The organism is Alteripontixanthobacter muriae (genome assembly GCF_013336795.1).
Lineage (GTDB): Bacteria > Pseudomonadota > Alphaproteobacteria > Sphingomonadales > Sphingomonadaceae > Pseudopontixanthobacter > Pseudopontixanthobacter muriae.
Genome location: NZ_JAAFZT010000031.1, coordinates 1 through 50,386 on the forward strand (window position 1 = coordinate 1; position 50,386 = coordinate 50,386).

50 protein-coding genes, 1 tRNA gene and 4 pseudogenes are annotated in these 50,386 nt (G+C 60.6%); 23 read left to right on the top strand and 32 right to left on the bottom strand.

Going from position 1 to position 50,386, the window contains the following annotated elements; translation table 11 throughout:
• Both G7A66_RS13975 and G7A66_RS14625 read right to left on the bottom strand, forming a co-directional pair.
• Positions 1–274 (bottom strand): hypothetical protein (locus G7A66_RS13975; protein ID WP_206675156.1); only part of this gene is annotated, 274 nt, incomplete at its 3' end.
• A gap of 308 nt (positions 275–582) precedes the next feature.
• Complete coding sequence (locus tag G7A66_RS14625; RefSeq protein WP_174295465.1) at positions 583–909, bottom strand: winged helix-turn-helix domain-containing protein; 327 nt, start codon at positions 907–909, stop codon at positions 583–585.
• Positions 910–1,326: 417 nt separating this feature from the next.
• On the opposite strand from G7A66_RS14625, the gene G7A66_RS09560 reads away from it, so the two are divergent.
• From G7A66_RS09560 to G7A66_RS09570, 3 genes are all read left to right on the top strand, one after another.
• On the top strand, positions 1,327–2,412 hold the full coding sequence (locus G7A66_RS09560) for a tyrosine-type recombinase/integrase (RefSeq protein ID WP_232366796.1): 1,086 nt from the start codon (positions 1,327–1,329) through the stop codon (positions 2,410–2,412).
• 1,179 nt (positions 2,413–3,591) lie between these two features.
• Positions 3,592–3,918: a hypothetical protein gene (locus tag G7A66_RS09565; protein WP_174295466.1), complete on the top strand. Its 327-nt coding sequence runs from the start codon at positions 3,592–3,594 to the stop codon at positions 3,916–3,918.
• 346 nt (positions 3,919–4,264) lie between these two features.
• Positions 4,265–4,747, top strand: coding sequence for a hypothetical protein (locus G7A66_RS09570; protein ID WP_174295467.1), 483 nt, complete (start codon positions 4,265–4,267; stop codon positions 4,745–4,747).
• Between the two features lie 1,684 nt (positions 4,748–6,431).
• Here the strand turns inward: G7A66_RS09570 and G7A66_RS13980 are convergent.
• The 3 genes and pseudogenes from G7A66_RS13980 to G7A66_RS09580 all read right to left on the bottom strand — a co-directional run bounded on the left by G7A66_RS13980 (position 6,432) and on the right by G7A66_RS09580 (position 8,171).
• A complete protein-coding gene (locus G7A66_RS13980; RefSeq protein ID WP_206675157.1) occupies positions 6,432–6,902 on the bottom strand; it encodes a hypothetical protein in 471 nt (156 codons plus the stop codon).
• Positions 6,889–7,026: pseudogene (locus G7A66_RS14630) on the bottom strand (catalase); the annotation flags it as partial. The pseudogene G7A66_RS14630 and the gene G7A66_RS13980, both read right to left, overlap by 14 nt.
• Before the next feature lie 173 nt (positions 7,027–7,199).
• Positions 7,200–8,171, bottom strand: a complete 972-nt coding sequence (locus G7A66_RS09580) for a CorA family divalent cation transporter (RefSeq protein ID WP_174295468.1) — start codon at positions 8,169–8,171, stop codon at positions 7,200–7,202.
• A 254-nt stretch (positions 8,172–8,425) separates the two neighbouring features.
• Here G7A66_RS09580 and G7A66_RS09585 point away from each other — a divergent pair, with 254 nt between their 5' ends.
• Both G7A66_RS09585 and G7A66_RS09590 read left to right on the top strand, forming a co-directional pair.
• The gene (locus tag G7A66_RS09585) at positions 8,426–10,156 is read left to right on the top strand and encodes a serine hydrolase (protein WP_174295469.1); all 1,731 of its coding nucleotides are present in this window, start codon (positions 8,426–8,428) and stop codon (positions 10,154–10,156) included.
• A gap of 127 nt (positions 10,157–10,283) precedes the next feature.
• Entirely contained in the window at positions 10,284–11,078 is a 795-nt protein-coding gene (locus tag G7A66_RS09590; protein ID WP_174295470.1) for a MipA/OmpV family protein, read from the top strand.
• A gap of 25 nt (positions 11,079–11,103) precedes the next feature.
• Here the strand turns inward: G7A66_RS09590 and gloA are convergent, their stop codons facing one another.
• The 6 genes from gloA to G7A66_RS09620 form a co-directional block, all read right to left on the bottom strand.
• Positions 11,104–11,619, bottom strand: coding sequence for a lactoylglutathione lyase (gloA, locus tag G7A66_RS09595; protein WP_174295471.1), 516 nt, complete (start codon positions 11,617–11,619; stop codon positions 11,104–11,106).
• A 73-nt stretch (positions 11,620–11,692) separates the two neighbouring features.
• The gene (locus tag G7A66_RS09600; RefSeq protein ID WP_174295472.1) at positions 11,693–13,345 is read right to left on the bottom strand and encodes an alpha-amylase family protein; all 1,653 of its coding nucleotides are present in this window, start codon (positions 13,343–13,345) and stop codon (positions 11,693–11,695) included.
• Positions 13,342–14,925, bottom strand: coding sequence for an alpha-amylase family glycosyl hydrolase (locus G7A66_RS09605; protein WP_174295473.1), 1,584 nt, complete (start codon positions 14,923–14,925; stop codon positions 13,342–13,344). Before G7A66_RS09605 ends, G7A66_RS09600 begins: the two co-directional genes overlap by 4 nt.
• A 98-nt stretch (positions 14,926–15,023) precedes the next feature.
• A complete protein-coding gene (locus tag G7A66_RS09610) occupies positions 15,024–15,542 on the bottom strand; it encodes a gluconokinase (protein WP_174295474.1) in 519 nt (172 codons plus the stop codon).
• A 17-nt stretch (positions 15,543–15,559) separates the two neighbouring features.
• Entirely contained in the window at positions 15,560–16,549 is a 990-nt protein-coding gene (locus G7A66_RS09615) for an SDR family oxidoreductase (protein WP_174295475.1), read from the bottom strand.
• Positions 16,546–16,914, bottom strand: coding sequence for a sensory rhodopsin transducer (locus tag G7A66_RS09620; protein ID WP_174295476.1), 369 nt, complete (start codon positions 16,912–16,914; stop codon positions 16,546–16,548). Before G7A66_RS09620 ends, G7A66_RS09615 begins: the two co-directional genes overlap by 4 nt.
• A gap of 405 nt (positions 16,915–17,319) precedes the next feature.
• Between G7A66_RS09620 and G7A66_RS09625 the strand changes: the two genes are divergently transcribed.
• The 7 genes from G7A66_RS09625 (at position 17,320) to G7A66_RS09655 (ending at position 24,862) form a co-directional block, all read left to right on the top strand.
• Entirely contained in the window at positions 17,320–20,076 is a 2,757-nt protein-coding gene (locus tag G7A66_RS09625; RefSeq protein ID WP_174295477.1) for a sensor domain-containing protein, read from the top strand.
• Positions 20,077–20,179: 103 nt separating this feature from the next.
• Entirely contained in the window at positions 20,180–20,539 is a 360-nt protein-coding gene (locus G7A66_RS09630; RefSeq protein ID WP_174295478.1) for a VOC family protein, read from the top strand.
• Between the two features lie 82 nt (positions 20,540–20,621).
• Positions 20,622–21,203: a hypothetical protein gene (locus G7A66_RS09635; protein WP_174295479.1), complete on the top strand. Its 582-nt coding sequence runs from the start codon at positions 20,622–20,624 to the stop codon at positions 21,201–21,203.
• A gap of 110 nt (positions 21,204–21,313) precedes the next feature.
• Positions 21,314–21,517, top strand: coding sequence for a hypothetical protein (locus tag G7A66_RS09640; RefSeq protein WP_174295480.1), 204 nt, complete (start codon positions 21,314–21,316; stop codon positions 21,515–21,517).
• A 204-nt stretch (positions 21,518–21,721) separates the two neighbouring features.
• On the top strand, positions 21,722–22,957 hold the full coding sequence (locus G7A66_RS09645) for a S41 family peptidase (RefSeq protein WP_206675158.1): 1,236 nt from the start codon (positions 21,722–21,724) through the stop codon (positions 22,955–22,957).
• Between the two features lie 249 nt (positions 22,958–23,206).
• Positions 23,207–23,563, top strand: coding sequence for a hypothetical protein (locus tag G7A66_RS09650; RefSeq protein ID WP_174295481.1), 357 nt, complete (start codon positions 23,207–23,209; stop codon positions 23,561–23,563).
• A gap of 756 nt (positions 23,564–24,319) precedes the next feature.
• A complete protein-coding gene (locus G7A66_RS09655) occupies positions 24,320–24,862 on the top strand; it encodes a recombinase family protein (RefSeq protein ID WP_174295482.1) in 543 nt (180 codons plus the stop codon).
• Positions 24,863–24,889: 27 nt separating this feature from the next.
• On the opposite strand, the gene G7A66_RS13990 is transcribed toward G7A66_RS09655, so the two are convergent.
• The 4 genes and pseudogenes from G7A66_RS13990 to G7A66_RS09675 all read right to left on the bottom strand — a co-directional run bounded on the left by G7A66_RS13990 (position 24,890) and on the right by G7A66_RS09675 (position 27,445).
• Complete coding sequence (locus G7A66_RS13990) at positions 24,890–25,198, bottom strand: hypothetical protein (RefSeq protein WP_206675159.1); 309 nt, start codon at positions 25,196–25,198, stop codon at positions 24,890–24,892.
• Between the two features lie 592 nt (positions 25,199–25,790).
• A complete protein-coding gene (locus tag G7A66_RS09670) occupies positions 25,791–26,783 on the bottom strand; it encodes a tyrosine-type recombinase/integrase (protein ID WP_174295484.1) in 993 nt (330 codons plus the stop codon).
• Positions 26,784–27,017: 234 nt separating this feature from the next.
• A pseudogene (locus tag G7A66_RS14635) lies at positions 27,018–27,179 on the bottom strand (DUF6538 domain-containing protein); the annotation flags it as partial.
• Between the two features lie 179 nt (positions 27,180–27,358).
• A tRNA-Leu gene (locus tag G7A66_RS09675) sits at positions 27,359–27,445 on the bottom strand.
• A 216-nt stretch (positions 27,446–27,661) separates the two neighbouring features.
• Between G7A66_RS09675 and G7A66_RS09680 the strand changes: the two genes are divergently transcribed.
• Positions 27,662–28,612 (top strand): complex I NDUFA9 subunit family protein, encoded by a 951-nt coding sequence (locus tag G7A66_RS09680; RefSeq protein ID WP_174295485.1) that lies wholly within the window; start codon positions 27,662–27,664, stop codon positions 28,610–28,612.
• Between the two features lie 19 nt (positions 28,613–28,631).
• Here the strand turns inward: G7A66_RS09680 and G7A66_RS09685 are convergent, their stop codons facing one another.
• From G7A66_RS09685 to G7A66_RS09700, 4 genes are all read right to left on the bottom strand, one after another.
• Positions 28,632–29,114 (bottom strand): NfeD family protein, encoded by a 483-nt coding sequence (locus G7A66_RS09685; protein WP_174295486.1) that lies wholly within the window; start codon positions 29,112–29,114, stop codon positions 28,632–28,634.
• Positions 29,114–30,127: an SPFH domain-containing protein gene (locus tag G7A66_RS09690; protein WP_174295487.1), complete on the bottom strand. Its 1,014-nt coding sequence runs from the start codon at positions 30,125–30,127 to the stop codon at positions 29,114–29,116. The genes G7A66_RS09685 and G7A66_RS09690 overlap by 1 nt, the downstream gene beginning before the upstream one ends.
• 140 nt (positions 30,128–30,267) lie before the next feature.
• A complete protein-coding gene (locus tag G7A66_RS09695; RefSeq protein ID WP_174295488.1) occupies positions 30,268–30,507 on the bottom strand; it encodes a hypothetical protein in 240 nt (79 codons plus the stop codon).
• 128 nt (positions 30,508–30,635) lie between these two features.
• Entirely contained in the window at positions 30,636–31,520 is an 885-nt protein-coding gene (locus G7A66_RS09700) for a dienelactone hydrolase family protein (RefSeq protein WP_174295489.1), read from the bottom strand.
• A gap of 57 nt (positions 31,521–31,577) precedes the next feature.
• Between G7A66_RS09700 and G7A66_RS09705 the strand changes: the two genes are divergently transcribed.
• The gene (locus G7A66_RS09705) at positions 31,578–33,311 is read left to right on the top strand and encodes an AIM24 family protein (RefSeq protein ID WP_174295490.1); all 1,734 of its coding nucleotides are present in this window, start codon (positions 31,578–31,580) and stop codon (positions 33,309–33,311) included.
• A gap of 7 nt (positions 33,312–33,318) precedes the next feature.
• On the opposite strand, the gene G7A66_RS09710 is transcribed toward G7A66_RS09705, so the two are convergent.
• Positions 33,319–34,344 (bottom strand): NAD(P)H-dependent flavin oxidoreductase, encoded by a 1,026-nt coding sequence (locus G7A66_RS09710; RefSeq protein WP_408609255.1) that lies wholly within the window; start codon positions 34,342–34,344, stop codon positions 33,319–33,321.
• Positions 34,345–34,510: 166 nt separating this feature from the next.
• Between G7A66_RS09710 and G7A66_RS09715 the strand changes: the two genes are divergently transcribed.
• Positions 34,511–34,963, top strand: a complete 453-nt coding sequence (locus G7A66_RS09715) for a hypothetical protein (protein ID WP_174295491.1) — start codon at positions 34,511–34,513, stop codon at positions 34,961–34,963.
• A gap of 33 nt (positions 34,964–34,996) precedes the next feature.
• Here G7A66_RS09715 and G7A66_RS09720 read toward each other — a convergent pair whose 3' ends face one another.
• Positions 34,997–36,277 carry an aspartate kinase gene (locus tag G7A66_RS09720; protein ID WP_232366794.1) on the bottom strand — a complete coding sequence of 427 codons (1,281 nt, stop codon included), beginning with the start codon at positions 36,275–36,277 and terminating at the stop codon, positions 34,997–34,999.
• A gap of 125 nt (positions 36,278–36,402) precedes the next feature.
• Here G7A66_RS09720 and ubiG point away from each other — a divergent pair, with 125 nt between their 5' ends.
• The gene (gene ubiG / locus G7A66_RS09725) at positions 36,403–37,188 is read left to right on the top strand and encodes a bifunctional 2-polyprenyl-6-hydroxyphenol methylase/3-demethylubiquinol 3-O-methyltransferase UbiG (protein ID WP_174295492.1); all 786 of its coding nucleotides are present in this window, start codon (positions 36,403–36,405) and stop codon (positions 37,186–37,188) included.
• A 19-nt stretch (positions 37,189–37,207) separates the two neighbouring features.
• On the opposite strand, the gene G7A66_RS09730 is transcribed toward ubiG, so the two are convergent.
• Together G7A66_RS09730 and G7A66_RS09735 are read right to left on the bottom strand one after the other, a co-directional pair.
• A complete protein-coding gene (locus G7A66_RS09730) occupies positions 37,208–37,696 on the bottom strand; it encodes a nucleoside deaminase (RefSeq protein ID WP_408609256.1) in 489 nt (162 codons plus the stop codon).
• A complete protein-coding gene (locus G7A66_RS09735) occupies positions 37,683–38,036 on the bottom strand; it encodes an arsenate reductase (RefSeq protein WP_232366795.1) in 354 nt (117 codons plus the stop codon). Before G7A66_RS09735 ends, G7A66_RS09730 begins: the two co-directional genes overlap by 14 nt.
• Positions 38,037–38,240: 204 nt before the next feature.
• On the opposite strand from G7A66_RS09735, the gene G7A66_RS09740 reads away from it, so the two are divergent.
• The 4 genes from G7A66_RS09740 to G7A66_RS09755 all read left to right on the top strand — a co-directional run bounded on the left by G7A66_RS09740 (position 38,241) and on the right by G7A66_RS09755 (position 41,505).
• Positions 38,241–38,771 carry a DUF2306 domain-containing protein gene (locus G7A66_RS09740; RefSeq protein WP_174295493.1) on the top strand — a complete coding sequence of 177 codons (531 nt, stop codon included), beginning with the start codon at positions 38,241–38,243 and terminating at the stop codon, positions 38,769–38,771.
• Between the two features lie 198 nt (positions 38,772–38,969).
• A complete protein-coding gene (locus G7A66_RS09745; RefSeq protein WP_174295494.1) occupies positions 38,970–39,665 on the top strand; it encodes a CDP-alcohol phosphatidyltransferase family protein in 696 nt (231 codons plus the stop codon).
• 439 nt (positions 39,666–40,104) lie between these two features.
• Positions 40,105–40,440 (top strand): TFIIB-type zinc ribbon-containing protein, encoded by a 336-nt coding sequence (locus tag G7A66_RS09750; RefSeq protein WP_174295510.1) that lies wholly within the window; start codon positions 40,105–40,107, stop codon positions 40,438–40,440.
• Between the two features lie 117 nt (positions 40,441–40,557).
• Positions 40,558–41,505 carry a calcium/sodium antiporter gene (locus G7A66_RS09755; RefSeq protein ID WP_174295495.1) on the top strand — a complete coding sequence of 316 codons (948 nt, stop codon included), beginning with the start codon at positions 40,558–40,560 and terminating at the stop codon, positions 41,503–41,505.
• A 172-nt stretch (positions 41,506–41,677) separates the two neighbouring features.
• Here G7A66_RS09755 and rplT read toward each other — a convergent pair whose 3' ends face one another.
• The 5 genes and pseudogenes from rplT to G7A66_RS09780 form a co-directional block, all read right to left on the bottom strand.
• A complete protein-coding gene (gene rplT, locus G7A66_RS09760; protein ID WP_174295496.1) occupies positions 41,678–42,037 on the bottom strand; it encodes a 50S ribosomal protein L20 in 360 nt (119 codons plus the stop codon).
• Between the two features lie 34 nt (positions 42,038–42,071).
• On the bottom strand, positions 42,072–42,275 hold the full coding sequence (rpmI, locus tag G7A66_RS09765; protein WP_174295497.1) for a 50S ribosomal protein L35: 204 nt from the start codon (positions 42,273–42,275) through the stop codon (positions 42,072–42,074).
• Between the two features lie 130 nt (positions 42,276–42,405).
• Positions 42,406–43,173: pseudogene (locus G7A66_RS09770) on the bottom strand (SDR family NAD(P)-dependent oxidoreductase).
• A gap of 5 nt (positions 43,174–43,178) precedes the next feature.
• Complete coding sequence (hisN, locus tag G7A66_RS09775) at positions 43,179–43,958, bottom strand: histidinol-phosphatase (protein WP_174295498.1); 780 nt, start codon at positions 43,956–43,958, stop codon at positions 43,179–43,181.
• A gap of 48 nt (positions 43,959–44,006) precedes the next feature.
• Positions 44,007–44,942 carry a ribose-phosphate pyrophosphokinase gene (locus tag G7A66_RS09780; protein ID WP_174295499.1) on the bottom strand — a complete coding sequence of 312 codons (936 nt, stop codon included), beginning with the start codon at positions 44,940–44,942 and terminating at the stop codon, positions 44,007–44,009.
• Between the two features lie 117 nt (positions 44,943–45,059).
• Here G7A66_RS09780 and G7A66_RS09785 point away from each other — a divergent pair, with 117 nt between their 5' ends.
• Positions 45,060–45,338 (top strand): hypothetical protein, encoded by a 279-nt coding sequence (locus tag G7A66_RS09785; RefSeq protein WP_174295500.1) that lies wholly within the window; start codon positions 45,060–45,062, stop codon positions 45,336–45,338.
• 22 nt (positions 45,339–45,360) lie between these two features.
• On the opposite strand, the gene glpX is transcribed toward G7A66_RS09785, so the two are convergent.
• Entirely contained in the window at positions 45,361–46,350 is a 990-nt protein-coding gene (gene glpX, locus G7A66_RS09790) for a class II fructose-bisphosphatase (protein ID WP_174295511.1), read from the bottom strand.
• Between the two features lie 66 nt (positions 46,351–46,416).
• Between glpX and G7A66_RS09795 the strand changes: the two genes are divergently transcribed.
• Positions 46,417–46,968: a hypothetical protein gene (locus tag G7A66_RS09795; protein WP_174295501.1), complete on the top strand. Its 552-nt coding sequence runs from the start codon at positions 46,417–46,419 to the stop codon at positions 46,966–46,968.
• Between the two features lie 6 nt (positions 46,969–46,974).
• Here the strand turns inward: G7A66_RS09795 and G7A66_RS09800 are convergent, their stop codons facing one another.
• The 3 genes from G7A66_RS09800 to G7A66_RS09810 form a co-directional block, all read right to left on the bottom strand.
• Positions 46,975–48,300: a homoserine dehydrogenase gene (locus G7A66_RS09800; protein ID WP_174295502.1), complete on the bottom strand. Its 1,326-nt coding sequence runs from the start codon at positions 48,298–48,300 to the stop codon at positions 46,975–46,977.
• Positions 48,297–48,734, bottom strand: coding sequence for an acyl-CoA thioesterase (locus G7A66_RS09805; RefSeq protein WP_174295503.1), 438 nt, complete (start codon positions 48,732–48,734; stop codon positions 48,297–48,299). The genes G7A66_RS09800 and G7A66_RS09805 overlap by 4 nt, the downstream gene beginning before the upstream one ends.
• A 93-nt stretch (positions 48,735–48,827) precedes the next feature.
• Entirely contained in the window at positions 48,828–49,577 is a 750-nt protein-coding gene (locus G7A66_RS09810; protein ID WP_332310530.1) for a hypothetical protein, read from the bottom strand.
• Positions 49,578–50,096: 519 nt separating this feature from the next.
• On the opposite strand from G7A66_RS09810, the pseudogene G7A66_RS09815 reads away from it, so the two are divergent.
• Positions 50,097–50,386 (top strand): annotated as a pseudogene (locus G7A66_RS09815) (energy transducer TonB); the annotation flags it as partial.

Below are 50,386 nucleotides of genomic sequence, written 5' to 3' on the forward strand. Positions count from 1 at the left end.
ACGCAGAGAAGCCTCCCGTGCAATCGTTTCCGCCAAACACGCCGAGCAAAGTAGCTGCTTGTGCGGGCGCAGTGAATGCGCTCGCGAATGCGAGCGAACCTGCGGCTAAAATGAATTTATGGTGTGACATCGACTCGCTCCTTAAAAAGAAAGGGAGAGCATGGAATGCCGCCATCCTTAATTGGACTTCGGCAAGGCTCTCGGCATCAACGGTGCGACTCGTTACAAACTTGTTAGCAGAAAATTCACTATCATTAGACTCTAATTTCTTCATAGTGCGGCGAAATGAGACAGATCATGCTTTTCGAACGTGCTTCGAGGGTCGGCTCAAGCCGGAGCATCAGCAATTTTGCTGAATGCCCGCTTTCGCGAGCTCGCTGAAAATCTGCCTACATGCTCCGAAGCGATGGCAATACGGCGGCGAATATCCAGGAGTCGGTGCTTAGTGTTGAAAAACTCTGGTGCGGCCGCGTAATCCCCAACGTTCAGCAAGGATCACCCAAAAAATTACATCGCGTGAACCATTGGTGTGCGCGGCAGCCCGTCATCGTTCGGTTGTCACCGCACGAGCGGCCCTGTGACTTAGAGGTGCTTGGGCGCCCAGCGATAGCCGAAACCTCGAACACTTTCGAACGGAGCTTCAGGCAGGCGCCGCCGCAGTTTGCAAAGCGTCACTGAGACTACGTTCATTGGATCTTCGCCTTCATAGCCTGTCCGCTCAGCAAGTACTGCTGCGCTGATGATCGTTCCGCGGGCAGCGGCCAGGGAGTGCAACATGCTAGCTTCAGCGCGAGTGACTCTGAGGGCTTGCCCCTTGTAATCAACACTGTGAAGATCGAGGCGCCAGGCACCACGCTCGATGGGCATATCGGCGGCGAGGTTGCCGCCGCACCGGTTACAAAAGTTCATTGATTAAAAAGCGATCCGTGCAAAGGGAAACTTTCCCATTGGCCCCCCTGGCGTCGCCACACTTTCCATCCCAGTTCCCGTTTGTCGACACGGGCGGCGGTCTATCTGCCGCAGGAGCTACACAGGTCATCTATTAACCTATGATAAGGCGGAACGCCGCCAGCACATCGATCCTCGGCAGGCGCTTCCGACGCAGCATCTGCTACTGAGTAGTGAGCGGAATGGCAGCTTATGTCTCAATCATTTTCGCGACGACTCGGGCTAACTCCCTGAGGTAGCGAGCCGCTGCCTCTGCCTCAGCAGATCGCCCGCCGTGCTTCCAAGCGTTGCGGTTTCCTTTACAAGCACCGGGATTGGTCCCGCCGTGCAATCGGCATCGCCGCTTGAAGGGAATGAGCAATGGGAAAACTAACGGCAATGGGGGTCAAGAATCTTGCTGAACCCGGTCGTTATTCTGACGGTGAGGGACTGATCCTTAAACTCGCCGGGAAAGGCAAAGGCAGCTGGATTGTCAGGGTCCAGGCCAATGGAAGGCGTCGGGACATCGGATTGGGCATCCTCGCCGACCTGCCTCTGGCAGACGCTCGCGAAGCCGCGAGAGCTCTCCGCAAGGAAATGAAAGCAGGTGTCGACGTTTTAGCTGAGCGTGAAAAGGAAACGCTGGTCATCCCCACGTTCCGCGACGCCGCCAAGCTCGTCCATGAAGAACATAAGGCCGCGTGGAAGAACGGCAAACATCAGGCGCAATGGATTAACACGCTCGAAACCTATGCCTTTCCGACGTTGGGCGAAAAACTCGTTTCGGAGATTGAGGGTCCGGCAATCCGCGATGCGCTTTCTCCAATCTGGCTGACGAAGCCCGAGACTGCGAGGCGAGTGCGGCAACGTATCGGTTCGGTGCTGGATTGGGCTTGCGCGGAAGGCTTTCGCGAAACCGAGACACCGATGCGCTCGGTAATCCGCGGTTTACCGCGCCCACCCAAGAAGCAAGGCCACTGCGCCGCGATGCCCTACCCCGACCTACCTGCGTTCGTCGTATGGCTGCGCGGGCGTTCGTCGGTGAGCCGACTGACCCTGGAATTCCTGATCCTGAACGCCTCGCGCTCCGGCGAAGTGCGCGGCGCGTGCTGGGGTGAAATAGACCTCGAGAAGAAACTTTGGACGATCCCTGCCGAGCGCATGAAGGCGGGGACTGCCCATGTTGTTCCTCTGTCGGAAGCAGCTTTAGACGTGCTCAAGCGAGCGAAAGCGTTCCGTTCCCCCGTCAGCGAACTTGTCTTTCCAGGCCAGAACCCGCGCCGCCAATTGTCGGATATGACCTTGCTCAAAATGCTGCGCGATAAGGGAGCCGAGGAAGACCGCAGCCGAGCTTGCCGAGGCGGCGCTGTCGCATGTTGTCAGCGACAAGACGGTCGCCGCCTATCAGCGCGGGACCATGTTAGAAAAGCGGCGGGAGATGATGACAGCCTAGGCGAACTATTGCGAAGGAGTGAGCGGCGGTAACGTCGTTCGGCTGGCGCAATGAAAAAGACTGTCTCAAAAGAAGCGTAGGAATTTTACCAGCGGATCAAGCACTTCAACGACCCATCTCTCTTCGACAATCCAGAAGTTGATCAATTTGAGATTGCTGAGGCGATTTGGGATGTATTGGTCCGGACGGAGCTACCTCCCGAGTCTCAGGCCTTCTTGGGGGGCCTGTATAAATCTTTTTACGGGCGAAGCCCATTCCATCACTTTAAAGTTCACAAACCGTCAAAAGGCTCGAAAATCCAGTTTGCTGACACGATCAAACATGCGCACCAAACAAGGTAAATGGCCGATGAAATAGACATGGCCGTAGTCGACGTCAAAAGCTTGAATCCAAAATTGCTTGGGCGGAGAAAGTATATGGTCTTTCGCGTAGACAGGTTTTCAGAAGACTCAAAACATTTCGAAAGCAACAAATAGAATGGCGCGATATGCTCACAGGGGAGTACAATGCTGCTGCTCGCACTTATCTTCCTGATGGCTTTGATTTGACTGAAGATGGGCGGCTTTTTCGGCTAAGAGACCGCTGAGTGACACCAAGGCGCCAGCGTGTGTCACTTGTTTTGCGTTGAGCGAAGCCCCTGATTCTATATCCTTAGCGGCACCCCGGCATTCGCGGGGGTCGGCCCGGCGGCTCCGGGACTAGGAACATGGAAGTGGACACTCCCGAACTAATGAAGGTGGCAGATTTCTGCGACCGATATTCAATCGGCAGAACATCGTTTTACCGCGAAGTAAATGCCGGTCGAATAAGGCTCCGCAAATTTGGCATCGCCACTCGGATTGCCCGCGCCGACGCCGAAGCATGGGCGGCGTCGCTACCGTAGCCATAGGAAAGGCAGCGTGAGCGGGCCAACGAAACAGGGGGCGGTCGCGGCAACGACCACCCCCCTGTGCAATTCCTTTGGAGCAACTGCGAAACCTGCTTACCGGAGAAGCGGTGCCGCTGGCAACGCCAATGTAAGTGAGCGTGAGCAGGTATCCTGCGCCACAGTCTTCCGCACCGCCACAGACCGTACTTGGCGCTACCGAGGCAAACGGGCGCGGGTGCTGGCGGTGTTCGCTAACACTTCGGCCGGAATTACCCAATGAAATACCCTGCCGTGGCATACGAGGCTTGGCGCTTCCATTCACATACTGCGGCAGGACGGGCTGGTGATCGACACCCAGCGTGAGGGCGATTGCCGCCATGCCCGCTACCGGCAGCCTGATAACACAGCCGGAAAACAGGAGGGCAGCAGCATGAGCAGCGGCAACATCCTGTTCGAGCAGACCTACAAGGGCGATAACTGGCGGCTGAAAATCTCCACCTGTCAGGGATGGCAGCGCGGGAACTGGCGCAAGTGGCATCGCGCTAAGGATGAGTGGCGTCCATCGCGTGAAGGCTGCACGATTCCGCTGGAGCGGCTTCCCGACCAAGCCCGCGACCTTGCAGCCTATGTTGCCACTATCGCACCCAGCGGGCCGGAAATCGGCTACTAGGGCAATCTGCGGGGCACATCGGTCAGTCATTCGGTGCGCCCTGTATTCCTGCAAACTTGAAACTTCACCGCGATGGCCGGAAAGTCACCCCTGGCCACGGCGCTGCCGATAAAGAAACGGCAGAAAACGGCGAAAGCCGTGAAACTGGCATGGCGCTTGCGGTATTCGATATACTCCTAGTTGCCATGCCGCTCCCGCAATAGCCTGCCCGCCTAAGACATGGGGCGGTGCCCGCAACCGTGCTGACAGGACAAGCGACAATCTGAGCGACCAGCAAGTGTCCGACTTAATCGCGGCGGGGCGATGTGCGTTCGATACTGGCAGAACATTCCAGCGGCACTGGACGGTGCATTACGGCTTTGCAGGCATTCAGCCGCAGGACGGCGCGCGGTTCGTGTCTCGCTTGCTGGACATGGTGGCGAAGCAGGCACGGCGTGAGGGCGGGCACATGACTGCGCTGTGGGTGCGCGAGTGCGCCAGCGGCAAGGGCGAGCATGTCCACATTCTGCTGCACCTGCCGGTCGGCATGACACTGAAGAACCGGACGCGGCGCTGGATCAAGGCGGCTGGCGGCACCTGGAGTGCAGGTGCCAGTAAGGGCACGATTATCGGCCGGCGGCTCTCTAAACTAGAGGGAAGTAGAGGCCACAGACAGCAGGCGAACGCGGCCAACGTGCTGCGCTACGTGCTGAAGGCGGCGAGTGTTAAAACGGGCGTTACGTTAAACCTGACGCGGGCAGGACATGGTGGACCAATCACCGGAAAGAGGTGCGGCTGGACGCAGAACTTGCAGCAAGCTGGCAGCCGAGCGCAAAAGCAAGTCTACTGATAATCGAGGAAAACTTGGCAGGCGGACAAACAGCCACGCCGTTGCACCAGCCGCGAATTTCTTTCCGCGATTACATTCAAGAACAACTCAATTTCAGGAAAGCCCCCGAACAGTGGCTTGTTGATCTAGATTGCTAAATGCTTCTTTCGGTCCGTCGCGGCGGTAAGCTTCGCAAGCGGCGGCGTTGTATCAGCGCGGGGTAGGTGAACTACCACGCCGGTTACGCTCTTCTGCCCTCTCGAACGGAGAAGTGGCATTTGCGGTCGGATCATAATTTTGATCTATGCGATTCCGGATACGGTTCTGGATTCGATTTTGTATCCGTGAGTTTATCCGGCCTAAGGGCTCAAGGTTCGGAGCCGCATCCTCCCTAGTCTGGCGAGTCCCTACTTCTCCAATCCCGGTGTCCACCGTTTGCCCAAGCTCACGTAGACCTTCGCCCTGTGAACTTTGGGTCTGGCTAGCATCCGTCTCCTGAGGTGCTGTCTGTGCAGCCGCTGGCAGGCTAAAGCCGGTGACAGCGAGGCCTACGGCAGCAATCGTTTTGTTCTGAAAGCCAAGAAACATAATTATCCAGACAGCCTAGAATGAAGACTTTTACGGTTAGGGGATGTTAGCGTGCCGAATGTCAATTCAGCGATGAACCGCGTGTTCGAGAAGGACTACATCCTGCAGCCTTGCGAGGACATGAAGAGCGAGTAGCAAACTTTTCTCGTTCCTAGCCGTTCCAAATGTGCAAATCTCCTAGTAATTAGGATAATTTCTAGCGGTTGAGAACACCGTCCGATTCGTCCATGTATGGCCGGCTACGGTTCAGGACGGCATGGAGGCAGGCTCACGGCGGACGCATCTTTGCGTATCGATCCGGGATGGGTGATGCGCACCAAGCGGGCGCATGAAGGCTCCACCACTAGTGGCTCGCTCCATTGGAGTTGCGGTGATAGGCCAAGCGATTCGATTAGGTACACCGCGCACATAAGCGAACCGGGGAGCGAATGGCTGGAGTTGCGCTTCACCCGAGGTAGCGGTGAAGATGCGGAGCAGGTCCTGCAACAGAGCCACCTATGTCACACGGTCCCGCATTACGGCGGGAAACGTTGGTGGATGATGTGCCTGTATCGCCATGTGCGCGTCGGCAAGCTTTACCTGCCGCCCGGCGGAGACCGCTTCGCTTCGCGGGTGGGATGTCGGCTTGGCTACCAATCGCAGCGATGCAGCGCGCGAAAGGCCATTCGAGCGGCTGTTCCGTTTGCAACGCAAGCTTGGCGGGGAAGAGGGGTGGAAGCGATACCCGCACCGACCGAAGGGACTGTGGCACCGAACCTATGAGCGGCACATGGTGCGGTATATAAAGCTGGATGAAGAATGCTCGTTAGAAATGCTAATGCTCGCAGACCGGCTGAGACGCTTGTAGCTGTGTGGCGGCGGGGGTGGCCAAAAACCAGCGCAAATTTCACTGGACGGCGCCGTAGCGTGGGGAGATGTGTGGGGGAATTTGACAATCGTAAAATAATATATCGTTATAATAATACGACGCTACTTAGTAACAAGGACGCCGTCTCCGCCAGCGGCCATTCCGGCAAGTCGTTTCAGTCCGGGATGATCACCGTTAATCCTTAAAGCGACCGATCTTTGGCTCTGGTGTCCCGAAATTTTCTGAAATCAGCGAACCCGCGTGCGGAGCCTACACGGCGGCGCGCTGACGCTCTGCCTTGCTCATCACCAGCGCGACCGCATCGCAAAGCACCGATGCACCGCCGTCGATCTTCTGATCGGCAGCCAGCACCTGCCCGTCCGAAAGCTTCGCACCGGAAATGTGAGGCGCTACGATCTCGGTCAGTCCGCCTGCAGCCTTTCTTCTTTCCTGCCGATCCTTCACCAGATCGGCATCGCCACCTTCGGCAATGTAGATCACCAGCTTGCGCCCCTTGAAGCTGTCGGGTCCGTACTTGAAAATGGACAAGGCATCCGAGGTCGGCAGGCCGGTCACCGGCTCCCGGACAGCCTCGATCTTCGGCGGCAGTTTAATAAGCACGAGACCGCCGGCTACTTCCTGTGCAAGCCCGCTGTCGATGTTCAGCAGGTGACCGGCCATTCGCGTGCGGATGTCCGCCCGCTCCATTTTCGACAGTTCGAAGGTAGCGCGCGTGCACAATGCGCTCCGGATTTTGTTTGTGATCGAAGTGAGATATCTTCTCGCGGGCGATCTGGTCCTCGAGCAAGCCGGGGCCACGCGCACCTGCCTTGAGCCAGTTCTGGTTATCGGCGACCGCCGTCCCCCGGGGCAGTGGTCATCGTGTCATCCGCGCCTTTTGCCTTCTGAGTGATTGGCGCCGTCCTCGGACAGATCGATAACTTTCATGCAAGTTCTCCTGATATGTCGTCACACGACGGAGCTTGCACCCGTTGGTTGCATGACCGGCAACGGAGACGATGCCGTAAAGTGCCCGGGTCAGTCTTCAAGCCACCGGCGCAAGGCGAACCAGCCGAGCACGATCAGCGCGACCACGAGGCAGAAGCCAAGCACGCCCCAGAACGCCCATTCCTTTTGAGCGAACGGAATGCCTTCGACATTCATTCCGAGAAGGCCGGTGATGAAAGTCAGGGGAAGGAAGATGAACGCGACGATGGCGATGGCCAGTGATCGCCGGTCGACGATTTCTGCCCTGAGGTCGGTCAGCTGCTCATGCAGCAGCGCAGCGCGTTCACGGACCGCCTCCAGTTCCTCGGCCATCCGCGCAAACCGGTCCGCCGCTTCACGCAGATGCATGCGGTCCTCCTTGCTGATCCAGCCGAATTCCAGCTGCGCCATCGTCGAGAGTGCATCCCGGTCGGGAGCCACGAAACGACGAAAGGCGATGGCTTGCGAGCGCAGGGCAGTTATGTTTCGGCGCAGCACATAGATGTCGCCATTCTCGATCTCGCCCTCGCACTCGTCCAGCCTGTCCCCCAGCGCGGCCACCTTAGGGTCAAGTTCGATGCTGATCGCCTGCGCCAGCGCAGAAACGAAATCGCCACCATCACGCAGCCTGCCGGCCCGCATCGCTGCTTCGACCTTGCTCAATGCGCCGAGCGTATTGCGCGTTACGGAGGTGACCCGCCGGGCTTCCACCCAGACGCGGATCGAGACCAGCCGGTCGGTGTCGATTGTGGCTTCCCGCCCGGTGCCCCGCAGGTTGATCAGCGCGGCATCGTCCGCCTCATCACAGCGCGGCCGCGTCTCGCTCGCCAGAAGAGCGTTGGCAGCATGACCCGGGACGAACGCGGAAAGATCGGGACTGCCGTTTCTACCCGCCCCGTCGACGTGGAGCCAAACGAAGCCGTCGCCTCGGTAATTTGCGAGCTCGTCGAGCGGCAGTTCTGCAACTACGTCGTTCTCGAGCACCCACGCGCGGATTGAAACACTGTCTGCTTTTGCGACCATCGGAACCTGTTACTGCAAGAAGGCGGGCTTGCAAGATCAACCTGCGGAGCCCCGAGACCTGTGGCGGCAGAGATCCGGCGACAGGTTCGAGGGGCGCACCTTCTGATTTGAAGTTGATGCGCCTGGAAGGGTTCTTCTGCTCTTCACCAGAATGCCTCAAGAACCAGCCTGTATTAAGCAACATCGAACTGGACCAATCTGAACGTTCATCTAGCATGGCAGCGCGCCTTTGAACAAAATGACGAGGAAACCAGATGAGAAGCACCCTGACAGCCGCGTTGCTCGGAGCCTCCATCGCCATCGCAGCCCCGGCTCTCGCGCAAGAGCCGGTCGGCTACTGGCAGGGTACTCTCAGCACTCCCGGTGGAACGCTCCCACTGGGCGTGAACATCGAACGTAGCCCGAGCGGAGAACTCACGGGAACGCTGGACAGTCCCGACCAGCGATCGTTCGACATCCCTCTTTCCGAAGTCGAAGCGAGTGGGAACCGTCTTTCCTTCCGCGTCCCTGCGGTGAGCGGATTTTACGAGGCTGAATGGCAGGCCGATGCAGCAGAGTGGGCCGGAACCTGGTCGCAGGGTCCAATGGCGCTGCCATTGGTGCTTTCCGCCGCCGAGCGGCCGGAACGCGCGGCGGCTGCCGCGCGCCCCGCCCTGCCCGCTGATTGGGAAATACCCGCAGACGCACAGATTGCCGCCCTGCTCGAACAGCGGATCGCCCAGCGGCCGGGTACCGGCATGGTAGCGGGGATCGTCGATCGTAGCGGCACGCGCACAATCGCTCGCGGACCTGCGGGCGCATCGTCATTCGGCGCCGACACGATCTTCGAGATCGGCTCGATGACCAAGGTTTTCACCGGGTTGCTTCTGGCTGACATGGCCGCGGACGGAACCGTGTCGCTGGACGATCCGGTGGCCAGATACCTGCCCGAGGGCGCCACAATGCCCATGCGCGGAGGGCAGCAGATCACGCTGAAGAACCTGTCCCGGCAGGATTCCGGCTTGCCCCGATTGCCAAGCAACTTGATGCCCGCCGATCCGCGGGATCCCTATGCCGACTATACCGAAGCGCAGCTGCTCGAATTTCTGGCGGGTTACGAACTGCAGCGGGACATCGGCAGCGAATATGAATATTCCAACCTGGGGGTGGGCCTCCTCGGCTATGCTCTCGCGCGGGCTGCTGGCACCGATTACGAAACGCTGGTGCGTACGCGCATCCTTGAACCTTTGGGGATGCACGATACCGCTATCGCCTTGACCCAGGCCCAGCAGGCACGCTTCGCCACCGGGCGCGATGAATTCAACCGGCCGACGTCTGCCTGGAGCCTGCCCGCTCTCGCCGGCGCTGGCGCGCTGCGTTCTACGGCCGGTGACATGCTGAAATTCCTGCAGGCCGCGCTCGATCCGCAATCGCCGCTGGCTTCGGCCATGCGGGCGGCAGTGGCCGATCCGCGTGAGGCACCGGGGTTTGACGCCGGGCTGGGCTGGATGATGATTCCTGCCCCGAGCGGCACAATCCTGATGCATGGCGGGGGCACCGGCGGCTTTAGAACCCACATGGCGCTGCAACCGGAAGGCGAACGCGCCGTCGTCGTTCTGACCAACAGTGCGGTCGAGCCTTCGGCACAGGACATTGCGCTGCACCTGCTGGCGGGTGCGCCGGTGGCAGAGGCTGGCCCGGTGCCCGATGCCCTGCAGATGGTTGCACGCGGTGAGCCGGTGGAACTCATGGAAGAGCAACTCGACCGGGTCGTCGGCACATGGCGCCTCACACCTGACCTGAACATCGAGATTACCAGGCAAGGCGACCAATTGCTCGCTGCAGTAACTGGTCAGGGCGCCTTCCCGATCTTCCCGCGCGCACCGCTGGAATTCTTCTGGCGTGCCGTGAATGCCGAAGTGGTGTTCATCGAGGAGGACGGCCGCATCACTCGCGGCATCTTCACGCAGGACGGCAGCAGCACGCCGCTGACGAAGGTCGATTGACCGGTGATCTGGCGCAGGCCATCGTAAGAGGTGGTTATCGGTTGGTGTATTGGGTAGTGAAAGACGAAAGTCCGTGCTGGCGGTAAATCTGTCGCCGCCAGGCCGCCAAACTACAGGACCAAACACCATGCATCTTCTGCCGATCCGCTATCTTCTCATCAGTGCCGCGATTCTGCTTCCGGCCCAGGCATCTGCACAAGATCTGAGCGATGGCGAACCGCGGCGGGTCAGGGTCGCACTCGGCCCGCAGCTTGTGCCCAGCTATCCCGGCTCCGACGATCTCGTCCTGCGTCCCTTGTTCGATATTGCCAGAGCCCGCGGAAATGCGGAATTCGCATTTGAAGCACCGGACGAAAGTTTTGGCTTCACGCTCGTCCGTACCGGCAATCTGACCTTCGGTCCGTCCCTGGGCTTGGAGGGCAAGCGCAAGTCGAGCGAAGTCGGCGGCACCCTGCCCGATGTCGGCTTCACCGTCGAAGTGGGTGCGTTCGCGCAATATGCAGTCAGCGAGAATATCCGCCTGCGGGCAGAAGCGCGGCAGGGCCTGGGCGGACATGACGGGTTCATATCGGTCCTCAGCGCCGACTATGTCCTGCGCGACGGAGATCGACAATTGCTGTCCGTGGGTCCGCGGCTGAAGCTGACCGACATCACTTACCAGGATTCCTACTTTGGCATCCGCCCCGAAGATGCCTCGCCCGGCCTTCCCGCCTATGATGCCGATGGCGGATTGCAGTCGGCAGGGGTCGCTGTCGGTTACATCAGGCAGTTCACGCCGGGATGGGGTATCTACAGCTATGTGAAATATGACCGGCTGCTTGCCGACCCTGCGGATTCGCCGGTCGTCCAGCAGTTCGGATCGCGCGACCAGATCGCAGGTGGCGCAGCGCTGACCTACACCTTCGGTAGCGGAGTCAGATAAGCGCCGCTACCGCAGCCGGCTATTCTCAAGCGCCGCCCGCGCCGATGACCGGAGCCATGCCCGCAGGCGACAGGATTTCGATCCAGTAACCGTCGGGATCGGCGATGAAGGCGATGCCGCTCATGCGGCCCTCATTCGGGCGTTTGATGAAGGGCACGTTCAATTCCTCGAACCTTTCGCAGGCGGCGTTCACGTCGGGCACACTGATGCCGAGATGCCCGAAGCCGCGCGGCTCGGCATTGCCATTATGGTAGCCAGCGAAATCCGCATCCGTTTCGGTGCCCCAATTATGGGTAAGCTCCAGCGTCGTTGCGCGGGAAAAGATGAAGCGCGCCCGCTCTGCCGGGGCTTCGGGCACAGTCTCGCCATCGCCCAGATAGGCGAGGAAATAGAGCGAGAACTGCATCTCTTCGAAATCGAGCCGTTGCAGCAGTGTCATGCCGAGCACGTCACGGTAGAAGGCGATGGAAGCTTCGGGATCTCGGATCCGAAGCATGGTCTGGTTGAGCACGAACTCTTCCGTGCCGACGGGACGGTTCATGTTTTCGACTCCTTGCAATGGATGATGCGGCACAAGGCCGACGGCTTCGATAATGCGATGACCTTCAGGCGTTTCATTTGCCGGGCAATCTCTCCAGTCCGCCGGCACGCAGCCAATGATAGCCATAAGGCTCGAGGATTATGGGATAAGACCCATCCTTATCCACTTCGAAACGGTCGTGAGTAAGGACGCAGGTCAGATGTCCGATGTCCCGCGCTACCGCGCCGGCATCGACCGAGATTTCCCGGCGGCAGTCCTCGAGATTGTGGATGAAGACCGAAAGTTCGCCCTGCCATTCGTAGCGCAGCGCCAGCACCCCTGCCGGCGTTTCCAGAATACAATATTCGCCTTCGCCGATCTCGGGCAATTCCTTGCGCGCACGGATGATCCGCTCCATCCAGTTGAGCAGGGAATCGTCTTCGGTGCGCTGCTGGGCGACATTCAGCCGTTCATAGCCATACGGGCCTTCGCTGATCGGCGGCCGGATGGGATCGTCGCTGCAGGTAAATCCGCCGTTCGGACCATCCGACCACTGCATCGGCGTCCGCACGGATTCCCGTTCCCGCAACGACAGATCCTCTCCCATGCCGATCTCGTCTCCATAGCGCACGACCGGCGTGCCGGGCAGCGTCATCATCAGACTGTTGGCAAGTTCGATCCGCCTGCGGTCGCCCCCCAGCATCGGTGCGAGCCGCCGCCGTATGCCCCGCCCATAGATCTGCATCTCCTCTTCGGGCCCGAATGCGTCGAACACGGCCTGCTGCTGATCGCCGGGCAAGCGCCCGATATCGAGTTCGTCGTGATTGCGCAGGAAATTCGCCCATTGTGAGGTTTGCGGGATGCCTTTCGAACTCTCCAGCTTCTCGCGAAGCGGCAGCGTATCGCCGGTGGCAAGGGCGTAGAACAGCGTCTGATTGACCGGGAAGTTCAGGATCATGTGCAACCGTTCGCCGTCGTCGCCGAAATATTTGGCGGCTGTTTCCGCCGTGATATTCGCTTCCGCCAGCAGCACCGCGTCCCCCTTGCGCCACTGGGCGAGCGCGCGAATGTCGCGCAGCAATCCATAGGCGGGCTCGGGGTTCTTCACGTTGATCCCTTCCTCGGCGATGAGGAAGGGAACGGCATCGATGCGGAACCCGGATACGCCCAGTTCAAGCCAGAAACCGACGATCTTCAGGATCTCCCGCTGAACCTCGGGGTTCGACATGTTGAGGTCGGGCTGAAATTCGTAGAACCGGTGGAAATAGTATTTCCCCGCTTTCTCGTTGAACGTCCAGGTAGTCTCCTGCACGCCGGGAAAGACCATGCCTTCATCGGCATCGTCCGCCTTCTCGTCGGCCCAGATGAAATAATCGAAATATTTGCTTTCCGGATCCTCGATGGCTTTCTGAAACCACGGATGCTGGTCGGAGCAGTGGTTGATCGGCAGATCCATGATCAGGCGCAAGCCGCGCTGCTTGCAGGCGCGCGAGAATTCGACGAAATCGCCAAAGGATCCGTAGCGCGGATCGACTCCGTAATAGTCGCAGATGTCGTAACCGTGATCGCGCATGGGTGATGGCTGGAAGGGTGCCAGCCAGATCGCCGTCACGCCCAACCCGTGCAGATAGTCGACCCGCTGAATGGCGCCTGCAAGGTCTCCTGTTCCATCGCCGTCGCCGTCCAGAAATGCACTCAGGGCGAAATTGTAGATGAGGCCGTGCTTGTACCAGAGATCGCTGATCATTCGTGCGTTCCTGCAAGTGATATGATGATGCCTTCGTCTCCTGCGATCGACTGCGGAACCGCCCCACCCGGTTGGCCGGTTGACGCCTTCAGGAGCACTTTTCCGTTCCGGCATTCATTGGGCAGGTCCAATTCGATGGCCTCGGAGGAGAGATTGAGTACAACCGCGATGCTTTTGCCCCGGACATAAGCGACGATCGGCCCCGACGCTTCCAGCGGCCGATAATCGCCTCGGCGAAGATCTTCGTTCTCCGCCCGTAGCGCCAGAAGCGCACGATGAAGCGACAATATCGAGCCAACCTCTTCGCTTTGACAGGCTACATTGCGCGTTCGGCAATCGTCCGTCGGCGGCAACCACGGTTCGGCCTTGCTGAAACCTGCGTGCGGGTCAGCCGACCATTGCATCGGCGTCCGCGCCTTGTCGCGGTTGAAGCTGGTGTCGGGTTCGTTCTTCGTCCAGGGGTCCTGAATACGGGCGAGCGGGATATGCACGTCGCCGATGCCGATTTCGTCACCATAATACAGCGTCGGCGTGCCTCTCAGCGTCAGCAGGAGCATTGCTGCAATCCGTGCCTGTGCGCCGCCGACGCGCTTGGCTATGCGGGGCTGATCGTGATTGGACAGAACCCAGTTGGGCCAGCCGCCTCCGGGAACAGCCGCATTATACTCGGCGATCAGATCGCGGATCACATCGCCTCTCCACGGTGACTGGATCAGCTGGAAGTTGAACGGCAGATGCAACCCTTCATTGTTCTTGCCGTAATACTCCACCAGCCGCTCGATCGGCAGGTAGATCTCGCCGATCAGCAGCCGGTCGCGATATTCCTCGACCACATCGCGCAGTTCCTCCACGATCTCCTGTACGAAGGGATCGTCAGCCGAATATATCTGCAGATTGCGCTGGATTTCCGGCTGGTCCGGCTTCCAACCGGGATTGGGCGGATTATCGCGGAATTGCGGGTCCTTCGCCAGATGCCAGACCACATCGATGCGGAAGCCGTCGACGCCCTTGTCCAGCCAGAAGCGCAGCACATCGTGCATTGCATGGCGCACATCGGGATTGCGCCAGTTGAGGTCCGGCTGCGATGTCAGGAATGCGTGGTAGTAATATTGCTCGGTGTGCTCGTCCCATTCCCATGCCGATCCGCCGAAATTGCCGATCCAATTGTTCGGCGGTCCACCATCTGGTGCAGGGTCTTTCCAGATATACCAGTCGCGCTTCGGATTATCGCGCGACGATCGGCTTTCGGCAAACCACGCGTGCTGGTCCGAACTGTGGTTCGGCACGAAGTCGAGCAGCAGCTTGAGGCCCTGTTCATGCGCGGCGGCCAGCAGGGCGTCGAACTCGGCCATGTCTCCGAATAGGGGATCGATGGCCCGGTAATCCGAAATATCGTAGCCGAAATCCTTCATCGGCGATTTGAAGACGGGAGACAGCCAGACCGCATCCGCTCCAAGCTCGCGCACATGGGTCAGCCGCTGGCGTATCCCCGCAAGGTCGCCGATACCATCGCCGCTCGTGTCCTGAAAGGATCGGGGATAGATCTGGTAAATCGTCGCGTCACGCCACCACTGCGTCAATGCCGTTCCTCCTTGCCTTCCTCGATAATGCCCGGTTCAGCGGGCCAGTTCCGCAAAGCCGGCGCAAGTGCGATGAGTCACGCATGTCTCCGCCAGAGCTATGACGATGCCTTCAACTGCTGCACGAGAGTTTGCACCTGGTCTGCAGTCGGCGCTGTGCCGTCGATGCGAATGAAGCGTTCTGGCGGTGCGGGCGGGTCGAAAATCCTGATCTGATCGGCCAGCAATGTTGGCGACATGAAGTGACCCTCGCGTTGCCGCGTGCGCCGCTCCAGCTCGTCTTCCGGCACTTCCGGCCAAACGAACACTATCTCATCCACGAAGCGCCGCAGCCGCTCCCGATGTGCAGGTTTCAGTGCCGAGCAGCTGACGATTACAGGCCAATCCGCTTGCGCCATCGCATGACCGATGTTGTCGAGAAATGGCCCGCGGTCCTCATCGCTAAGAGGAATGCCGGCCTTTAGTTTCCGGAGGTTATCCGACGTGTGGAATTCGTCTCCTTCGATGAAGGGCCGGCGGAGATACGCGGCCAACACACGTGCCAGCGTGCTCTTGCCCGATGCGCTGGGTCCGATCACGACGATGGCTTCGGCGGGGAGATTATCTGCTGATGCCATTTGGTTCACGACCGGGTTCAGGCCTTTCCGCGCCAGCGCGCCAACAGCAGCCCCACAGCGGCTAATCCGGCTCCTCCGATTACTCCGTTGCGGTGGCGATTGAGCGCCATTTGCCAGCTGCTGCCCACGGCCTTGTCGTCGAACCTGCCGTGAGCGCCCGGATCGCCGGGCGGTGCAGAAAAGAGGTTGTCGCGGCGGTCCGCGTCCAGCGGCTCTTCGCCGGATTGGCCGTCCACCCCGGTTTCTGCAAGATAATGGTCGACGAGAGGAGAAGCCACCTTGTCACCGACGATCGCCTGGGCTGTCGTGCTGCCCACCCAGACCTCCTTGCGCCCTGCATCTGCCGCGAAGCGGATCGCCCGCGCCGCTACCTCGGGCTGGTAGATCTTGCCGACCGGACGCGGCTTGTTCGCGATATGCGCACGGGCCCAGTCGAACTGCGGGGTGTTGACGGCGGGCAGTTGCACCATGGTGACCTGGACCTTGCTGCCGCGATATTCGAGTTCCGGCCGGATCGAATCAAGAAATCCCTGCAGGGCATGTTTTGCACCGCAATAGGCCGACTGGAGCGGAATGCCGCGATAGGCGAGCGCGGAGCCGACAAGAACGACGGTTCCGCGATCGCGCGGCACCATGCGCTTCAGGGCCGCACGGGTGCCATGCACCTGCCCGAAGTAGGTTACTGCCGTGACGCGCTCATATTCCTCCCAGCTCATCTCCATGAACGGTGAAAATATGCCTGCGAAAGCATTGTTGACCCAGATATCGATAGGCCCGAGTTCATTCTCGACCCGTTCTGCCGCCGCCTCTACAGCCTCACCATCTGCGACGTCGACCGGTATGGCCAGCGCCCGTCCTCCTGCCGCCTCCACTTCGCGGGCAGCGTTCTCGAGACGCTCCGGACCACGCGCCAGAATGGCGACGTCAGCACCTGCGCGGGCAAAATCGCGCACGGTCGCGCGGCCAATCCCGGCGCTTCCCCCGGTCACGACGACGACCCGGCTCATTGCGAAAAAGCCGTCGTGCTGAGCAGGGCGACGCCGCCGCGCCGCGAATCCAGCCGCGTATGCTGGACGACGATCGGCTGGTCGGAGCTGATTACCGATGCATAATCGGTGTCGCGCGGGACTATCTCGGGGTCTTCAAGGTCGTTGAAGCGCAGATGAAGCGTCCGCTGCGCGGCGATGGTATGGCGATAAGGACCTGCAGGATCGCGATCATTGAAGTAGATCATGATCTCGACCTGCGCGTCCGTCTCGCCGGGATTGAGAATGCATGCGGTCTCATGCGAGACCATTGCCTGGTCATCCTCACCCGCACCGCCGCTGGGTATGTATCCTTCAGCGATCGCCCAAGTTTGCTTTCCTACCATGATAACAGCAACGACATCGGAGCATCGCCGTTCCAGACCATGCAGTTCCAGGCTTTGCTAGCCACGATAAGCCAGATGTCCGAATCGCCATTCGCTCGTGTTACTTTCACAGGCTTCCAGCAATCTCGAGTGCTGTTGCCAGAGAAGTCGAGATTTTCGGCCAATACGGCTGTTCAGGCCGCGCGGCCTCAGCACCTTCGCAGCGCATGTCCATGTTCTTAATCCTGAGCTGCTTGCCTTTGCATGCTTGAAACCTCCGCATCGCTCAGCCCTTTCGACCTCGTCGCAATGCCGGTGGTCGCCTCCGCCCTGCTGGGCTGGATCAATCATCACCTCATTCGCTTGCCGCATATCGTCGGCTGACCGTAATGGGCGCCCTAACGGCAATCGGACTGTTGATCGCCCATGCCTTCATCCCCGCTGGCGAAGGCGGTCGCAGGATTGCTGATCGGCCACCAAGGTGTGACCTACGCCATGAGCGACATCACTCGCGATTATGTCATCTGGACGAACAGGGTTTCTCGGCAGCAAGAAAGACTCCATTTACCGATTCTGTGTGATAAAGCCTTTCAGAATAGGCGGGGTATTGAAATGACGGAGTTCAAGGAGTTTCCTACTCCGCATTTGGCCGAGCGCGTAAACCCTTTGAATGAGGGCGAGAAGCGGGCGCTAGAAAACGCAACCGATTATAATCTTCGCCTCGCGCTGGAGCGTTCAGAGGCTGTAGCTGCTTCTGCGGCCGCCCAACTCCGCACATTCATGGAGACCACGACTGACTGCGTCTACACGCTGGACCGGAACTGGTGCTTTACATACCTCAACCGGAGAGCGTCAGAAGAGATTGCGCAAGGGCGCGATCTGATCGGCGCCCATATCAGGTCTGTATTCGGGGAACTGGAGGACTCTCCATTTTGGGAGCAGTTCAACGCTGCCATGAACGAGCAGACGTCGCAAACCGTTGAAGGCTACTTCCCTCCTCTGGGTGGCTGGTTCGAGGTTCATACAGCCGTAATCGACGATGGCATCGTCGCCTTCTTTCGCAACATCGAAAGCCGAAAGGCTGCCGAACGCGAAAGAGCAGAGGACGCGAGGAGACTACACGCGACACTGGACACGATTCCGCAGATGGTGTGGTCGATGTCTCCTGATGGAACAGATGCTTATTACAACCGAAGATGGCGTGATTTCACAGGGGTTGATCTCACAATTTCTGATGCAGATGTCACTCGCCTTGATTTAGTTCACCCCGACGACCGTGCGCTGGCTGACGAACGCTGGAATGCCAGCATGACCAACGGAGAGCCTTATGAGTGCTCCTATCGGCTTCGGCATAAGAGCGGCACTTATCGTTGGGTCTTGAGCCGCGCTCAGCCGCAAAAATCCGACGATGAGGCAATTGTTCGCTGGTTTGGCACCTCCACCGATGTTCATGAGGCATTCCTCGCCAAGCAGGCCCTCGAAACAAGCGAAGCTCGTAACCGCAGCATTATTACCTCAACTCCCGATTGCGTATCCTTTCTCGATCAGGAAGGCCGGATAGAGTATCTCAACGAGGCTGCGGAGCGGGCCTTTGGGATGCTCACATCCGAACCCATGATCGGAAGAAGTTGGATTGATGAGGTCGGTCCGGGAGCACGCGAAGATGCGCGGCGAGCCTTCGATGTCGCTCGAAGCGGCACGGTGGGTCACTTCACAGCCTGCCATTCCGACGAAAGTGTAACTGTGTGGTGGGACATCATCATCGCGCCAATTGCTGTCCGGTCGGGTGTGCCAAGCGGCTTCGTTGCGACCGCACGAGATATCACTCATCAGAAGATCGCTGAAGAACGGGCGAACTGGACTGCCAACCACGACGCCCTGACGGGACTTGCGAATAGGACTTTGTTCAACAGCGTGCTTGAGCAACAGCTTGAAGATGCGAGCGCATGCGACTGCGCCGCAGCAGTGCTGATGCTCGACCTCGATGATTTTAAGCGAACCAATGATGCGCTTGGCCACGATGCGGGAGACGCGCTCCTCTGCGTGTTGGCAGAGCGGCTGCGCGATTCTGTTACAGACGGCAATCTCATTGCGCGGTTAGGTGGTGACGAATTCGCCATCATCCTCAAAACCATCGAAGGGCAAGAAGATGTTGAGCGTGCCGCTCAATCGATCCTCGCGGCTTTAAAGAAGCCTTTCGTCTATGACGGCAAATTGCTTGATCTGAAAGTGAGCATCGGAGCGAGCATTTTCCCTCAGCATACGGACTGCCGAAGCGAACTTCTCAAATCTGCGGACCTCGCGCTCTATGAGGTCAAGTCGGCAGGAGGAGGTGCCTACAGGCTGTTTTCACCCGAGATGCGCGCCAATCTGAAGGCGCGGCTGAATATGCTCTCGACCGCCCGTTCGGCTCTAGACGAGAATCTCATTGCGTCCTTTTACCAGCCTAAAATCAATTTGCGGAATCGCCGGGTTAACGGGTTCGAGGCACTTCTTCGCTGGCGTGACCCATCCGGCAAAATGCGCAAGCCCGAGACCATCGATGCGGCGTTCGAAGACCTGACGCTCGCGGCTGAGATCAGCGACTGCATGTTGGACAGAGTGGTCGCGGACATGCGGCAGTGGACAGACGATGGATTTAATTTCGGTCATGTGGCGCTGAATGCTGCGGCGGCAGAGTTCCGCCGAGGTGACTATGCAGAGCGCATACTGGAACGCCTTCATAAGGCGCAACTCGTTCCTTCTCTTTTGCAAGTTGAGATCACCGAAAAGGTTTTTCTCGGTCGTGGCGCAGAGTTCGTGAAAACTGCCCTGCATACGCTCGCGGCTGCTGGCGTGCAGATCGCACTAGACGATTTCGGCACTGGCTATGCTTCCCTTTCCCACCTCAAGCAATTTCCGGTGCACGTTATCAAGATTGACCGATCCTTCGTTCGAGACCTCTGCATCGATGAGGAAGACGCTGCGATTGTCAGGGCTGTGATAAGGCTGGCGAGCAGTTTGGATATCGCGGTCGTCGCCGAAGGCATCGAAACAGAAGGACAGCTTAGCTTTCTGATGAAGAACAGGTGCCAGATTGGACAAGGCTTCTTGTTTGGTCAGGCAGTATCGCCAAAGGAGCTTCCGGCTGTCCTCACTCGCTGGTCGGGTTCGGGAGCCATATCAAACAACCAGCGCTGCTAGATTGAATTCCTCACTCGTCAACGGTCCGCTCATTTACACTCACTCGGGGCCTGAAAAGCTCCGTCTACTTCGAAAATTGCAATTCGGATAAACTCGTCTGACTATGAAACTCGACCACATCGTGCTGCTCGTAGGCAGCCTTGATCGCTCACTTGCCTACTATGAGGCCCTGCTGCCGGAGATTGGCTTCAAGAAAAGCCGAGATCATGTGTGGGGCAATAGCGATGGCGTTTACATCGACATAAAGGAAGCGGCCGAACCCGGTGAGGGCTATCGCCGCTACGGCGTCGGGCTGAATCACCTCGGCTTCACCGCGCCATCAAAAGAGGCCGTGGAGGCGATTGCCGGGGCAATGAGTAGTCGCGGCTTCGAAGTGCCAGAGATGCAACGGCTCGGCACAAGCTGGGCTCTGTTCATGAAAGACCCCGATGGCATGCGCTTCGAAATTACTTATTACGGCTGACTGGGCGACTTCCACTCCTAAAGTGTCATAAAGCGAGAGAAGGGTATGTGCCTCCGCGTTCGCCTTCCTGAGGAGAGGTCACTTGGCTTGGATACCGCTCTATATCGGGTCGGAAGACCTTCCGCTGCTTAATGAGATTTTGCGGTCAGACAACGACTTGGCTTTGCTGAGGCATGAGCAAGGAGATCGTTGGAAGGCAGTGCTCGACTACGAAGTCGAGGCCGACGGGCACTACTCGTTCTGGCACAAGGATGGCGGCCCTCTTCTAGTCCCGGACAAAGTTCGTCTGAGCGATATCTATGAAGAGATCATCAACCCCTTCGAAGGCTGGGATCAGCACCGGCTCAATCAGTTCGGCCAGCCCTTTCTGAACAACCTTCCGAGCATCATCGATTTGACCGTGATGGTGGAGCCGAAGAACTCGGAGGACAGCTTTGGAATGTCTTCTTTCGGTTGGATCGGGAACTACTTTTCAGTGCTTGGGAAGGTCGCTCCGGATGCAACGAAAAAGCGATGGACGAAGCTGCGTCGAGAGGTTTCGAAGATTGCTCCTCGTGTGCCGCGTGGATGGCTCACTAGGGACACCAAACCGGAAGTGTTTGCTCTCCCGCATGCATATAAGCTTTTTAGAACAGGAGCGCGGGGAGCGATCAACCCCATCTAGCCGAGCAGGCAATCTTGGCAGTTGGGCTACCGTTCTTTGTTCCGATCTCATTCAGCAATCTAGAGCAAGAGGAGGCTTCGAATTTTGCAATTGAACCTTCCGGAGAGCACATGAAAAAGTTCCTCATTGTCGCCGCCATTGGCGTAGCGCTTCCCTCTGTCGCTCACGCGCAGGCCGCACCAACCCCGCCCGCCATGGAGTGCTGTGAAAAGATGAAAGCAGAGGACAAGAAGTGCTGTTGCGCCGAGATGAGCGAGAAGGACCATGCTGAGCATCAAGAGAGCACGAGCACGGTAGACCACAGCGCACACTAAGGCGCTTCAGGAGCGGTGGAGCAGAACTTTCACCGCTCCCTCGTCCATTTAAGTCAACCTTCAAGCTTGGCATCCTCGCGAATGCTGCCGAAAGCTGGTTGGCTGTCCGCTGCCATTCTGTGCCGAAGCTACCGTTCGGCTAGCGACCCACTTCAGGCCGTGGGATTATTGACTTGGTAGCTGGTAGTGACACACTGACCGCCCATGTCTCAATTTTTATCGCTGCTTCTCGTCTCAGCCCTTCTGATGGGCTGCACAATGTCGCCCAGTGACTCCCTCAAGCCCGTCGCAGGCATGGCCTCCGCTGCGGCTGCGCAACCTTCCGAAGCGGACGCTTCCGAAGCTGCATCGCATCGCCAAGATGCCCTTTCGATCAAGCCGCTCATAAACGGCAAATATGCATATCTCGACCGGTTCGGCTCCGCGACCGCGCCAATCTCAGAGAAGATGCGCCTCGAAGCGGAACAGGTCAGCGACCGTCGATCTTTGCTCCGATATGCTGAGCGTGTTCTGCTTAGTCTTTCCGACCATCATGCAATCACCGGATCGTCGCTTGCTGATAGCTGGGCCGTTGTCCCAAGCTACGCCGACCTCTGGGTGGTTGAGCATGACGGCGTCTATACGGTCGACGCAGTTAGGAATGCCTCCCCGGCGCAGGAAGCGGGGATCAGGCGGGGAGATCGGATTGTCAGCGTGGGGGGGGTCCCCATCCAAGATGCCGTTTCCGCTTTCTGGACCGATCTTGGGCTTCCGGCAACAAGCGAGAGGGCAGCCTTTGCGGCGCGGATTCTTGCTGCGGGGCGGAGGGATAGACCCCGCCGTCTCCAAGTGCAGGGTGAAGGAGCCGTGCGCTTCTTTGAGCTACCTAGCCTCTACTCGGTGCCACGCGAGGAGCGCCCTCCTATCACCGTGACGGAGCCACAGGGTAACCTCACATTCCGTGTCAATGATGCCCTCGGAGAAACTGCCACCATTGCCGCCTTCGATAAGGCGATGGCAGGAGCCCGCACTGGGCAGCCAGTCGTAATCGATCTTCGAGACACCCCCAGCGGCGGCAACACGACTGTAGCGCGAGCAATACTCGGCTGGTTCGTGAACCGGCCCCGCGCCTACCAAATCCACAGCCTCCCTGCCGAAGAACGCGACACCGGCATCCCACGACGGTGGGTGGAGCAGGTCTTGCCGAGGATAGGAAAGCACCATGTTGGCCCTGTTCGTGTTTTGGTGGGGCGCTGGACTGGTAGCATGGGCGAGGGCCTCGCAATCGGCTTTAATGCCATCGGCGCGGAAGTTTCAGGTCAGGAAATGGCTGGGCTGCTAGGGGCAATCTACGACCATCGGCTTGAACATAGCGGGCTAGTCATCAAGCTGCCCACTGAGCGCCTCATGCATGTCGACGGCAGTCCTCGTGAGCAATTTGAGCCCAATTCCGGTGGGTGAATGGTGACGGGAGGGGTGTCCGCTTCCCACCCTAATATCAGGCACTCGCTCGCCTTCGGCGGTTCGCCATCATCGGACTGGCCGCTTTCTGAAATTCTACGCCATAAGCTGCTTTTCAGCTAACGCCCCATGAGCAGACATTCGGCTTCAACCCAGTTTGTGGATCAATTCCATCTGAGCTACGACCGAGGCGAACCACGGTGATGGAGGAAGTAAGCTATGCCCGACTGTCCTAAGTGTCGCGGTTTGATGACGGAAGGATATGCTTACAATCAGAGTGACGGCGGTCGTCTTGGGTGGATTGATGGTGAGGCGACCTTCTGGTCGAGTTTGACGGCTGGATTCCGAAAGCGGACGGCCGAACTGGATGCTCGGCGATGCGGAAACTGTGGCTTTGTGGAGCTTTTTGTCGAAGCCAACTCTAAACCTATCAAAACGCTAAAATCGGTTGACGAGGAAAACGAACAGTTGCGCAGGCTCGTGGCGAAACTTCAGCAGCGCGTGGAGACTCTGGAAACCATCGCAACCGACCCGGCGGAACGGACGGCTCGCGAGATCGAAGACCTGCGTTGCCTGCCGCCCTTGGGTTCTCAAAACAACGAATAGCTTTGTCCGCTGCCCACCCCATTTTCGGACTATCATACTTCAAAAGGCGCTCGCTAGAAGCGGATATATCAATTGCAGCCACTTGCGCAGAAAGCTGCTTAAGAGCCATCCAGCGGTCGGCTTGCCTCTCCCACCTGCCTTCTCCTTCGCATTATTTAACTGTCCGTCGGCCGATCTCCTTCGACTGTTTGTCCGCAGAAACTCTCTTAATATATAAGAGTTATCGCGGACACGGATGGCGTGATTTCGACTTCAATCGATTACCTCCGAAGGAGGAATGGACCGCAGGGCTTGCGGCGAGGCGCACAGCGCCTTGTCGAAAGTCCAAGGTCTCGAAGGCAGCGCCTGTGCGCGTAGCGTGCAGGTGTTGCCGCCCGTTGATCATCTCATGAGTATTCCGGCAGCGGGCACCCGGCTCCGCTGACGCTACGCCGCGCACCCTTGCGAACAGCTTCCAAGGATCGACATCTGGCGATGCCGCTCCTTCTCGCTGTTCCTCTTTTAGGAAGTCGAACTCACATCGATGTCGATGTCGATGTCATCTCGGTGTCTTTGCTCGACCCCCTCACTTTTTGATCCATGGGGGCGGAGCCCCCTCTCGATCAGATCGGCGAGTGGACAAGCTTCCCATTTCAAATGAGTAAACTCACCTGCGACTGTCCGCAGGGGATCGGAATCGCGTCGCAAATAAATGTCTTGCGGATTTTGAGATGCATGAGACCATCGGGTCTAATCTCAAATGAGGCAGGAGAAGCGATGCTCGTCGGCTATGCGCGCGTGAGTTCAACCGGACAGTCACTCGACATCCAGAATGAGGCTTTGGCAGAAGCAGGATGTGAGAAGGTGTTCGCCGAGAAGATGTCGGGAAGGTCAGCCAGTGATCGGATCGAACTCATCAATGCCCTCGACTTTGTGCGGGAAGGTGACACGCTGGTGGTGACGAGACTGGATCGTCTCGCGAGGAGCGTGGGTGACCTTCACCAGATCATCGAGAAGCTGGCCGAGAAGAATGTCGGCTTCCGCTGCCTCAACCAGAGCGGCGTCAATACCGATAGTTCGACCGGCAAGCTGATGTTGTCGATCCTTGGTGCCGTTGCCCAGTTCGAGAACGACATCCGCCGCGAGCGTCAGATGGAAGGGATCGCCAAGGCGAAGGCGCAAGGAAAGTATAAAGGCCGTCCTGCTACTATCGATCCCATGAAGGTGAGAGAACTTCGTGAGCAGGGTCTGGGAGCAGCCCAGATCGCCCGTGAGATGGGAATCGCTCGGGCGAGCGTCTATCGGGCGCTGGCGGCGTAGTAGAAAGACAGCTTACCCTGACTGACTTCAATCGTCGGGATCGTATCGGTCGTCATCGCGATCATCCCAGTGATCGTCATCGTCGTCGTGATCGTCATCATCATCATCATCATCATCGTCATCATCACCATGATCGTCGTCGTCGTAGTCGTCGTCATGGTGGTCGTCGTGATCGTCATCTCGATCATCGCTGTCGTCCCAGTCGTCGTCGCGGTCGTCGCGATCCCAACTGGCTTGTTCGCCGTAGCCTTCCCTGCGGTCATCGTCGTCTGGATCAGCCAGTGCAGGATTGGCAGCAAAGGCGAGTGCGCTTATGAATGCAATCTGCTTCAACATGGCAAACCTCCACTTGCTCAATGCACCGAAAGGCGATTTGTTGCGCAAGCGTCCGCTTATCGACACCATGACATCAGTTCACAGCGCCAAAGCGCCACATCGTCGCTTGACCCACAGACGATCTGTGAGACGCTCAACTGATGATCGACCAACCCACTGACCGAGATGATCACGAGATCGCCACATCGAGCATGAGCGAACCCGTCAGGGCTCCAGATGCTCCCCTCAACGATGATGAGGGTCATTGGCTTGAGACCGTCCTCAACAGCCTCCCAGAACGCTCACGCGAGACTAGAGAAGCGTTGCTGAAGGCTCTGGTTGACGGTCCTGATGGTGCGGGTCCTCTTCTGGGACTCGAACCCGCCACCACTGAAAACACAGCAGAAAACTTGATCCAGATGAAGGACTCGAACCAGCAGCCCCTGCTCGCTCCTCTTCTGGGCACCAACGCTTATCAACGCACTGAAACCCTTGAGAAATCGTCGCACAGACGGTCCCCAGAGAGCGTTTGCTACGGAAAACTGCTACGGGAAGATGGCCTAACATCATCCCCAAAGGCGCAGGAGACCGTCACTTACGAGCACCGTGGGTGCTATCTGGCGCCTGCCGCCAGATGGCGAACATCGACCTGATCGAAGGAGAGTCTCACGACGGCATCATTCAGCGCCTCCACTCGGTAGCCGCTGCCGTAGTTCTCGGACACTGCGCTTCGTGACGAGCCGGTCGTCCACCCACCGAGCAGCATGGCGATGTCATGATCTACTCGCGCAGCGCGTAGCTCATCTCTGAAGTTATGGCGAAAGGAGTGAAACGAAGTGCGCGGCTGATGAGCGCCAGACGCGCGCAGGAACTGCGTGAACCACTTGCTGAAGACGACCGGACGAGAGCCGGTCGATCCAGTCTCGATGTCGTCGAACAGCTTCGTTTCACCTGCTTCCCGCTTCGCGGCAGCGAAATCGAGGAGGCCGCACTCAACCAGCTTCGGGTGAATGGGGATCACCCGATCACTCACAGCCGTCTTGAGATGCTTGTCGGTGCTGCCCACGAGAGAACGCTCGCTCACAACGATGCACTCAATCCTATCGATCTCCCGTATGTCGGTCGTGTCGAGCGAAGTTATCTCTCCCAGTCGAGCACCGCTGAAAAGCGCAATGAGCGGAACCCAGAACCGCGCATTGCGTGGACGCATGTCTCCGGCCTCGTTGTAGCCTCGCTCCCCGTCTGCACAGCCACGATAGAGTGGAGCGTTGAAGATTGTCTCAAGCTGCTGCTGCGAGAACGGAAGGCGCTTGTCGCGTTTGCTGACTGGATCGGGCAGGCGAAGGCCGCGCGCTGGATTCCGTGCGAGCAGTTCTTCGTTCACCGCCCAGTTGAGGAAGCTGCTCATGTTCGACATTAGGGAGTTTGCGTTGGCCGCGCTGATGATCTTGATGTCGCCGCGAACTCGCGCGCGAGCCGCCGCCTCGCGCGGGGTGAGCTTCGGGAAGACCTTGCCCGCGTTCGCTGGAAGAAATCGGAGGACATCTAACAGGTCGCGGCAATGAGCACGTGAAATCGACGCGAGCGGAGTTTCTTCGCCGAGCACCGCAATGGCCAGCTTACGGCTAGTCTCGTATGCTTCGCGCGTGTTCGCGGTCCAAGCACGAGTGGGATCGTCGATGTAACTACGATAGCCCTCTCCAAGGGTGAGGGACCTGATCGGCTGAAGGGACTGCATCGAGGGAGCGGAAACGGGTGAGAGACCCTCCCCGGCATCGTCTCCAAACGGTTTCAGGAGCGTCTCGTCCACTGCCGCCCCTGCCACCGCGCGAGCTTCCTCAATAACGGCTTCGATGCTCGCAGCGACGAGGGGCAACCGCCGCTGGGCAACAGTCAGGCTGTCGGTTCGAAGTGAGCGCCAGATTTCGAGCCGGTTGAGAAGCCGTTGCGCGTCGGCGGGAAGAGTCTTCCGATAGTAGAGCGTGCGCCCCCGTCGATGCACACTTTTGGGCAAATCCCGTAGCAGCTTTCCGTAGCACCCACGGTGCTCGTAAGTGACGGTCTCCTGCGCCTTTGGGGATGATGTTAGGCCATCTTCCCGTAGCAGTTTTCCGTAGCAAACGCTCTCTGGGGACCGTCTGTGCGACGATTTCTCAAGGGTTTCAGTGCGTTGATAAGCGTTGGTGCCCAGAAGAGGACTCGAACCTCCACGCCCTTGCGAGCGCCAGCACCTGAAGCTGGTGCGTCTACCAATTCCGCCATCTGGGCACCGGAGCGGTCCGGTCATCTGTGGCCGGTCCGCGGGTAGGAGCGGGCCGATAGCTTAGCATCGGCCGTCCTGTCAATCACAAGTCGTGCATTCCTGCCTGAACTGTTGCGAGTTTTGGACCATTGCGGCATGGCGCTGCCAAGGGCTATGCGGCCTTGGATCGGTGCCGCACGTTTATGCGCGGTTCACAAAGTTAGCGGATGTCGAGCGATATTATGGCCAAACGCGATACTCTGGATGGAAAGCTTGTCACCCTGTTCGGGGGCAGCGGGTTCTTCGGCACGCATATTGCGCAGGAACTGCTCGAATGCGGGGCTCGTCTGCGCATCGCCAGCCGCAATCCCGAAAAGGCATTCTCATTAAAGCCGCTGGCCAATCTTGGCCAGATCCAGTTCGCCCGCTGCGATATCACCGACCTGAAAAGCGTGCGCGCCAGCATGCACGGGGCCGATGCTGCAGTGAATCTGGTCGGGGCGTTTTCCGGCAATCTCGACCGCCTGATGGGAGAAGGCGCCGGGCACGTCGCCCTGGCAGCGCGTGAGGCAGGCGCTAGCGCCCTGGTGCAGATAAGCGCGATCGGCGCAGATGCAGACAGCGCATCGGGCTATGCGCGGGCGAAAGCTTTGGGCGAGCAGAGAGTGCACGAAAACTTCCCGAGTGCCACGATCCTGCGCCCCCCGATCCTGTTTGCAGAAGACGACGAGTTCATCACCATGTTTGCGGGTCTCGTGCAGTCCTTCCCCGTCATGCCGGTCTTCGCGCCCGACGCGCCGCTGCAGATGTTGTATGTTGACGACGCGGCCGATGCGGTCGCTGCGGCGCTTTCGGACCCTGCCCGGCATGGCGGGAGAATTTACGAGATCGCAGGACCCGAACCGATCACCATGATGGAACTGAACCGCAGGATCGCCGAGGCCCAGGGCCGCAGTCGCAGTTTCGTGCCGGTGCCTGACGGCCTTTCGGGCTTCTTCGCCAAGCTGCCGGGGACTCCCATGGGCACCGATCAGTGGCTGATGCTGAAGGAAGGGAACGTGCCTTCCGGTCGCTATGCCGTCCTTGAGGATATGGGCATCGAGCCGCGGCCTCTGGGCCTTTTTCTGGATCGCTGGATGGTGCGATACCGGAAGAACGGGCGCTTCGCCGACAAGACCCGGGATACGATCTGACCGGCACTAGAGGATCTGTTCAGGCAGGACCCGCCGGCAACGTGCCTTCGTCTTCAATCAGGGTGAGCGGTTCGACGAGCATTGTCCCGCCTTCATTGCCGGTAATTCGGACATGGGCACCCTTGTCGAGGTCTGGCCCGCTCGCCAGCCATTCACTGTCACCCTGCTTCACGCGGCCCGAACCGTTCATGATCGGCTGCGTCACTGTCGCTGTCTGACCGACCAGCCGGCCCATACGATTGTTCAGTAGCGGATCAGAACTCTTGATCGGACTGTCGCGCAGGAAGCGCTTGGCCGAGAATACCGCTATCAGCGCGAGGAACACGAAGCTGACGATCTGCATGACGAGGTCGGGCTCGGCAGCGAAGACCAGCACGCCGGTGGCCAGCGCAGCGATGGCGAGCCAGACGAAGTAGACGCCCGGCACAAGCAGCTCCAGGCCCGCCAGGAACAGCCCCAGCGCGATCCAGACATGCCAGGCTTCGATGCCGGTGAGGTCCATCAGCTGCGGTCCGTACGGTGTCCGCTACGTCCGTCGGTGCGCGGCACAGTGACACGCGGGCGTTCGGGTATGGGCGTGCCCGAAGAGTCGTTCGTCTGCACTGCGTCCGGCTTGGTGATGTCGCGCACCAATTCGCCGATACCGCCCAGCGAACCGATCAGCTGCGTCGCCTCTACCGGAAACAGGATCGTCTTGGCGTTGGGCGATGTGGCGAATTTGCCCAGCGCCTTGGTATATTCCTGCGCGATGAAGTAATTGATCGCCTGATTGCCGCTTTGCGCGATGGCGTCGGAAACGGAACGGGTTGCCTGTGCCTCGGCATCGGCGGCACGTTCGCGCGCTTCGGCGTCGCGGAATGCCGCTTCGCGCTTGCCTTCGGCCGACAGGATTGCGCTCTGCTTTTCGCCCTCTGCGCGCAGGATCCGGCTTGCCCGGTCACCTTCGGCTTCGAGGATCTCGGCACGCTTCAGCCGCTCGGCCTTCATCTGCCGCGCCATCGCTTCCGAAATGTCGATCGGCGGGCGAATATCCTTGATCTCGACCCGGGTAATCTTGATGCCCCACGGGGAAGTCGCATGATCGACGACGGAGAGCAGGCGCGCGTTGATCTCGTCACGCTTCGACAGCGTCTCGTCCAGATCCATGCTGCCCATCACCGTCCGCAGGTTCGTGGTGGTGAGGGCGAGAATGGCATTCTGCAGGCCGGAAACCTCATAGGCAGCCTTGCCGGCGTCCAGTACCTGAAAGAACACCACGGCATCGACGCCCACCATGGCGTTGTCCTTGGTGATGATTTCCTGACCCGGGATGTCGAGCACCTGTTCCATCATGTTGATCTTGTGCCCGACCCTGTCGATGAAGGGGAAGATCAGATGCAGGCCGGGTTCGGCAGCCAGGGTGAATTTCCCCAGCCTCTCGATCGTATAGACAAACCCCTGTTTTACCACCCGCACCGCCATCAGCAGGAAGATCAGCAGCAGCAGGACGAACAAGCCGAGAATTATATACAGCATAGGTGACACCCTCTCTCATCGGCCAACCTACATCAGGCCGGGGCGTCGACCAACAAAAAGCGATGCCGATGTGCGGACATGACGAAAAAGGGCCGCACCCGCGTGCGACCCTCTTGAGAATTCATCTTGTAATGAAGAAGTCAGACGCTGACCGCGTTATCGTCATCATCGTCATCCAGAATGGTCAGCAGGCCAAGGATGAGCGCAGCGAAACCGACGAGTACGATCACGCGGGCGGAACTTTCGTCGTTACCCAGCTGGGAAGATGTCGATTGGCTGACAGGTGCAGCCATGCGGTCGATCGATGCTGCCTGTGCGGCAACCGGGGCTGCCGCAAGCGCGATAGCTGCGGCAATGGCGGAATGACCGGCAAATTTCATGATAATCTCCTGAACCTTATGCAGTGTTTTTCGTTTGCAGGACCGTTCCCTGCTTCATCGACACGCAATGATGCGGCCAAGGTGCATTTGTCAATGCCTAGATCGCTGAGTGGCGCTTTACAGCATGCTCAAAGCTGCGACCCATATAGTTCCAGAATGTTGTCATAGGCCCGCTCTGCTGCCGCTTCGTCATAGGCGGGCGAATCCAGCACCGTCCAGCCATGGTCGGCAGGATAGACTTCGACTTCGACGGGAACACCTGCTGCCTCCGCCACCTGCCGCAGCGTGATCTTGACCTGCGGATCCTTTTCATCGTCATTCTGCGCGATGGCGAAGAGGAAGGCGGCCTTCGTGTCGTCAAGCAGGCGATGGGGGCTCATCTCGCCTTCGCGCACCAGTCCGCCGCCATGCAGCGACGCGGCAGCGCGCACCCGGGTGGGAACGGCAGCGGCGGTGTAGACCGTGAAGGGCCCGCCCATGCAATAGCCCTGCGTACCGATGCCGCGCGTGGTGTCCACCGCTTCCTGTGCATCCATCCAGGCGATCGCTGCCGTGGCGTCGCGCATAATCGCCTGCGGACCGAGCATCTCGCGCATGGTGCCCGCTTTCTCGAAACCGTTATCGCCCTGGAAAGCGGCGAAATCCGCCCATAGCGGCGCCCGCTGGCTGCGATAATATTGATTGGCGACCAGAACGGCATAACCCTCGCTCGCCAGGCGCCGGGCCATGATCATGAAGGCTTCGCGAAGGCCCGCGATGTCGGGCCACAGCAGCACGCCGGGGCGGCGTTCGCCGGCGGGATGCACGAAGAAGGCGTCCATTTGCCCATCAGGCGTCTCGATCGTCACCATACGCTCGGTCAGGCGGCTGGCGGCTTCGTCGACACCCAGCATCGTGCCGGTCGCGGAACATGCGGTCAGCGAGGCTGCGGCACCGGCCGCACCGAAACCGGCGAATTGCCTGCGGTTGAGCGCCTTCAAGTTGAAATTCGCCAGATCCTGTTCATCGCACATCGTTGCTGTCCTTTTCCGCTTTGCCATTCCGTTTCGCTTGGCATTGCGGATGTTAGCATGCTGGCCAACCTCGTCCAGCGGCGGCCCGCGCAAAGACCTGGTGCGGTTTCGCTTGCCCGGGCCTGCGGCATTTGCAAGGCCCTGCCCCATGCCGAACAAGAAGGTGACCGGGTGAAATCTGTTCTGGGCTGGCTCGGCCGGCGAACCTTGCTCTATCTGGCGATCGTCGCGGCGCTGGCCTTCTACGTCCTCGTCTGGCCTTCGGTCTCGAGCTACATCGGGCAGGGATCATTCCGGCAGGACATCGCGTCCACCGAAAGCTTGAGCGCCCGAACGGAGGAGGCGCTTGCGGCATCCGTAGAGCGCTGGAACGCACTCGGTGACGAGATCGCCGACCTGCCGGGTGAAGCACTCGCCGCCCGCCTGGAGGCAGCGGAAGCTCAATTGGCAAATCTGCAGGCGGAGCAGAGCGAGGGCGGCGGCTGGCTGGACTCCGTTCGCCCCAGCCGCATAATCGAAAGCTATCGGCGGGATTTGCAGATCGGCCTCCTGCGCAGGGAGATCGGGCTGTTGCAGGCAGCGCGTGACCGGCAGTCCGCGCATGCGGCGCTTGCGCCGCTGGCGCGGGTTCCGACTGAACGCGCCATCGCCACGGTCGAAGCACGCTGCGCGCGCGCTGAACGCGCGCTGCAAGCCTACAGCCGCCGCAACCCGGTGGACCGCACGGCGCGGGACTGGATTTACGGGCAGGGACCGCAGCTGGAAACCCGGCGCGACAATCAATGCGGGCTGGCAGGCAAGCTGGCAGCGCGGCGCAAGGCAGGAATCGCTGCCGCCACGGCCGTAGGACAGGCGAATGCGCAATATGCTGCACTGGCGACGCAGTCTGCCGATGCGCTGCGACGGGTCAGTTCTGGCGAAACTCGGGCCACCCTGCGCGACCTGATGGAAAAAGCGGCGCTGCTGCTGATCGGCATCTTGCTGATGCCCTATGTCATCCGGCTAATGTTCTGGTTCGTGCTTGCGCCCATGGCAATGCGGCGCGGTGCCATTCACATCGCGGTCCCGGGCGGGCGCGGCGCGCCTGTCAGGCAAAGCGCGCCCTCGACCGTTTCAACGTCGATAGACCTCCAGCCGGGCGAGGAATTGCTGGTGCGGCAGAACTACCTGCAGTCCCTGTCCGATACTGTGGAGAGCCGCACGAAGTGGCTGCTCGACTGGCGTCACCCGCTGTCCAGCATGGCGAGCGGCATGGTGTTCCTCACCCGGATCAGGGGAGACGGGCAGATGTTGACCGTGTCGGACACGCAGAACGCCTTCGCCGAATTAGCCATCATCGACTTGCCTGCGAATTCCGCCTGCGTGTTGCAGCCGCGCGCGCTGGCGGCGGTAGTCCAGCAACGGAACGCGCCGATGCGGATCACCAGCCATTGGCGGCTGTTTTCGCTGAACGCATGGCTGACGATGCAATTGCGTTTCCTGGTCTTTCACGGCCCCGTCCGCCTGGTGCTGAAGGGCGGGCGCGGGATCAGGGTGGAATCGGCCAAGGAGGGGCGCGTCCTGGGTCAGGAACAGATGGTCGGCTTTTCGGCCGATCTTGCCTATTCGGTGACGCGGACGGAAACCTACTGGCCCTACTTCTTGGGTAAGGAGAGCCTGCTGAAAGACAAGGTTCGCGGCGGCGACGGTGTCCTGATCGTCGAGGAATCGCCGATGGCCTCGCAGCGCGGCGGGGTTCGTGGCGGGCTGGAAGGAATGATAGACGCAGGGATGAAGGCGTTCGGTCTCTAGCGGTGCGTCAGTGCCGTTGCAGCGCCGTCTCGCACTGGTCCATCAGACTGCCGATGATGGTGGCGACCGGCTCTTCCACCTTGACCATGCCGACCGACTGGCCAGCCATCAGGCTGCCGTTCTCGACATCCCCGTCGATGACCGCGCGGCGCAAGGCACCTGCCCAGTAATGTTCGATCTGCAATTGCGCTTCGGCCATCTTGATCTCCTTGCGGTCGAGAACGCCGGCCACTTCGCGCTGCTTGCCGGTAAAGGCTTCGGTGCCCTTGTTCTTCAGGGCGCGGACGGGGATCACCGGCAGGCGGGCATCGACCTGCACGCTGGCGATGGCGTCGCGCGCATTGGCGCGGAAAAAGGCTTTCTTGAAATCGGGATGAGCGATGCTCTCGGTCGCGCAAGCGAAGCGGGTGCCAAGCTGTACGCCCACCGCGCCCATTTCCAGATATCCGGCAATCGCCTCGCCCCTGCCGATACCGCCGGCGACGAAGACGAGATGATCTGCGCTTAATTCGGGCAGGAATTCCTGCGCCAGCACGCTGGTGGAGACGGGGCCGATGTGGCCACCCGCTTCCATACCCTCGATCACCAGGGCATCGCCGCCCGAACGCAGCAGTTTCTTCGCCAGCGCCAGAGTGGGGGCGAAGACGATGACCTTCGCCCCGAAAGCCTTGATCGCCTCGACACTGCCCTTGGGCGGAATGCCGCCAGCCAGCACCACATGCGTGACGTTGTGCTTGGCGCAGACCTCGATCAGGTCGGTAATGTCGGGATGCATCGTGATCAGGTTCACGCCGAAAGGCTTGTCCGTCAGCGCAAGCGTTGCCGCGATTTCGCGGTCGAGCAGGTCGGGTGTCATGGCTCCGCAGGCGATGACGCCAAAACCGCCTGCATTGCTGATGGCGGAGACGAGATTGCGTTCCGACACCCAGCTCATCGCCCCGCACATGATCGCATATTCGCTGCCTAGGAATTCGGCACCGCGCTGCATCAGCGCCTTGCTCATCGCGTGATCGAAGTTGGCCTGGTCGCTCATCTGTCTGGTTCCGTCCTGCATACCGCCCGGCGCGGAAACGGCGCGGGACTGTTCGCCCGGCGCTTAGGCAAAGCCGCCCCCGCCTGCAAGCGCGCCGGATTTTACGGAAACTCACCCGCCGCCATGCGTTGGAAAGGCAAATCACCCGTCAGAGGATAATCACGACATGGCCAGAAACACTCCCATTCGCCCCGCTCCATTCGCCGCCTTTGCGGCCCTCGCTGCCGGCAGTCTGGCCTTGGCGGCCTGCGACAGCGGACAGGATCTCGGCGAGACGGAGGTTGATGCGGTTCAGCCCGCCGGTGCGCCCGATGCGGCCGCCGGCATCACTGCAGAAGCGCTGGAGACTAACCAGATTATCTCGCGCGCCGGGGTTCTGGCGCAGCAATTGAGCCAATCCGTCCCGCTGAACGATGAAGGCGAATGGGTCGCCGAATTGCAGGATCTAATACAGAACCGCGCCGGAGAACTGCCGGATGAGCTTGCGGCGCAACTGATGCCGGAACTCGAAGCTCTGGTCGCCGCGCATCAGGCGAATGACGAAACGGCAAGGAAGGTAGCTGCGCAGGCAATGGTCGTCACGTTGCGGCAGGCGGCCCCGATCGGCGGAGAAGTCTGACCCCGGTCGTCATCTGGCTGCGCGGAAAACCGCTCAGGCAGTCTCGTCCGCAGCATCCAGACCATAGGCCGTGTGCAGCACGCGCACGGCAAGTTCCGTCTCGTCCTCGTCGATCATCACGCTGACCTTGATTTCGCTGGTGGTGATCGCCTGGATGTTGATGCCGCGGTCAGCCAGCGCCTGGAACATGGTGGCGGCGACGCCTGCATGACTTTTCATGCCGACGCCGACGACACTGATCTTGGCGATACGGCTGTCGGTGATGATGCGGTTGAACCCTATGCTGCCGCGCTTGTCTTCCAGCAAGGCCTGCGCCCGCGCCAGATCGGACTGCGGCACGGTGAAGGTGACGTCGGTCTCGCCCTTGTCGCGGCCCACGTTCTGAATGATCATATCGACATTGATCGAGGCATTCGCGAGCGGTTCGAAGATATGGGCCACCGCGCCGGGCTTGTCGGGAACGCGGGTCAGGATGATCTTCGCCTCGTTCTTGTCATGCGCGATGCCGGTTACGTGCTGGCGTTCCATGTGGCCATCCTCCAAAATTCGGGTCATTTCCTCGTCCGACACGATCAGCGTGCCCGGCAGATCGTCGGCAGGGGTCGCATCGTCGTCGACGAAGGAGGACAAGACCTGCACCCGCACCCCTTCCTTCATGGCGAGACCGACCGAGCGGGTCTGCAACACTTTCGCGCCGACGCTGGCTAGCTCCAGCATTTCTTCATAGGTCACCGCCTTCAGCTTGCGGGCCTTGGCGACGATGCGCGGATCGGTGGTGTAGACGCCGTCGACATCGGTGTAGATATCGCAGCGATCGGCCTTCAGGGCAGCGGCTACGGCAACGGCAGAAGTGTCCGATCCGCCGCGTCCCAGCGTAGTGACGCGGCCTTCCTCCGACACGCCCTGAAACCCGGGAATCACGGCGATCTCGCCCTGTTCAATCGCGGCAATCATGGGCGCAGCGTCGATGCTCGCGACGCGCGCGCGCGCATGGGCCGATACGGTCTTCATCGGCATCTGCCAGCCCAGCCAGCTGCGCGCCTTGCAGCCCAGAGACTGCAGCGTCAGCGCCAACAGGCCAGAAGTGACCTGTTCGCCGCTGGCGACGACCACATCATATTCGGCAGGATCGTAAAGCGCGTTCGCCTCGCGGCAGAAATTGACCAGCCGGTCGGTTTCGCCCGCCATCGCGCTGACGACCACCGCCACCTGATTGCCGCCCGCGGCCTGGCGGCGGACGATATTGGCCACGCGGCGAATCCGTTCCGTTCCGGCCATCGAGGTGCCGCCGAATTTCATCACGATGCGGGCCAATCTATCACCTTTCATCGGGCTGCTGCGCTGCCGGGTTTTCGGGCCGGGGTTTGCGCCGTGGTTCCGGGCCGAAGTTTCGCCCCATGGCGCTGGCGCGGGCTTTGCGGCGCTGTTAGGATGCGGGCATGGACGATGCAACCGTATCAAATGTAAGCCACGGCACAACGCAGCTTGGATCCGGCGTGACGATCAGGCCGGAAGAAGCCGCGCATTTCGGCAGCCTCGCTGCGGATTGGTGGGATCCCAAGGGGTCGTCCGCCATGCTCCACCGCCTGAATCCGGTGCGCCTGCGCTTTCTGCGCGATGCCGTGGACATGCATTGGGGCGGCGATGTCGAAACGACGCGGCCGCTGGATGGCAAGCGGGCGCTGGATGTCGGATGCGGTGCGGGCCTTTTATGCGAACCGCTGCGGCGGATGGGGGCGGACGTGACCGGCGTGGATGCGTCGGCGCAGAACATCGCCGCCGCCATGGCTCATGCCGAGGGTAGCGGCCTCGACATCGACTACCGGGCGGGCGAACTGGGCAGCTTGGGTCTCGGCACCTTCGACCTGGTCACCAGCCTCGAGGTGATCGAACATGTCGCGGACAAGCAGCGTTTCATGGCGCAGCTGGTCGGCCACCTCGCCCCGGACGGGCTGATGGTACTGTCCACGCCCAATCGCACGGCGCGTTCGCGCATGCTGATGGTGGAAGGAGCGGAATTGCTGGGGCTGATCCCGCGCGGCACCCATGACTGGTCCGATTTCCTGACACCTGAAGAACTGACCGATCTGTGCCAGATTGTCGGGCTGACCGTCACTTCGACACAGGGCATCGGCTTTTCGCCGACGAAGGGCCTGCACCTGTCCGACGATCTTGCGCTGAATTACATCCTGACCGCCCGTCGGCGCAGCGCTCCCACGCTGTAGCCTTCCTGACCATTGGGGATCAGTGGTTCGCCTGCATTTCTTCAGGCACGTCATCACATGGATGAAAATACAGCGGAGTGCAGCGATCCACCAGCACGCCGCCGGTGATGGCAAGATCGTCCTTATAGGCGTCGGCGATGTAGTCGAGGGTGGAGAGATGCCGATCCTCGAAATACATCTCATGCACGTCCTCCCGACCTGCTCCATAGACGATGCGAGTGACGCCAGCCCAGATCGCGGCCATGGTGCACATGCCGCAGGGCTGTAAAGTGGAATAGAGCGTGGGGCCCCTGATCTGCATGTTTCCCGCAGCCCGCAACGCAACAATCTCTGCATGCGCGGTCGCATCGCAGGTTTCTGCGGTGCGGTTGACGCCACTGGCGACCAGCGCGCCGCCGCGAACGACCACGGCTGCTTTCGGCGTATTGGCAGGATCGGTTCCCTTTTCCGCAATGGCGAGCGCGATGGCCTGCGCCATCCATTCCGCATCGGCATCAGCCAAGGTCATTTTCCCAGATCGAGGGTGTGAAACCGACCAAAACGCGCTGCGCCTTCACCGCAACCGGACGCTTTATCAGGGTGGGATGCGCCTGCATCAACTGCAGAGCCTTGGCCCGGTTCATGTCCTTCTTGTCCGCTTCGTCCAGATTGCGGAAAGTCGTGCTGCGGCGGTTCAGCAGCACTTCCCACCCGACCGTGTCCGCCCACTCCTCAAGATCGCTCGCGGGTACGCCGTCGCTGCGAAGGTCATGAAAGCTATGGTCGACATCTTTGGCTTCGAGCCAATTGCGCGCCTTGCGAACCGTATCGCAATTGGGAATTCCGTATACGGACACTCTGCTCATCATTTTGCCTGCTCTTTCCTTGCTCGATAATTCTGTGCAATCCGGTATGCCTTGAACTGAGGCACTCCGGTGATGGCTTCAGCCGGAAACCTGTGGGGCACTTAACGGATCGGAAGGTCACAACGATCCTGGCATGTTGGCGTTAGGGCACGTGACCCAAGAACAAAAATAATCGCGATAGTGTTCAACTTTCAGGGAGGGACTACGATGGCGACCAGGGCTGCTTCGAGTGCAGAGCTTCAAACCCGCAAGATGTGGGGATACAAGCCGGGACCGATGGATTACGTCTTGTCTATCGGGTGCTTCCTGATGCTGGGCGCCATGATCCTTGCGGTATGGCGGGGCCGTGAGCAGGTGGCTTCCGTTCCATTTACCTACCCCATTCATTTCATCACGCTAGGAGTGGTTCTCACCTTGACTCCGATCCTGCTTCTGCGAGCGAAAGGCGACCGGCTGCACAGGGTGCTGGGATATGTGTGGATCGGATCGATGGTAACGACAGCCATTGACTCTTTTTTCATTCGCGACATCAACGATGGTGGGTTCAGCCCGATCCACCTCCTCTCCATACTGACGCTTTTCGTCAGTTGGCGGATCGTGGCATCGGCGCGGAAAGGTGATCATGCGGCGCATCGCAAGCATGTTCATGGCATCGTGATCGGAGCCTTGCTGATCGCAGGATCGTTCACGTTCATGTTTGGTCGGCTATTCGATATCTGGCTGGATCTTGGCGCCTAAGGCGGCGGCGGCTTGAACGAAGATATGACCAGCGGGTTTCCGCACGTCATTGGGGATGTGGTGACTAGTTGGGCCGCTGCTGGAGAAATGCGCTATTCCGCCGCATGGCTTGAGTGTGTGGCGCTCGCAGGGTATCGAGCGGCCGGCGGCGTGATGCGGCACGTGTCACAATCATGCCCCTAATCGAAAGTGAAGGCGATGGCTCCAGTTCCAAAGGCACCGGATGCCCCGATCCAGCGCATTCAGGAAAACCTTGTCGCCCGGACCGAGCGACGCATTCTGAACCGGCTCTGTGCGATACTGCCCCGCTGGATCACTCCCGACATTCTGACCGCCATCGGCATGTTCGGTGCTTTCATGGTCTTCGCCGGTTACCTCTCCAGCAATGTCGACGAGGATTGGCTGTGGCTGTCGATCGGCGGATATGTCGTGCACTGGTTCGGAGATTCGCTTGATGGCAGCCTCGCGCGGTTCCGCAAGATCGAACGGCCGCGTTATGGCTATTTCCTCGATCATAGCTGCGACGGCTTTGCGACCATGCTGGTGGTGGTCGGCATCGGGCTAAGTTCCTATGTCGAACTGACCGTCGCGCTGGTCGCGCTTGTCGGCTATCTACTCATGTCGATCCATGCGTTTCTCTCGGTGAAGGTGGTCGGGGAACTGCGGTTGTCCTACCTCAATGCCGGGCCGACCGAACTGCGTCTGGTGCTGATCGGACTGACGCTGGCGATGCTGATTGCCGGACCGGAAAATCCGGTCGTCTGGCACCTCAACGGCTTCGACCTTTTCGTGGGCGGCGTCGGGCTGCTGCTGATCGGCCTATTCGTCCTGCAAACCGCCACGACCGCGCGCCGCCTGGCGAAAGAAGAACCGGCGAGGCGTCACCCAGACTGAGTGCCATCGTCATTTGGGCGCGCTTTTCTGCAACGGCATCGGCGCGTCAAATCCTGTTGAAAGCACCCTTGCACAAATGTATGTCGTCGGGGCGACCCGGGCCCCTCTGGCGGAAGCGCGATGCGCGTCCGCGATGTCGGATCGCTCCCTGCAAGGGGGGCTGATCGATGGATGCCTGCACATCAGGCACCGGACATATTGCTCCCTTCGGAAGAAATCGAAGGAGAAAATATGCAGAACCCCATTGCACCGGCCCGCAGGGCGGACGCCGTTGGCACTTTATCCGGTCCGGGTGTTCACCTGAATGCGCGGCGGCCTGATCCCCACGGCAGCCTTTGTCATTGCGAAAGCAGGGCGCAAATGGTTGCTCTACCTGAACGTCATCGAATTGTTTCAGATGCTGCTGAGCCCCTTCGGCCAGCGGCAGGAAGGATTGAAAATGCGTAGTCACGAAGCCGTCTCATCCATGCTCTGCCCCGTTTGCCGGACCGGCCTGTCGATGTCGGATCGCAGCGGGGTGGAGATCGATTACTGCCCCTCATGCCGCGGCGTCTGGCTTGATCGCGGCGAACTCGACAAGATCATTGAACGGACCGCTGCACCAGTGGACCGCAGTGGCGATACGCGACCTGCCGACGATCGCGGCCGCAGCTCGGGAGGGTTGATGGATATGGCTGCCTCGATGCTACAAGGCGACGATCGGCGGCACGACCGGTATTACGACAAACACCGGCCGAAGAAGAAAAAATCGCTTCTGTCGGAATTCTTCGACTGATGTCGACGCGGCAGGCAATCGGCCAAGATGGCCTGCCGTTCTCGCTGCATGTAGAGGCGAGCCGTTGACGCGCTGCCTGTTTGCGACAGTCGGCCAAGAAGCAATCAAGGATTTCGCATGACAATCATACTCATAATCGTCGGTCTGGTCCTGCTTGCCGTTGGCGGCGACGTTCTGGTGCGCGGCGCTGTTGCCGTCTCGGAACGGATGGGCGTGTCGCCTTTGCTGGCCGGTCTCACCATCGTGGGCTTCGGCACGTCGATGCCAGAACTTGTGACCAGCCTGTTCGCTGCCTTCGACGGCGCACCCGGTATTGCGGTCGGCAATGTGGTCGGTTCGAACATCGCCAATATCCTGCTGATCCTCGGCATCTCGGCCCTGATCCTGCCGCTCGCCATCGACCCTGCCGCTTTTCGCCGCGACGGATTGGCTCTGGCCGTGGCGACTCTGGCCTGCCTGGGCGCGGTGACATTGGGCGTGCTCAGCCGCCCGGTTGGCCTCGTCCTGCTGGCGCTGCTGGTCGTCTATATCGTCTGGGCCTATCGCAGTGAAAAGCTGCAGCCCGATGCAGAAGCAGCGATGCATGAACATGTCGTCGCGGACGTGAAACCCGAAGGGATGAGCCTGATTGCGGCTCTCGGACTCGCCGCCGTGGGGATCATCGGCACGATCATCGGGGCACGTCTGCTGGTCGATGGCGCGATCGAGATCGCCCGCGATTTCGGCGTTACCGAAACCGTGATTGGCCTCACCGTCGTGGCGATTGGCACGTCTCTGCCCGAACTGGTTGCCTGTGTGATCGCCGCCCTGAGGCGTCATGCGGATGTTGCGCTGGGCAATGTGATCGGGTCGAACATCTACAATGTGCTCGGCATTCTCGGCATGACCGCCGTCGTGCATCCGATCGAAGTACCTGCCGAAATTGCCGCTTTCGACATCTGGGTGTTGCTCGGCGTGACAGCGCTGCTGGGGCTGTTCCTGAGGACGGGCTGGACGCTCAAGCGCTGGGAAGGCGGCGTGTTCCTGGCGATCTATGTGACATACATCGCCTATCTGACGCTCTGACCAAATTGATGCGGGCCCGCGCTGTTGCGGCCCGCATCATGGGACAGGCGCAGGGGCGATGCACCAGGCGATTGGCACGGTTCGGCCTGGCACCTTTTCGCCCCCGCTAAGGCAAAGAAAAAGGCGCAGGAAGCAACCGCTCCCTGCGCCTTTAATCTAATCGGCCGATCGCTTATGCGGGCAGCGCGGCTTTCGCCTGCTTGATGATGCCAGCGAAGGCCGGGCCTTCGTTCATGGCGAGGTCGGCCATGACCTTGCGGTCAAGCTCGATTCCGGCAAGCTTCACGCCATGCATAAACTGCGAATAGCTGAGGCCTTCGGCGCGAACCGCGGCGTTGATGCGCTGGATCCACAGGGCGCGGAAAGTGCGCTTCTTTACCTTGCGGTCGCGATAGGCGTATTGGCCGGCCTTTTCGACAGCCTGGCGCGCTACGCGGATGGTGTTCTTGCGGCGGCCGCGATAGCCCTTCGCCTTGTCGAGAAGACGCTTGTGCTTGAGGCGCGTGGTCGTGCCGCGTTTGATACGTGTCATGTGCTAGATACTCCGTCAGGTCAGCGAGGCTGGCTCAATCGAGGCCGTAAGGCGCCCATTTCTTCACGGCGGCCCAGTCGGCCTTCGCGAGGACATCGGTGCCGCGGTTCTGGCGGATGTATTTGGCATTGTGGTGCGTCAGGCGGTGGCGCTTACCGGCAACACCGTGCTTCACCTTGCCGGTGGCGGTGAGCTTGAAGCGTTTCTTGACGCCGCTCTTGGTCTTCAGCTTGGGCATTTGGGTCTCCTTCGCAAGAGACACGTCCGACCGGCCATGGCAGCCCTTACAGCCAGGCAGGCGAGGAATTACGTGTCTGTGAAGCGTGCGCCCTTACCGGCACATCCTGCCGATGGCAAGTCCGGACCGCTCACCCGTGATAGATCATCTTGCGGGTCATCCCGCCGTCGACCACGATGCGGGTACCGGTTACGAAGCCGGCGTTCACCAGATATTCGACCGCCTCGGCAATGTCCCCGACGGTACCGACTCGGCCTGCGGGGTGCTGCGCCTTCGCACTTTCGGAATGGTCGGGCTGCTCGCGATCCGCCGCCTTCTGCTAGGAGCCGGTCTCGATCCAGCCGGGCAGGATCGCGTTTACGCGGATCTTCGGGCCGAGGCTGACGGCCATGGCATGGGTGAGCGCATCGATACCGCCCTTGGACGCGGCGTAAGCGAAACTCTCCGGTTCGCTCATCAGCGAGCGGGTGGAGGAGATGTTGACGATGCTCGCCGCATCCGCCCGGCGCAGCAGCGGCAGCGCGGCGCGGCTGCAGAGGAAGGCGGCGGTCAGGCTGGCATCCATCCAGCGGTTCCAGTCGGCGAGCGAGACGTCCTCCAGCGGGCCGCAATATGGGTCGGCGATCCCGGCATTGTTGACCAGGCAATTCAGCAATACGTCGCCCAGCCAGCCTTCCACTTCGGCGAATGCGTTTTGCACCTCGCTCTCGACACCAACATCGCAGCGCAAAGCGAGGCAGTCAGTCGCCGGAAACATGGTGCGCAATTCGGCCACGGCTTCCCCGTCCCGGTCGAGCGCGCAAATGCGCCAGCCGAGACCGTGAAAATGCAGCAAGGTGCCTCGCCCGATACCGGCGGCCCCGCCGGTGATCACGATGGTCTGCCGCGCATCCGACATGGAGATCAGTTCCCTGCTTCCAACGCGGCGACGACATCTTCCAGCCGCGCCGGATCGCCCAGCGCCAGTACATGGCCGTCGCTTCCGGCATTCAGCGGTTCGCCCGCCCAGTCGCACATCATCCCGCCTGCGCCTTCCACCACCGGCACCAGCGCGGCCCAGTCGTAAAGCTTCAGCTCGGCTTCGCACACCACATCCAGATGGCCGGAGGCGAGCATGGCGTAATTGTAGCAGTCGCCGCCCATGACCATGCGCTTGTGATCGGTCTGACCGGCCAGCGCCATGAATTGCGCCCCTTCGTGCGGGTTGAAGTAATGCGGTCCGGTGGTCGCTAGGCTGGCTGCCGACAGTTCGCGGCAGGCACGGGTGGTGACGGGCGCACCGTTGAACAGCGTGGGACGACCGGTTGCGCCCACCCACCTTTCGCCAAGGATTGGCTGATCGATCATGCCCATGACCGGCCAACCGTCGACCAGCAAGGCGATCAGCGTGCCAAAGATTGGCCGTCCCGCGATGAAGCCGACCGTCCCGTCTATGGGGTCGAGCACCCATTCCCGGCCCGAACTGCCGCGTTCCGTCCCGAACTCCTCACCAACGATGCCATCCTGCGGCACCTCGGCCTGCAGGATCGCGCGCATTGCCGTTTCGGCGGCGCGGTCGGCTTCCGTCACGGGCGAGGCATCGCCCTTGCGTTCGGCATCGACCCGGCGAAAATGCGGGCGAATGGCGGCGCCTGCTGCTTCGGCAAGGCGATGGGCGAGAGCGATTTCCTGGTCCAGTTTCATGCCCGGTCCTTCGCTGCTGCCATTGCGCGGGTCAACCGCGCTGCCGGTTTAGTCGAACAAAGAACTGACGCTGGATTCGTCCGCGATGCGGCGCACGGCCTCGCCGATCAGCGGAGCCACGGTCAGGATGCGGATGCGATCCGAATCCTGGGCAGCATCGGTCGGGCGGATGGTGTCGGTGATCACCAATTCCTTGAGGCTGGAGGAATTGATCCGCGCGACCGCCCCGCCCGACAATACGCCGTGCGTAATATAGGCGGTGACGCTCTTCGCGCCCTGATCGAGCAGCGCATGGGCCGCGTTGCACAAAGTGCCGCCCGAATCGACGATGTCGTCGATCAGGATGCAGGCCCGGCCCGCCACGTCGCCGATGATGTTCATGACTTCCGATTCGCCGGCCCGCTCGCGCCGCTTGTCGACAATCGCAAGCGGCGCATTGTCGAGGCGCTTGGCCAGCGCCCGGGCGCGCACCACGCCGCCGACATCGGGGGAGACGACCATCAGATCATCCTCGCCATAACGGGCCTGAATGTCGGCAGCCATGACCGGCGCTGCATACAGATTGTCTGTCGGAATATCGAAGAAGCCCTGGATCTGCCCGGCATGCAGATCGACCGAGAGGACGCGGTCGGCGCCTGCCTCGGTAATCAGATTGGCCACCAGCTTGGCCGAAATCGGCGTGCGCGGGCCGGGTTTGCGGTCTTGCCGCGCATAGCCGAAATAAGGGACAACCGCCGTGATCCTGCGGGCGGAGGCGCGGCGCAGCGCATCAATGCCGATCAGCAGTTCCATCAGATTGTCGTTGGCCGGGAAGCTGGACGACTGGACGATGAAGACATCCTCGCCCCGGACATTCTCGTGAATCTCGATGAAGATTTCCTCATCCGCGAAACGCCGGACGCTGGCGTCGGTCAGCGGAAGTTCGAGATAGCCTGCAATCGCGCGGGCGAGCGGCAGGTTGGAATTGCCGGCCATGATCTTCATGCAGATGCTCCGTATTCGCAAGATGGGGATTCGCAGCGTCTCTATGGCGCGCTGCCTTCAATATGCAACAGAAACGCCGCCGCTTGCCGTGGACAGAGCGGGGCGTAGTCTGCCTTCATGCTATTCTGGATGTTCATTGGCGCAGGCGTATTGCTGCTGATCCTGCGCCTGTGGGTGGGTCCGCCGGACAGGACCGGCGCCAGACCTGCGCGCCGCCGATTGCCGCAGGATGATCGGAATGCACCTGGCGACGAGCCGGACTTATGGACCGTGGAAGCGGTGCAGCGTTACGGCACGCCCGATACCGCTGCCGATCTGGCAAGCGAAGGCCGCGCCGGTGAATTGCGCGGCCTCGGCTATGATGGACTTGGGGAAGGCGAAGGCCCGGAGCGCTGAATGCATGCCGGGCAATGCACGCTCAGCCGAGCCGGTGTTCGCCCTTGATCCAGCGCACGGTGCCCGAGCTTGCGCGCATTACGACGCTTTCGGTCGTCATCGTCCCGTCGCGCCGCACCTTTACGCCTTCGAGCAGAGAACCCGAGGTCACGCCGGTCGCGGCAAAGATGCAATCGCCTTTGGCCAATTCCTCAAGCTTGTAGACCCGGTCGAAATCCTTTTCCTCGATGCCCCATTTGCGGGCGCGGGCCTTCTCGTCTTCGTTGCGGAACACAAGCCGGCCGTTGAACTGCCCGCCGACGCAGCGGAGCGCCGCTGCCGCCAGCACGCCTTCGGGAGCACCGCCCTGACCCATGTAGAGATCGATGCCCGTTTCCGGGTCCGTCACCGCAATCACGCCGGCAACATCGCCGTCCGAGATCATGTGAATGCCGCAGCCCAGGCTTCGCAGTTCCGCGATGATGTCGGCATGGCGCGGGCGGTCGAGCACGCAGACCGTGATGTCCGCGGGCTTCACGCCCTTGGCTTCGGCCACGGCGGTGACGTTTTCGGTCACGCTCTTTTCCAGGCTGATGATGCCTTCGGGATAACCTGGGCCGACCGCAAGCTTGTCCATATAGGTGTCGGGTGCGTTCAGCAGGCATCCGGCTTCGGCAGCGGCCAGCACGGCCAACGCGTTCGGTCCCGCCATCGCGGTGATGGTGGTGCCTTCCAGCGGGTCGAGAGCGATGTCGATCTTCGGGCCCTTGCCCGGTGCGCCGCCGACCTTTTCGCCGATATAGAGCATCGGCGCTTCGTCCCGCTCGCCCTCGCCGATGACGACAGTGCCGTCCATGTAAAGTTCGTCGAATGCCTTCCGCATCGCTTCGACCGCAGCATGGTCGGCGGCTTTTTCATCGCCCCGGCCGATCAGTTTCGAGGCGGCAACGGCAGCGGCTTCGGTCACGCGCACCATTTCAAGGACGAGCACTCGGTCGAGCGTGCTGCTTTTGCTCACGGCGGCGGATTTCATATCATTCATGGCGGATTAACTCCCCGGAAGGCTGGTGTGGCAGGCGCTTAAACGGGGGATCATGCAATGTCGAGAAGCGCCGCGCGCGATTTGCCGATCAGGGCGGCAGCGGCAATCTTCGCGATTTCGCTTGCAAGTCCGCTCCATGCTCAGGTCGAGAGCGCGCCGTCCGCCGCACCAGCGCAAACCTCGACTGCAGAAGACGCGCTGGAAGCTTCTCGCGACGCCTATGGCCCGCCCCGGCCACGCGATTGCGGACCCGCAGCGGAGGGCGAGATCGTCGTCTGCGGCCAGCGTGTGGATAATGCTCAGTTCCGTGTGGAATCCGACACCGCCAGCGGCCAGGCCATCGGCGATGGGGTTCCGCGCGCGCCAGACGTATCCGGAGCATACATCTTCAAGGGACCGGCCACGGTTGGCGGGTTATGCGGCATCGGACTGAAGGGCTGTCCGCCTCCGCCCATCTACATCGTCGATTTCGAGGCGCTGCCGGATGCGCCGCCGGGATCGGATGCGGACCGGATATCCCGAGGACTGCCGCCGCTGGGGAATGCAAACCGGAACGCGCCCGCAGCGGCTGATCCGGCTGCGGAAGCCGCAGCTCCGCAGCCGGAATAGACCGCGTCAGGCCTTCAGGATCGGCATGACCAGCGGCGGCGCGGTAAGGCTGTCCGATCCGTCGAGCAGGGCGACGGCATCGTCGACGCAGCGCTGCGGCCCCTCGTGCGTCACTAGCGCGACCAGCACTTCGCCGCCTTCCTCGGGACGGCCCTTCTGAATCAGACTCTCGATTGAGACGCCCGCATCGCGCGTAGCCGTTGCGATTTCGGCGAGAACGCCGGGCCTGTCGGCGACAGTCAGGCGCAGATAGGTTCGGCCCGTCCGGTCGCCGGGATCGGCCGGAGCCATCTGCACGAGCCGATCCACCGGAACGGAAAAGGGCGGCGAAACATCGCCTCGCGCTATATCTATAAGGTCGGCCACCACAGCGCTCGCAGTCGGCCCGTCGCCCGCGCCCGCACCCTGGAAAAGCAATCGCCCGACGAAATCCCCCTCCGCCACGACGGCATTGGTCGGCCCCGACACATGGGCGAGCGGGTGATGCTTGGGCACGAGGCAGGGGCGTACCCGCTGTAGCAGACGGGGCTGCTTTCCGGTTGCGCCCTCTTCCGTATCGGCAATTCCGATCAGGCGTATGACGTAACCAAGCGCATCGGCCTGCGCGATATCGGCAGCGCGTATGGCGGAGATGCCCTCGCAATGCACCGCCGCGAAATCGATCTTTGCGCCGAAGCCGATGGCCGCCAGGATTGCCAGCTTGTGCGCGGCATCCACCCCTTTGATATCGAAGCCGGGATCGGCCTCGGCATAGCCCAGCGCCTGCGCTTCGGCCAAGGTCTCCGCGAAATCGGCGCCGCTCTCCTCCATCTTGGAGAGGATGTAATTGCAGGTGCCGTTCAGAATGCCGTAGATCCGCGCCACGCGATTGGCGGATGTCCCCTCCCGAAGGCCTTTCACCACGGGAATTCCCCCGGCCACGGCAGCCTCGAACTTCAGCGCCGCGCCGCTTTTCGCCGCAGCTTCGGCAAGTGTCAGCCCGTGATGCGCGATCATCGCCTTGTTCGCCGTGACGAGGCCCTTGCCCGCCGCCAGTGCGCTGCGGGCAAGGTTCAGCGCCGGCCCGTCCGATCCGCCGACCAGTTCGACGACGATGTCGACGTCCTCGCGCCCGGCCATGGCGACCATGTCGTCCTCCCATGCGAAGCCCGACAGATCGACGCCCCGGTCGCGATTCCGGTCACGGGCGCTGACCGCCACGACCTCCAGCCTGCGCCCGGCGCGAGCGGTAATCAGTTCCGCATTGGCGGCCAACAGTCGCACCACCCCCGCGCCCACGGTGCCCAGACCTGCAAGGGCGATCCGGAGCGGCGGGCTCGATCCCTGGCTCATGCCGGCGTGCCCTCTGCGTCCATGACCATTTTCCCGCATAATTTCGCCCGCACTTCATCGGGGATGCGCTGCGGACTGCCGCCGGGACGGTCGATATGGACGCTTGTCAGTTCGATCTCGGTACGCGGAGCGGCATCGGCGGGATCGTCCTGGTGCCGCAACTCGATCCGCACCACCATGCTGCTGTTTCCGAAGCGAGCAATCTTCAGGCACCCGACAATCATGTCGTCGACGCCGAACGGTCGGCGATAGTTCACCTCCGCACGCGCGACGTGGAACTCTATGTCGTTCTCCGATGCTGCGCCGATGCCCCGATCGCGGAAGAAGGCGCTGACCAGCACATCTGCATATTCGAGATAGCGCGAATTGAAGACGACCGCCTGAGCGTCGACCTCCGAATAGCGCACGCGGAAGCTGTAAGTGAATCCTGTCATGCCTCGCGCCCTAGCGCGAGCAGCATGACGGATGGAACCAGTTTGTCTTTAGGCGGCAAGAGCCACGGTTGATGCCTGCCGCCTGCCCCACCTTCAGCGGGTACGCCTGCACTCGCCGAGCTGGTCAAGAACAAAGGCATAATCCTGCGCGGCACGGGCGCGGGATGCCGGGTCGCGCGACAGATTGGCCTGCCCCGGCAATTCGGCTGGAAGCGAACAGGCCAGACGATACCATTCGAGCGTAGCGGGCTGAGGTGCCCGGGCCGACTGATCGACAATCTCGGTCCACGACACGCCCCAGCGCGGCGCCATGTTCGGCCTGCGCAGGACACTGAGAGATACCGGCCCGTCCTCTTCCGTATTCAGGAAAAACTGTGTTTCCGATTCGCCGACCAGATTGCCGTCGACCGACAGCGCATCACGGATGGAAGTGACACGCGGCGGCGCATCGGGCGCAAGCATGGCGGCGACGATTGGCCGCAGCCGGGCCTCCAGTTCAGGGCTCCAGGCGAGCTGTGCGGTGGGGTTCACCAGCTGGATCTCGTCAGCCCGCCCCGGCGCCGTGCGCGCGAACAGGAGGACCTGCGACTTTTTCAGTTTCGGGACGCGGCCCTTCGCATTCAGCGGCACGTCGACCAGATATTTGAGGTTCTCGCCAACCGGTGACCTGCCGGACAGCAGAGCTTCAGTCCGCGCCTCCACATAGAGGCGGCGGTGATTGGCAGCCACGCCGGGTGCACGCTCGGGCGGCACCTCCGCAATGCGGCGGATCTGCGCGCGCAGGATCGTGGGATTGCCATCGGCAAGGGCGGCAAGGTCAGCGTAGGTCGGGCCATTCGCCACTGACGGAGATCCTGCATTCATGGTTGGGGCTGCTGGGGTCTGCGCAGCGAGAGGTGCTGCCTGCAGACCCGCCAGCATCATGACCGCAGCAGCAACTGGAGCCACAATCCGGCGGGACCGGACTTGGGCAACAACGTCATCGGGGCGCAGAGTGTATCGGTTCATTGTAACTCGCTCGATCGTTAGGCAGGCGGCGTAAGGAACCGCTCACGTAGGGAAACAAGTGTCTCATCGCCTTCGTTCCAGCAGCAATGGACTGAATTGGCGCTTAATCTGAAAACCAATTGCGTGGGGTGGGTATCGTCGGTAAGGGTCGGCCCGAATGAGGTTTAAAAAAATAATAAGACCTTGTTTCTGGCCTTGCCGACCATGGGATCGCATCATAGCCGTTTTCCGGTTCGGAACGTTCCATACGGTGAGGTAGACAGATTGCATCGCTCTCTGGCAGAGCCTTGCATTCGCTGGAACGCTAAAGATGCCGGGTGAGACCCGGCAGTGATGACGGAGTGATGGGACTGAATGGCCTACGCTGACCAAGAGATGAGCACGAACCGCATTATTGCGCTCGTTGCCGTTGCCTTAATTCATATCGCGATCGGCTATGTGCTCGTCACCGGACTTGCCTTCGAAGCCGTTTCGAAGGTGGTTGAGCGCGTAACGACGGTTGATATTGAGGAACCGCCGCCACCCGAGCCGGAGGATGAACCGCCGCCGCCCGAACCGCAGCCGCAGCCGGAAACGGCACCGCCGCCGCCAGTTGCGCCGCCGCCGCCGATGAACATTTCGCCGGCACCGCCGCAGATCCGCAC

What these genes read in the sequence shown, in the direction of transcription:
- G7A66_RS09625 (WP_174295477.1), top strand. Translation starts at nt 17,320, where the DNA reads ATGCCTTCATCCCCGCTGGCGAAGGCGGTCGCAGGATTGCTGATCGGC.
- rplT (WP_174295496.1), bottom strand. Translation starts at nt 42,037, where the DNA reads ATGACACGTATCAAACGCGGCACGACCACGCGCCTCAAGCACAAGCGT.
- G7A66_RS09785 (WP_174295500.1), top strand. Translation starts at nt 45,060, where the DNA reads ATGCTATTCTGGATGTTCATTGGCGCAGGCGTATTGCTGCTGATCCTG.
- G7A66_RS09695 (WP_174295488.1), bottom strand. Translation starts at nt 30,507, where the DNA reads ATGAAATTTGCCGGTCATTCCGCCATTGCCGCAGCTATCGCGCTTGCG.
- G7A66_RS09650 (WP_174295481.1), top strand. Translation starts at nt 23,207, where the DNA reads ATGACGGAAGGATATGCTTACAATCAGAGTGACGGCGGTCGTCTTGGG.
- G7A66_RS09615 (WP_174295475.1), bottom strand. Translation starts at nt 16,549, where the DNA reads ATGAGCCGGGTCGTCGTCGTGACCGGGGGAAGCGCCGGGATTGGCCGC.
- G7A66_RS09805 (WP_174295503.1), bottom strand. Translation starts at nt 48,734, where the DNA reads ATGACAGGATTCACTTACAGCTTCCGCGTGCGCTATTCGGAGGTCGAC.
- G7A66_RS09750 (WP_174295510.1), top strand. Translation starts at nt 40,105, where the DNA reads ATGCGTAGTCACGAAGCCGTCTCATCCATGCTCTGCCCCGTTTGCCGG.
- G7A66_RS09680 (WP_174295485.1), top strand. Translation starts at nt 27,662, where the DNA reads ATGGCCAAACGCGATACTCTGGATGGAAAGCTTGTCACCCTGTTCGGG.
- G7A66_RS09645 (WP_206675158.1), top strand. Translation starts at nt 21,722, where the DNA reads ATGTCTCAATTTTTATCGCTGCTTCTCGTCTCAGCCCTTCTGATGGGC.
- G7A66_RS09560 (WP_232366796.1), top strand. Translation starts at nt 1,327, where the DNA reads ATGGGGGTCAAGAATCTTGCTGAACCCGGTCGTTATTCTGACGGTGAG.
- G7A66_RS09620 (WP_174295476.1), bottom strand. Translation starts at nt 16,914, where the DNA reads ATGGTAGGAAAGCAAACTTGGGCGATCGCTGAAGGATACATACCCAGC.
- ubiG (WP_174295492.1), top strand. Translation starts at nt 36,403, where the DNA reads ATGGACGATGCAACCGTATCAAATGTAAGCCACGGCACAACGCAGCTT.
- G7A66_RS09780 (WP_174295499.1), bottom strand. Translation starts at nt 44,942, where the DNA reads ATGAAGATCATGGCCGGCAATTCCAACCTGCCGCTCGCCCGCGCGATT.
- G7A66_RS09640 (WP_174295480.1), top strand. Translation starts at nt 21,314, where the DNA reads ATGAAAAAGTTCCTCATTGTCGCCGCCATTGGCGTAGCGCTTCCCTCT.
- G7A66_RS09755 (WP_174295495.1), top strand. Translation starts at nt 40,558, where the DNA reads ATGACAATCATACTCATAATCGTCGGTCTGGTCCTGCTTGCCGTTGGC.
- G7A66_RS09685 (WP_174295486.1), bottom strand. Translation starts at nt 29,114, where the DNA reads ATGGACCTCACCGGCATCGAAGCCTGGCATGTCTGGATCGCGCTGGGG.
- G7A66_RS09795 (WP_174295501.1), top strand. Translation starts at nt 46,417, where the DNA reads ATGTCGAGAAGCGCCGCGCGCGATTTGCCGATCAGGGCGGCAGCGGCA.
- G7A66_RS09745 (WP_174295494.1), top strand. Translation starts at nt 38,970, where the DNA reads ATGGCTCCAGTTCCAAAGGCACCGGATGCCCCGATCCAGCGCATTCAG.
- G7A66_RS09740 (WP_174295493.1), top strand. Translation starts at nt 38,241, where the DNA reads ATGGCGACCAGGGCTGCTTCGAGTGCAGAGCTTCAAACCCGCAAGATG.
- gloA (WP_174295471.1), bottom strand. Translation starts at nt 11,619, where the DNA reads ATGAACCGTCCCGTCGGCACGGAAGAGTTCGTGCTCAACCAGACCATG.
- G7A66_RS14625 (WP_174295465.1), bottom strand. Translation starts at nt 909, where the DNA reads ATGAACTTTTGTAACCGGTGCGGCGGCAACCTCGCCGCCGATATGCCC.
- glpX (WP_174295511.1), bottom strand. Translation starts at nt 46,350, where the DNA reads ATGAAATCCGCCGCCGTGAGCAAAAGCAGCACGCTCGACCGAGTGCTC.
- G7A66_RS09610 (WP_174295474.1), bottom strand. Translation starts at nt 15,542, where the DNA reads ATGGCATCAGCAGATAATCTCCCCGCCGAAGCCATCGTCGTGATCGGA.
- G7A66_RS09715 (WP_174295491.1), top strand. Translation starts at nt 34,511, where the DNA reads ATGGCCAGAAACACTCCCATTCGCCCCGCTCCATTCGCCGCCTTTGCG.
- rpmI (WP_174295497.1), bottom strand. Translation starts at nt 42,275, where the DNA reads ATGCCCAAGCTGAAGACCAAGAGCGGCGTCAAGAAACGCTTCAAGCTC.
- G7A66_RS09730 (WP_408609256.1), bottom strand. Translation starts at nt 37,696, where the DNA reads ATGACCTTGGCTGATGCCGATGCGGAATGGATGGCGCAGGCCATCGCG.
- G7A66_RS09630 (WP_174295478.1), top strand. Translation starts at nt 20,180, where the DNA reads ATGAAACTCGACCACATCGTGCTGCTCGTAGGCAGCCTTGATCGCTCA.
- G7A66_RS09655 (WP_174295482.1), top strand. Translation starts at nt 24,320, where the DNA reads ATGCTCGTCGGCTATGCGCGCGTGAGTTCAACCGGACAGTCACTCGAC.
- G7A66_RS09590 (WP_174295470.1), top strand. Translation starts at nt 10,284, where the DNA reads ATGCATCTTCTGCCGATCCGCTATCTTCTCATCAGTGCCGCGATTCTG.
- G7A66_RS09585 (WP_174295469.1), top strand. Translation starts at nt 8,426, where the DNA reads ATGAGAAGCACCCTGACAGCCGCGTTGCTCGGAGCCTCCATCGCCATC.
- hisN (WP_174295498.1), bottom strand. Translation starts at nt 43,958, where the DNA reads ATGAAACTGGACCAGGAAATCGCTCTCGCCCATCGCCTTGCCGAAGCA.
- G7A66_RS09600 (WP_174295472.1), bottom strand. Translation starts at nt 13,345, where the DNA reads ATGATCAGCGATCTCTGGTACAAGCACGGCCTCATCTACAATTTCGCC.
- G7A66_RS09710 (WP_408609255.1), bottom strand. Translation starts at nt 34,344, where the DNA reads ATGAGCGACCAGGCCAACTTCGATCACGCGATGAGCAAGGCGCTGATG.
- G7A66_RS09800 (WP_174295502.1), bottom strand. Translation starts at nt 48,300, where the DNA reads ATGAGCCAGGGATCGAGCCCGCCGCTCCGGATCGCCCTTGCAGGTCTG.
- G7A66_RS09700 (WP_174295489.1), bottom strand. Translation starts at nt 31,520, where the DNA reads ATGTGCGATGAACAGGATCTGGCGAATTTCAACTTGAAGGCGCTCAAC.
- G7A66_RS09580 (WP_174295468.1), bottom strand. Translation starts at nt 8,171, where the DNA reads ATGGTCGCAAAAGCAGACAGTGTTTCAATCCGCGCGTGGGTGCTCGAG.
- G7A66_RS09735 (WP_232366795.1), bottom strand. Translation starts at nt 38,036, where the DNA reads ATGATGAGCAGAGTGTCCGTATACGGAATTCCCAATTGCGATACGGTT.
- G7A66_RS09690 (WP_174295487.1), bottom strand. Translation starts at nt 30,127, where the DNA reads ATGCTGTATATAATTCTCGGCTTGTTCGTCCTGCTGCTGCTGATCTTC.
- G7A66_RS09705 (WP_174295490.1), top strand. Translation starts at nt 31,578, where the DNA reads ATGCTGGCCAACCTCGTCCAGCGGCGGCCCGCGCAAAGACCTGGTGCG.
- G7A66_RS13990 (WP_206675159.1), bottom strand. Translation starts at nt 25,198, where the DNA reads ATGTTGAAGCAGATTGCATTCATAAGCGCACTCGCCTTTGCTGCCAAT.